This window comes from Rikenella microfusus DSM 15922 (assembly GCF_000427365.1).
In the GTDB taxonomy this organism is placed as follows: domain Bacteria; phylum Bacteroidota; class Bacteroidia; order Bacteroidales; family Rikenellaceae; genus Rikenella; species Rikenella microfusus.
Genome location: NZ_KE386488.1, coordinates 403,700 through 461,370, shown reverse-complemented (window position 1 = coordinate 461,370; position 57,671 = coordinate 403,700). Strand labels below are relative to the sequence as shown.

General features: G+C 58.7%; 50 protein-coding genes and 1 tRNA gene (1 of these 51 cut by a window edge). 31 read left to right on the top strand and 20 right to left on the bottom strand.

The window, feature by feature from the left end; all coding sequences use genetic code 11:
* Positions 1 to 242 precede the first annotated feature (242 nt).
* The 3 genes from RIKMI_RS0102885 to RIKMI_RS0102875 all read right to left on the bottom strand — a co-directional run bounded on the left by RIKMI_RS0102885 (position 243) and on the right by RIKMI_RS0102875 (position 4,535).
* Positions 243 to 1,265, bottom strand: coding sequence for a rod shape-determining protein (locus RIKMI_RS0102885; protein WP_027290348.1), 1,023 nt, complete (start codon positions 1,263 to 1,265; stop codon positions 243 to 245).
* A gap of 8 nt (positions 1,266 to 1,273) precedes the next feature.
* Positions 1,274 to 2,809 carry a bifunctional phosphoribosylaminoimidazolecarboxamide formyltransferase/IMP cyclohydrolase gene (gene purH, locus RIKMI_RS0102880; RefSeq protein ID WP_027290347.1) on the bottom strand — a complete coding sequence of 512 codons (1,536 nt, stop codon included), beginning with the start codon at positions 2,807 to 2,809 and terminating at the stop codon, positions 1,274 to 1,276.
* A gap of 151 nt (positions 2,810 to 2,960) precedes the next feature.
* A complete protein-coding gene (locus tag RIKMI_RS0102875) occupies positions 2,961 to 4,535 on the bottom strand; it encodes a S41 family peptidase (RefSeq protein WP_027290346.1) in 1,575 nt (524 codons plus the stop codon).
* A 370-nt stretch (positions 4,536 to 4,905) separates the two neighbouring features.
* Here RIKMI_RS0102875 and RIKMI_RS0102870 point away from each other — a divergent pair, with 370 nt between their 5' ends.
* The 4 genes from RIKMI_RS0102870 (at position 4,906) to RIKMI_RS12830 (ending at position 9,268) form a co-directional block, all read left to right on the top strand.
* Entirely contained in the window at positions 4,906 to 5,934 is a 1,029-nt protein-coding gene (locus tag RIKMI_RS0102870; RefSeq protein WP_051214550.1) for a homoserine O-acetyltransferase family protein, read from the top strand.
* A gap of 1,298 nt (positions 5,935 to 7,232) precedes the next feature.
* Positions 7,233 to 7,796 carry an efflux RND transporter periplasmic adaptor subunit gene (locus tag RIKMI_RS0102855; protein ID WP_027290344.1) on the top strand — a complete coding sequence of 188 codons (564 nt, stop codon included), beginning with the start codon at positions 7,233 to 7,235 and terminating at the stop codon, positions 7,794 to 7,796.
* An 868-nt stretch (positions 7,797 to 8,664) separates the two neighbouring features.
* Positions 8,665 to 8,859: a hypothetical protein gene (locus RIKMI_RS0102850; protein WP_027290343.1), complete on the top strand. Its 195-nt coding sequence runs from the start codon at positions 8,665 to 8,667 to the stop codon at positions 8,857 to 8,859.
* A gap of 214 nt (positions 8,860 to 9,073) precedes the next feature.
* Positions 9,074 to 9,268 carry a hypothetical protein gene (locus tag RIKMI_RS12830; protein ID WP_051214281.1) on the top strand — a complete coding sequence of 65 codons (195 nt, stop codon included), beginning with the start codon at positions 9,074 to 9,076 and terminating at the stop codon, positions 9,266 to 9,268.
* A gap of 321 nt (positions 9,269 to 9,589) precedes the next feature.
* On the opposite strand, the gene RIKMI_RS0102840 is transcribed toward RIKMI_RS12830, so the two are convergent.
* Complete coding sequence (locus RIKMI_RS0102840) at positions 9,590 to 10,036, bottom strand: LexA family protein (RefSeq protein WP_027290342.1); 447 nt, start codon at positions 10,034 to 10,036, stop codon at positions 9,590 to 9,592.
* Positions 10,037 to 10,439: 403 nt separating this feature from the next.
* On the opposite strand from RIKMI_RS0102840, the gene RIKMI_RS0102835 reads away from it, so the two are divergent.
* Positions 10,440 to 10,940 carry a GNAT family N-acetyltransferase gene (locus tag RIKMI_RS0102835; protein ID WP_027290341.1) on the top strand — a complete coding sequence of 167 codons (501 nt, stop codon included), beginning with the start codon at positions 10,440 to 10,442 and terminating at the stop codon, positions 10,938 to 10,940.
* Positions 10,941 to 11,532: 592 nt separating this feature from the next.
* Here the strand turns inward: RIKMI_RS0102835 and RIKMI_RS14215 are convergent.
* The 8 genes from RIKMI_RS14215 to ppdK all read right to left on the bottom strand — a co-directional run bounded on the left by RIKMI_RS14215 (position 11,533) and on the right by ppdK (position 20,010).
* On the bottom strand, positions 11,533 to 11,847 hold the full coding sequence (locus RIKMI_RS14215) for a hypothetical protein (RefSeq protein WP_051214280.1): 315 nt from the start codon (positions 11,845 to 11,847) through the stop codon (positions 11,533 to 11,535).
* A gap of 220 nt (positions 11,848 to 12,067) precedes the next feature.
* On the bottom strand, positions 12,068 to 14,083 hold the full coding sequence (gene mutL, locus RIKMI_RS0102820) for a DNA mismatch repair endonuclease MutL (protein WP_027290340.1): 2,016 nt from the start codon (positions 14,081 to 14,083) through the stop codon (positions 12,068 to 12,070).
* Positions 14,084 to 14,183: 100 nt separating this feature from the next.
* Positions 14,184 to 14,483, bottom strand: a complete 300-nt coding sequence (locus RIKMI_RS14210) for a hypothetical protein (RefSeq protein ID WP_147288445.1) — start codon at positions 14,481 to 14,483, stop codon at positions 14,184 to 14,186.
* Positions 14,484 to 14,762: 279 nt separating this feature from the next.
* Entirely contained in the window at positions 14,763 to 15,335 is a 573-nt protein-coding gene (locus RIKMI_RS15005) for a DUF4251 domain-containing protein (protein WP_027290339.1), read from the bottom strand.
* Between the two features lie 155 nt (positions 15,336 to 15,490).
* Positions 15,491 to 15,871: a putative signal transducing protein gene (locus tag RIKMI_RS14205; RefSeq protein ID WP_051214276.1), complete on the bottom strand. Its 381-nt coding sequence runs from the start codon at positions 15,869 to 15,871 to the stop codon at positions 15,491 to 15,493.
* 211 nt (positions 15,872 to 16,082) lie between these two features.
* Positions 16,083 to 16,724 carry a BTB/POZ domain-containing protein gene (locus RIKMI_RS0102800; protein WP_027290338.1) on the bottom strand — a complete coding sequence of 214 codons (642 nt, stop codon included), beginning with the start codon at positions 16,722 to 16,724 and terminating at the stop codon, positions 16,083 to 16,085.
* A 278-nt stretch (positions 16,725 to 17,002) separates the two neighbouring features.
* Positions 17,003 to 17,076 (bottom strand) — tRNA-Arg (locus RIKMI_RS0102795).
* Between the two features lie 204 nt (positions 17,077 to 17,280).
* The gene (gene ppdK, locus RIKMI_RS0102790) at positions 17,281 to 20,010 is read right to left on the bottom strand and encodes a pyruvate, phosphate dikinase (RefSeq protein WP_027290337.1); all 2,730 of its coding nucleotides are present in this window, start codon (positions 20,008 to 20,010) and stop codon (positions 17,281 to 17,283) included.
* 572 nt (positions 20,011 to 20,582) lie between these two features.
* On the opposite strand from ppdK, the gene RIKMI_RS0102775 reads away from it, so the two are divergent.
* The gene (locus RIKMI_RS0102775; RefSeq protein WP_027290335.1) at positions 20,583 to 22,004 is read left to right on the top strand and encodes a BACON domain-containing protein; all 1,422 of its coding nucleotides are present in this window, start codon (positions 20,583 to 20,585) and stop codon (positions 22,002 to 22,004) included.
* Between the two features lie 89 nt (positions 22,005 to 22,093).
* On the opposite strand, the gene RIKMI_RS0102770 is transcribed toward RIKMI_RS0102775, so the two are convergent.
* A complete protein-coding gene (locus RIKMI_RS0102770; protein WP_051214274.1) occupies positions 22,094 to 22,678 on the bottom strand; it encodes an HdeD family acid-resistance protein in 585 nt (194 codons plus the stop codon).
* A gap of 691 nt (positions 22,679 to 23,369) precedes the next feature.
* Here RIKMI_RS0102770 and RIKMI_RS0102760 point away from each other — a divergent pair.
* The 3 genes from RIKMI_RS0102760 (at position 23,370) to RIKMI_RS0102750 (ending at position 27,572) form a co-directional block, all read left to right on the top strand.
* Complete coding sequence (locus RIKMI_RS0102760; RefSeq protein WP_027290332.1) at positions 23,370 to 24,635, top strand: sigma-54 interaction domain-containing protein; 1,266 nt, start codon at positions 23,370 to 23,372, stop codon at positions 24,633 to 24,635.
* Between the two features lie 753 nt (positions 24,636 to 25,388).
* Entirely contained in the window at positions 25,389 to 26,603 is a 1,215-nt protein-coding gene (locus tag RIKMI_RS0102755) for an endonuclease/exonuclease/phosphatase family protein (RefSeq protein WP_027290331.1), read from the top strand.
* Between the two features lie 144 nt (positions 26,604 to 26,747).
* Positions 26,748 to 27,572: a 2,3,4,5-tetrahydropyridine-2,6-dicarboxylate N-succinyltransferase gene (locus tag RIKMI_RS0102750; protein WP_027290330.1), complete on the top strand. Its 825-nt coding sequence runs from the start codon at positions 26,748 to 26,750 to the stop codon at positions 27,570 to 27,572.
* 334 nt (positions 27,573 to 27,906) lie between these two features.
* On the opposite strand, the gene RIKMI_RS12810 is transcribed toward RIKMI_RS0102750, so the two are convergent.
* On the bottom strand, positions 27,907 to 30,009 hold the full coding sequence (locus RIKMI_RS12810) for a glycoside hydrolase family 2 protein (protein ID WP_051214272.1): 2,103 nt from the start codon (positions 30,007 to 30,009) through the stop codon (positions 27,907 to 27,909).
* A gap of 292 nt (positions 30,010 to 30,301) precedes the next feature.
* Between RIKMI_RS12810 and RIKMI_RS0102740 the strand changes: the two genes are divergently transcribed.
* The 14 genes from RIKMI_RS0102740 (at position 30,302) to RIKMI_RS0102665 (ending at position 45,966) form a co-directional block, all read left to right on the top strand.
* The gene (locus tag RIKMI_RS0102740) at positions 30,302 to 30,493 is read left to right on the top strand and encodes a hypothetical protein (RefSeq protein WP_027290329.1); all 192 of its coding nucleotides are present in this window, start codon (positions 30,302 to 30,304) and stop codon (positions 30,491 to 30,493) included.
* 46 nt (positions 30,494 to 30,539) lie between these two features.
* Positions 30,540 to 31,214, top strand: coding sequence for an endonuclease III (nth, locus tag RIKMI_RS0102735; RefSeq protein ID WP_027290328.1), 675 nt, complete (start codon positions 30,540 to 30,542; stop codon positions 31,212 to 31,214).
* A gap of 652 nt (positions 31,215 to 31,866) precedes the next feature.
* Positions 31,867 to 33,222: a glucose-6-phosphate isomerase gene (locus RIKMI_RS0102730; protein WP_027290327.1), complete on the top strand. Its 1,356-nt coding sequence runs from the start codon at positions 31,867 to 31,869 to the stop codon at positions 33,220 to 33,222.
* Between the two features lie 1,095 nt (positions 33,223 to 34,317).
* Positions 34,318 to 34,680, top strand: coding sequence for a ribosome silencing factor (gene rsfS / locus RIKMI_RS0102720; protein ID WP_027290326.1), 363 nt, complete (start codon positions 34,318 to 34,320; stop codon positions 34,678 to 34,680).
* Positions 34,681 to 34,733: 53 nt separating this feature from the next.
* Entirely contained in the window at positions 34,734 to 36,818 is a 2,085-nt protein-coding gene (gene ftsH / locus RIKMI_RS0102715; RefSeq protein WP_027290325.1) for an ATP-dependent zinc metalloprotease FtsH, read from the top strand.
* A gap of 11 nt (positions 36,819 to 36,829) precedes the next feature.
* The gene (locus RIKMI_RS12800) at positions 36,830 to 37,567 is read left to right on the top strand and encodes a phosphatidate cytidylyltransferase (RefSeq protein ID WP_051214271.1); all 738 of its coding nucleotides are present in this window, start codon (positions 36,830 to 36,832) and stop codon (positions 37,565 to 37,567) included.
* 196 nt (positions 37,568 to 37,763) lie between these two features.
* Positions 37,764 to 38,456 carry a phosphatidylserine decarboxylase family protein gene (locus tag RIKMI_RS0102705; protein ID WP_027290324.1) on the top strand — a complete coding sequence of 231 codons (693 nt, stop codon included), beginning with the start codon at positions 37,764 to 37,766 and terminating at the stop codon, positions 38,454 to 38,456.
* Between the two features lie 779 nt (positions 38,457 to 39,235).
* Positions 39,236 to 40,096: a rod shape-determining protein MreC gene (gene mreC, locus RIKMI_RS12795; RefSeq protein WP_051214269.1), complete on the top strand. Its 861-nt coding sequence runs from the start codon at positions 39,236 to 39,238 to the stop codon at positions 40,094 to 40,096.
* Positions 40,093 to 40,605, top strand: a complete 513-nt coding sequence (locus RIKMI_RS12790) for a hypothetical protein (protein ID WP_051214267.1) — start codon at positions 40,093 to 40,095, stop codon at positions 40,603 to 40,605. Before mreC ends, RIKMI_RS12790 begins: the two co-directional genes overlap by 4 nt.
* A gap of 350 nt (positions 40,606 to 40,955) precedes the next feature.
* Complete coding sequence (locus RIKMI_RS0102685) at positions 40,956 to 42,068, top strand: CofH family radical SAM protein (RefSeq protein ID WP_051214265.1); 1,113 nt, start codon at positions 40,956 to 40,958, stop codon at positions 42,066 to 42,068.
* Between the two features lie 197 nt (positions 42,069 to 42,265).
* On the top strand, positions 42,266 to 43,279 hold the full coding sequence (locus RIKMI_RS0102680; RefSeq protein ID WP_037291393.1) for an NAD(P)H-dependent glycerol-3-phosphate dehydrogenase: 1,014 nt from the start codon (positions 42,266 to 42,268) through the stop codon (positions 43,277 to 43,279).
* Positions 43,280 to 44,240: 961 nt separating this feature from the next.
* The gene (locus RIKMI_RS12785) at positions 44,241 to 44,936 is read left to right on the top strand and encodes an RNA polymerase sigma factor (protein ID WP_084135152.1); all 696 of its coding nucleotides are present in this window, start codon (positions 44,241 to 44,243) and stop codon (positions 44,934 to 44,936) included.
* A gap of 87 nt (positions 44,937 to 45,023) precedes the next feature.
* Positions 45,024 to 45,467, top strand: coding sequence for a hypothetical protein (locus RIKMI_RS0102670; protein ID WP_027290320.1), 444 nt, complete (start codon positions 45,024 to 45,026; stop codon positions 45,465 to 45,467).
* A 28-nt stretch (positions 45,468 to 45,495) separates the two neighbouring features.
* Positions 45,496 to 45,966 carry a periplasmic heavy metal sensor gene (locus tag RIKMI_RS0102665; RefSeq protein WP_027290319.1) on the top strand — a complete coding sequence of 157 codons (471 nt, stop codon included), beginning with the start codon at positions 45,496 to 45,498 and terminating at the stop codon, positions 45,964 to 45,966.
* Between the two features lie 72 nt (positions 45,967 to 46,038).
* Here RIKMI_RS0102665 and RIKMI_RS12780 read toward each other — a convergent pair whose 3' ends face one another.
* From RIKMI_RS12780 to RIKMI_RS0102645, 4 genes are all read right to left on the bottom strand, one after another.
* Entirely contained in the window at positions 46,039 to 46,299 is a 261-nt protein-coding gene (locus RIKMI_RS12780) for a hypothetical protein (protein ID WP_037291392.1), read from the bottom strand.
* Positions 46,300 to 46,308: 9 nt separating this feature from the next.
* On the bottom strand, positions 46,309 to 46,590 hold the full coding sequence (locus RIKMI_RS0102655) for a hypothetical protein (protein WP_147288446.1): 282 nt from the start codon (positions 46,588 to 46,590) through the stop codon (positions 46,309 to 46,311).
* A 710-nt stretch (positions 46,591 to 47,300) separates the two neighbouring features.
* Positions 47,301 to 48,365 carry a lanthionine synthetase LanC family protein gene (locus tag RIKMI_RS0102650; protein ID WP_027290317.1) on the bottom strand — a complete coding sequence of 355 codons (1,065 nt, stop codon included), beginning with the start codon at positions 48,363 to 48,365 and terminating at the stop codon, positions 47,301 to 47,303.
* A gap of 113 nt (positions 48,366 to 48,478) precedes the next feature.
* Positions 48,479 to 49,411 (bottom strand): ABC transporter permease, encoded by a 933-nt coding sequence (locus RIKMI_RS0102645; protein WP_027290316.1) that lies wholly within the window; start codon positions 49,409 to 49,411, stop codon positions 48,479 to 48,481.
* A gap of 448 nt (positions 49,412 to 49,859) precedes the next feature.
* Between RIKMI_RS0102645 and RIKMI_RS0102640 the strand changes: the two genes are divergently transcribed.
* Positions 49,860 to 51,095, top strand: coding sequence for a site-specific integrase (locus RIKMI_RS0102640; protein ID WP_004291422.1), 1,236 nt, complete (start codon positions 49,860 to 49,862; stop codon positions 51,093 to 51,095).
* A gap of 11 nt (positions 51,096 to 51,106) precedes the next feature.
* Positions 51,107 to 51,469, top strand: a complete 363-nt coding sequence (locus RIKMI_RS0102635) for a hypothetical protein (RefSeq protein ID WP_004291423.1) — start codon at positions 51,107 to 51,109, stop codon at positions 51,467 to 51,469.
* Between the two features lie 77 nt (positions 51,470 to 51,546).
* Here the strand turns inward: RIKMI_RS0102635 and RIKMI_RS0102630 are convergent, their stop codons facing one another.
* Both RIKMI_RS0102630 and RIKMI_RS0102625 read right to left on the bottom strand, forming a co-directional pair.
* Complete coding sequence (locus RIKMI_RS0102630) at positions 51,547 to 51,852, bottom strand: helix-turn-helix domain-containing protein (protein WP_004291424.1); 306 nt, start codon at positions 51,850 to 51,852, stop codon at positions 51,547 to 51,549.
* Positions 51,853 to 51,883: 31 nt separating this feature from the next.
* The gene (locus RIKMI_RS0102625) at positions 51,884 to 52,183 is read right to left on the bottom strand and encodes a helix-turn-helix domain-containing protein (protein WP_004291426.1); all 300 of its coding nucleotides are present in this window, start codon (positions 52,181 to 52,183) and stop codon (positions 51,884 to 51,886) included.
* 138 nt (positions 52,184 to 52,321) lie between these two features.
* Here RIKMI_RS0102625 and RIKMI_RS0102620 point away from each other — a divergent pair, with 138 nt between their 5' ends.
* The 6 genes from RIKMI_RS0102620 to RIKMI_RS0102595 form a co-directional block, all read left to right on the top strand.
* Entirely contained in the window at positions 52,322 to 52,747 is a 426-nt protein-coding gene (locus RIKMI_RS0102620) for a helix-turn-helix domain-containing protein (protein WP_004291432.1), read from the top strand.
* A gap of 3 nt (positions 52,748 to 52,750) precedes the next feature.
* Complete coding sequence (locus RIKMI_RS0102615) at positions 52,751 to 53,101, top strand: helix-turn-helix domain-containing protein (protein ID WP_004291454.1); 351 nt, start codon at positions 52,751 to 52,753, stop codon at positions 53,099 to 53,101.
* 20 nt (positions 53,102 to 53,121) lie between these two features.
* Positions 53,122 to 54,693 (top strand): DUF3945 domain-containing protein, encoded by a 1,572-nt coding sequence (locus RIKMI_RS0102610; RefSeq protein WP_004291455.1) that lies wholly within the window; start codon positions 53,122 to 53,124, stop codon positions 54,691 to 54,693.
* A gap of 60 nt (positions 54,694 to 54,753) precedes the next feature.
* Positions 54,754 to 56,841 (top strand): type IA DNA topoisomerase, encoded by a 2,088-nt coding sequence (locus RIKMI_RS0102605; protein WP_004291456.1) that lies wholly within the window; start codon positions 54,754 to 54,756, stop codon positions 56,839 to 56,841.
* A 162-nt stretch (positions 56,842 to 57,003) separates the two neighbouring features.
* Positions 57,004 to 57,456 carry a DUF1896 domain-containing protein gene (locus tag RIKMI_RS0102600; protein WP_004304266.1) on the top strand — a complete coding sequence of 151 codons (453 nt, stop codon included), beginning with the start codon at positions 57,004 to 57,006 and terminating at the stop codon, positions 57,454 to 57,456.
* On the top strand, positions 57,446 to 57,671 hold the start of the coding sequence (locus RIKMI_RS0102595; protein ID WP_004291462.1) for an N-6 DNA methylase. 5,591 nt of this gene lie beyond the right edge of the window; the window shows 226 of its 5,817 coding nt (coding positions 1-226); the start codon lies at positions 57,446 to 57,448; its stop codon lies beyond the right edge, outside the window. Before RIKMI_RS0102600 ends, RIKMI_RS0102595 begins: the two co-directional genes overlap by 11 nt.

Genomic DNA, 57,671 nt, shown 5'->3' with positions numbered 1-57,671 from the left:
GCAGCCTGCGGGGAACGGGAACGAGCTGTGCGAGTGAGCGGGCCTCCGCTGCGGGAGGCTGCGGCCCGCGCGACCTGAAGGTCGCAAAGCATGCCCCGGCCATTTAACAGTACGATTAAATCAGGTTCCCCCCGCGCCAGCGGGCGGGCATCCCCATCGGGAGGCCCGATGCCGCCGGGCACTCCGGCCGGGCTGTAACTACCCCAACCCCTCCCGGACTCCGGACTTATAAATCGTACAGTTTACCGCATCAGGAACGAGAACCGCCCGATGTTTTTCAGGGCGATGCCCGTCCCGCGGGCCACGGCCCGCAGCGGATCTTCCGACACGTGGAACGGGATGCGCGTCTTTTGGAACAGCCGTTTGTCCAATCCCCGCAGCAGGGCGCCGCCTCCCGCCAGGTAGATGCCGTTCTTGACGATGTCCGAGTAAAGCTCCGGCGGAATCTTTTCCAGCACCTTCATGATCGCCGCATCGACCTTCATCAGCGACTTGTCCAGCGCGTGGGCCACCTCCTTGTACGACACCGGGATCTCCAGCGGCAGCGAAGTGATGATGTTCGGCCCGCGGACGATATGGTCGTCCGGCGGCGTGTCGAGGTTGTCGATCGCTGCGCCGACCGCGATCTTGATCTCCTCGGCGGTACGTTCGCCGATCTTGATGTTGTGCTGCTGGCGCATGTAGGTCTGGATGTCCTCGGTAAAGACGTCGCCGGCCACGTTGATCGACTCGTTGCAGACGATCCCGCCCAGCGAAATCACGGCCACTTCGGCCGTCCCGCCGCCGATGTCCACCACCATGTGCCCCTCCGGCGCCTCGACGTCGAGGCCCATGCCGAGGGCGGCGGCCATCGGTTCATAGATCATGTAGACCTCGCGCCCCCCGGCGTGCTCGGCCGAGTCGCGCACGGCGCGGATCTCCACATTCGTGGAGCCGCTGGGAATGCAGATGACCATCCGCAGCGAAGGCGAGAACATCTTGCCCCGCGACTTGATCATCTTGATCATGCCGCGGATCATCAGTTCGGCCGCCGTGAAGTCGGCGATCACCCCGTCGCGCAGCGGACGGATGGTCTTGATGTCCTGGTGGGTCTTGCCGTGCATCTGGCGGGCCTGGTTTCCGATGGCCACCAGCCGGTTGGCGTGCTGATCCACGGCCACGATGGAGGGCTCGTCCACCACGATCTTGTCGTTATAGATGATGATGGTGTTGGCCGTGCCGAGGTCCATGGCCAGCTCCTGCGTGAGGAATGAAAAGAGTCCCATGGCGTCGTTTAGTGTTTGAAGTGGCGCAGGCCGGTGAAGACCATGGCCATGCCGTTGGCGTTGCAATAGTCGATGGTATCCTGGTCGCGCACCGATCCGCCGGGCTGGATGATGGTGTCGATACCCTCCTTGTGGGCGATTTCGGCGCAGTCGGCGAACGGGAAGAAAGCGTCCGAGGCCAGCACGGCGCCGCGCAGGTCGAAACCGAACGACTTGGCCTTCGCGATGGCCTGCCGCAGCGAGTCCACGCGCGAAGTCTGGCCGATGCCGCTGGCCAGCAGCATGCCGTTTTTGGCCAGCACGATGGCGTTCGACTTGGAGTGTTTCACGATCTTGTTGGCGAAGATCAGGTCTTTCAGTTCATCCGCGGTAACGGCCTTGTCGGTGGCCTGTTTGACTTCGGAATCCCGGCCGCCGACTTTGGCGTCGCGCTCCTGTACGGCTACCCCGCCCAGCAACGAGCGGAACTGTTTGCCGCAGCGGGCCGCCGACTTGGCTTTGAGGATGATGCGGTTTTTCTTGGTTTCGAGCACGGCCAGCGCGTCGTCGTCGTAACCGGGGGCCATGATGACCTCGAAGAATATTTCGTTGATTTTTTCGGCCGTGGCCTTGTCCACCGTGCGGTTGGTGATGAGCACACCGCCGAAAGCCGATACGGGATCGCCGGCCAGCGCGTCCTTCCACGCTTCGACGAGGGTCGGCCGCACGGCTACGCCGCAGGCGTTGTTGTGCTTCATGATGACGAAAGCCGGTTCGCTGTCGCCGAATTCGGCGATCAGGTTCACGGCGGCGTCCATGTCGAGCATGTTGTTATAGCTGATCTCCTTGCCGTGCAGTTGTTCGAACTGGGCGGAGAGGTCGCCGAAGAAGACGGCCGCCTGGTGCGGGTTTTCGCCGTAGCGCAGGTGGGTCGCGCTGGCTTCGGTGAAGCTCTGCTTGAAGGCGGGGATGCCCTCCGTGCGGTTGAAGTAGTTGAAAATGGCGGTGTCGTAGTGCGAGCTGACGTTGAACGCTTCGGCGGCCAGGCGGCGGCGTTGTTCGAGCGTGGTGCAGCCGTTCTGCGTCCGGAGCAGGTCGAGGATGTAGCCGTACTGGTTCACGGAGGGTACGATCGCCACGTCCTTGTAGTTTTTGGCGGCGGCGCGGATCAGCGAGATGCCGCCGATGTCGATTTTTTCGATGATCTGCTGTTCGGTGGCCCCCGGCGTGGCGACGGTCTGTTCGAACGGATAGAGATCGACGATCACCAGGTCGATCTGCGGGATTTCGTATTCGGCGGCCTGCCGGCGGTCGTCTTCGTTGTCGCGGCGGTGGAGGATGCCGCCGAACACTTTGGGGTGGAGGGTCTTCACGCGGCCGCCGAAGATGGAGGGGTAGCCGGTGAGGTTTTCGACGGCGTGCGCTTTCACGCCGAGGCCTTCGATGAAGGTCTGCGTGCCGCCGGTGGAATATATTTCGACTCCGTTTTTGTCCAGTTCCTTAACGATCTCTGCCAGGCCGTCTTTATAAAAGACGGAAATAAGGGCGCCTTTGATTTTTTCCACTGCTGTATGTCGTTGTTGGTTACATTTGTTTTTAAAGGACAAAGATACGATTTTTATTCGGTTGTTCCGACGGGTCGGGCGGTTTTTCGGAACGTGCCGTCCGTATGGAAGGAAACGGAGCCGACAAAGGAAACCGGTTCCGGGCACGTTCCTACCGGCGGGCCTGAGCCACGGCCGCGGCGAAGTCGGGGTCGCTCTCGGCGTTGATCACGCGGTAATAGGCCGTGGTATCCCACAGCCGCTGGGCGATCAGGGCCTTGACCTGCGCCTGTATCTGCCTGCGGGAACGCTCCATGCCTTTCCCGTCATACTCCACGCCGCGCGAACGCCCCAGGGCCGCGAGCCGTTCGGTCATTTCGGGAGTCAGGGAGAAGTCGCGGGCAAAGGCGTCGAAATCCTTGTATTTCGCTTTGTATTCGGCGCGGCGGCCGTCCAGCTCCGTTACGGCGAATTCGAGCAGCACCCCCTTGCGCACCAGCTGGCTCCAATAATCGGAATAACCGGTCGTGTCGATAGGCACGTAAACGTCGGGCGTGATGCCCCCGCCGCCGTAGACGGCACGCCCCTCGACGAGCGTTTTGTAAACGTGCGAAGAGTCCGCCGCAGGCATCTTGCCGCCGGTCAGCTCGCCGGAATCGTAACGCGCCGCCCAGTCGCTGTAATAGCCTTTCAGGTCGCCCTGCCTGTAAGGTCGCTGGATGGAGCGTCCGGAGGGGGTGTAATAGTGGGCCACGGTGAGCCGGACGGCCGAACCGTCGCCCAGCGGAATCTGTTGCTGCACGAGTCCCTTACCGAAGGTGCGGCGGCCTACGACGACGCCCCGGTCCCAGTCCTGCACGGCCCCGGCGACGATTTCGGAGGCCGAGGCGGAGCTTTCGTCCACCAGCACGACGAGCTTTCCGTCGCCGAAGAGCGGTTCGGCAGGCGAGGTGTGGGCCTCCTGCCGGGGCATGTTCAGTCCCTCGGTATAGACGACGAGGCTGCCGGGCCTCAGGAAATTGCCGGCCACGCGGATGGACTGGTCGAGCAGTCCGCCGCCGTTGCCGCGCAGGTCGAGGATGAGCGAAGAGACACCCTCCATCCCCTGCAGCGCCCGGCGCAGTTCGTCGTCGGTGGTGGCCATAAAGCGGTTGAGTTTCACATACCCGATATTTTTATCCACTTTGTAGGCCGCATCGAGGCTGTACATGGGGATTTTGTCGCGCACGATGCTGAATTCGAGGGTGTCGGCGACGCCGGGCCTCACCACGCGCAGGTCGGCCCGCGTCCCCTTCGGGCCGCGCAGGAACTTGGGCACGTCGTTGAGCTTCACGCCCGTTTTCAGCCGGCCGTCCACGTAGACGATACGGTCGCCGGACATCAGCCCGACCTGTTCGGACGGGCCGCCGGGCACGGTGTTCACCACGACGATGGTGTCGCGCAGGACATTGAATTCGATGCCGATCCCTTCGAAGTTGCCTTCGATGTCCTGTTCCTGCTCTTTCAGCTCTTCGGCGCCGATATAGACGGAGTGGGGATCGAGGCTGCCGAGCATTTCGGTAATGGCGCCTTCGACCAGCCGCGGCATATCGACGCTATCGACGTAACCGTTGGCGATCAGGTACATGACCTGGTTGATTTTCCGGAACTGGGCGGCCTGTTCGGGAGCGATCCGCTGGGCGCCGGCAGGATCCGACAGGAGGAGGGCCGCAGCGGCCAGGGCGGAGCCGAATATCTTTCTTTTCATCTTTTTTTCGTGTGTTTGTTCCGAAAGGGGGGCGGTCCGCGGGGGGCCGCGTTTCATGCGGGACCGATGCCGTTCCGCCCGGCTTTCGTGCGGTTTTATGAATACCAAAGTTACGACTTTCATACGAACGGCAAACGGCAGCGCCGCATTGTGCGCCGCCGTTTTTTCGGAGGGCGGCGCTGCCGGTTGCGGGGATTCGCCGGGGGGGCGCTGCATCGTCGGAAACGACATCCGGTTCGTTCGCGCCCGCGTGTGCCCCCGGGCCGGTTCCTGGCTTTTCGTCCGGATCGGCTCCCGCCCGGCGCCTCTCCCGCGGCATCCCGCCTGCGGAAATTTCCGTATCTTTGGGGTCCGTAACGAATCACAGCCCATGTATTACGCCGAATATGCCGGCCGTGCGCCGCAGTTTTTCCGGATCGACCGTCCTTTCCCGCTCGAAAGCGGCGGCGAACTTCCCTCCGTGACGCTCGCATACCACACTTACGGCACCCTGAACGAAACCGGAGACAATGCGATTTGGGTCTGCCACGCCCTGACCGCCAATTCCGACGTGGCCGACTGGTGGCCCGGCACTGTCGTCGAAGGCGGGCTGCTCGACCCCTCGAAATATTTCATCGTCTGCGCCAACAAGCTCGGCTCGCCTTACGGCTCCACCTCTCCCGTTACAGAGAATCCCGCCACCGGCCGTCCCTGGTTCCTCGATTTCCCACAAATCACCGTGCGCGACATGGTGAGGGCCTACCGGGAACTGCGCACCGCCCTCGGTATCGCCCGTATCCGGATGATTATCGGCGGATCGACCGGCGGATGTCAGGCGATGGAGTGGGCGATCGCTGAACCGGAGTTGTTCGGCACGGTGGCGCTGACCGTCACGCTGCCCAAAACCACTCCGTGGATCGTGGCCGACAGCGAGGCCCAGCGCATGGCCCTCGAAGCCGACCCCACGTTTTTCGAACCGCGGATCGACGGCGGGGGGCGGGGATTGGCCGCCGCGCGTGCCATGTCGATGCTGATCTACCGGAATTCCGTCGCTTTCAACCGGACGCAGCACGATCCGGAGGAGAAGCTGGAGGGTTTCCGGGCGTCGAGCTACCAGCGTTACCAGGGGGAAAAACTGCGCAAACGGTTCAACGCTCACTGTTATTACCGGTTATTGCAGGCGCTCGATTCGCACGACGTGGGCCGGGGACGGGGAGGAGTCGCCGCCGCCCTGAAACGGATCACGGCCCGGAGCATCGTGATGGCGGTCGATACCGATATCATGTTTACGGAGCCGGAGGTGCGCGAAATGGCCGTCCTGCTCGGCGCCGATTATCATACGATCCACTCCGGCTACGGACACGACGGTTTTCTGATCGAAACGCCGGAGATCACCCGAATACTCAAAAAATACCTGTAGCCCGGCGGAATGACGGAAGAGGCGCGATGGCGGCCGCCGGTTTCCCGAAAGCGTCGGGCATGATCCCGACCGGCCTGTTTCCCCGGGGAGGCGGATTTCGCGCCGATCCGGGCGGGGACAGCGAAGCGGCGGCATGCGCCGAAAATATCTGAATAACGGGTACGGAGGCCCTTTCCTGCAGAACTTCGGTTTTTACATGCCCGGCTGCGCCATATCAACTTCAGACATATTACATATTGTATTATTTTTAAACGGACTTATACGATTCCACCCGAAACGGGTAATGGTTCCCTAAACGGTCTTCCGGTGCCGCTCGGCACAGAGGGCCGGGCTGCAACTACCCGTGGTCTTTTGGGGCCCGACCCGAATGAAAAATAATCGCACGGTTTAAATAAGTACGATTTTTATTGATGCGATTCTTCAGAATCGCCGGCTTTCGCGCCCAAGCGGCTACGCCGCTTCGGGGGGTGGGCGCAAAGCCGATATGAGATAATTTAACCGTACAATTAAAAACAAGTTTCCGCGCCAGCGGACGGGCCGTAGCCTCCGGGCAGCGGAGGCCCGTAACTCGCATTCGCTCGTCGTTCCTCCGCAGTCTGCGGCCTTATGCAAAACTGTACGGTTAATTTTATGGCCGGAGCCAGCGGAGCCGAAACAAGCGTAGCGTAGTTGCAGGCCGCCGCCCGGGGTGGCTCCGGCCCGCCCGCTGACGCGGAAACCTGATTTAACCGTACGGTGATTTTTAAGGTAACTATATACGACTTTATCTTATTTTATACACAGGCTTGATTTTCAGTCGTTTTTACCCCATTCTCCCCGAAACGGCACCGCCCGTTTGGAAGCCGAGCCGTTTGGAGAGACTATGGCCTGATTTTGGGTAAGGTCGTATTAGTCACCATATATTTTAGTGCAATCCGAAGCCAATACGCCCGCCTCTGTTTCTACATCAGGGTATGAATGCTATCTCCGCGCGTAACGGCCGGAATAGGGCGATCGTTCCCCTTTTACGGCGACATCCGGTTTTACTTCCATTAAATATACTATGTATGAGCAATTTACACAAATCGTGTAATACTATTAGTCTTTTTATTTTTCGAATGTATTTTTTAGAATACAAAATGTATTATATTTGCGCTGTAAAACATAACGAAACCTATAATCCGTAAAATGATGAAAAAACTATGGAATTTGATCGCCGGCAGTTTTAGCCGCAGGTATGCCCTGCCACGTGCCGAACAGGAAAGCCGGAAACGCGTGCCGACCCGGCGGTTCACTTCCCGCTTCTCTGCGTTCGAATCATGAGCTGGCTGTTCGACGACGTCTTCGAGCATCGCGACGAAGCGCAAGCGGTGCTCGACCGGGTCAGGAAGGCCCGCAGCGAGTTGAAAATCCGGTATGAACGCATCGACGAATTCACCTGGGTCGAGCGAGGCCGGAAATCCGAAACTTCTAACACGACAATGATGACTGAAAACACCGTAACCCGCCAGGAGGCCGAACAGGCCATCGCCATTTACCGCACGGCCAAAACGGCCAAACAGGAATCGGAAGCCCAGATGGCCGCTGCCGAACGCATCATCGAGCGGTTCGGACGGATGCATATCGATGAATTCGCAGACGGGCGCCTCGTGCTGGACAGCGGCACGCTGGCTGTCAGAGCCGGAACGGCCAAACCGGTAAAGGACGGCCGGTCGCTGGGAGCCGCGGCCCGCAGCGAACTGGCAGCGCGGCTGCCGTCGGCTTATGTACGCCTTTCGTGCGATTTCGCCGGACTGTACGGCTGCCGGGATAAACTGGTCCGGCAACTGCTTGCGTCGCGGGGTATCGAAATCGTCCGCGAGGACAAGTTCGTGGTTTTGTAACGGGTATGCACTGTTTTTCCTGTTCGGGGATTCCGCCTTTCCCGCGCGTTCGACTGGAATGAAAAATACCCCTACAGTTCATATTATGGCCGGAGCCAGCGGAGCCGAAACAAGCGCAGGCAGTTGCAGGCCGCCGCCCGGGGGGGCTCCGGCCTGACAAAGGGAGAACATCGAAATAAACCGTACGTTTTTTAGTTTTTTGCGATTCGAAAGAATCGCAATGTTAAAACCGTATGGTTAAAAACAAGGTTCCGCGCCAGCGGGCGGGCCGGACGCCTCCCCTTCGGGAGGCCCGCAATTCGCCGCTTTACGCGCCGAAAGTTGCGACCGCTCCCGGGCGTCCGACCCGAATGAAAAATTAACCGTACGGTTAAATATTATGGCCGGAGCCAGCGAGGCCCAAACGAGCATCGTGAGTTGCAGCCGTTAACTTCGCTTCGCTCGTTTTGCCTGGCGGCTTCCTCGCGCTGCCTCGCCAAAGTCCGCAAGCGGCCTTTAGGTCTCGGTACGCCGCTCGGTTCCTCCTTGTGCCTCGGCCATTCGTGCGAGCCCGATGGCTCTCGGCTACTGCGTCGGTTCGCCCGGGGTGGCTCCGGCCTGGCTAAAGGGAAACATTGCAATTAACCGTACGGTTAGATTTTATGTTTGTAAGGGCTGCAGCCTGCGGGGAATGGGGTACTTACAGCCCGGCCGGAGTGCCCGGCGGCACCGGGCCTCCGCTGCGGGAGGCTGCGGCCGCCCGCTGACGCGGAAACTGATATCGAACCGTACTGTTTATCAGTACATTTTCTTTTTGCCAGTCCGCCCCGACAACCTGTCGGCAACGCCAGGCAATGAATGAGCAAATACGAACCGAATAACGACAACCATGAAAGCAACCGCCATTTACATGAAATTCGACGCCAATCCGTTCAACGTCCGTCCCGGAGACTATAAACAGATCACCGGTCTCCTTCCTGCCGGCCTGAGCGACGAGCTGATCGCCAGTTACGCTAAAGACGCCGTTCCCGAAGGCTATGTGTTCGTCGGCATCGAACGGGACGGGACCGGTACAGATGCATAATCCCTTTCCCCCGCCTCCGCTCCCTCTGCCCGGGACACCCGCCTCCGCTCCCTCTGCCCGGGCGCCCGCCCGCACCGGATCGGAGACCGCAACCGTCCCGGCAAAAAACATCCCGTCCCCGAACGAGGGAACGAGGCGGCCGAAAGAAGCTGAAACCCGCCCCATACGACTTCGGGCGAAATCTCATATAGCGACTATTCAAAAAACTATCGTCATGGCTTATAACAAAAAAGGATACTACAAACGGGCCAAAGCTTTGCAGGAGCTGACCGCCCGATATTACGAACCCGAGCGTCACGACCGATGCTACAAATGGGTATGGCGGAAGTACGTCTACCCGCAGTTCGGTATCTGCTATCACAGTTATCTGCGTTACCTGCACACGGCCGTCCCCGGCGAGGCCCTTTAACCTCCCCGGCCGGACCGGCAAAGGCACCTCCGTGCGGTCCCGTCTTCCGGCTGCCCCTCCTTTCGCGGGTACCTGCGGACGACCGGCCGGACACAAGCGCCTGAAGACGACACTCCGCATCCCCATTCGGGGATGCGGAGTGTTTCTGTTTAAACCGGTCGCGGCAAGCCGTCCGATACGCGGATCGGAACGGAATCATCCCGAACTTCGCAGACCGTAACCCGATCCCGATGATCGGCATTCCCTGTCGGATACCTTCCGGAACGACAGGGCAATCCGGCCGAACGACAGCCCTCTCCCCGCCTCACCGTGGGGGGGCGGTCAAAATTTTTTGATCACGTAACGGACTACTCCCCAGACACGGAAATCGTCCTCTTCGGTAACCCGCAGCGGTTCGTAATCCGGATGGGCCGGCATCAGCCAGAGACATCCCGCCGCTTTGTCCGTTTTGATCCGTTTGAGCGTGAATTCCCCGTCGATACAGCAGACCGCCAAGGCTCCGTCCCGTACCTCCGCCGCCCGATCGACCACTAGCAGATCTCCGTCGCCGATCCCTTCGCCCGTCATGCTGACTCCCCGCACCCGGGCGAAAAAGGTCGAAGCCGGATTGCGTACCAGTTCGCGGTTCAGGTCCAGCGACATCTCCGCGAAATCCTCGGCCGGCGAGGGAAACCCTGCCGGAACGGCACAACCTGCCACCGGCAGCTCCAGCGGGCCGCCGGTCAGGTCGGGCACGATGATTTCCCACGATTTGCGCCTGTGTTCCATAGATTTCCTCCGCAAAGATAACGGCCGGAGACTGCCGGATATGCGCCCGCTGTCCCCGAACGGTATAATCCGGACAGGCGATTATATCCTTCGATCCCGATTATATATAGTTCGATTCCGGTTCTATATACCGATATACCCAATCCCGATTACGTATTTCGATATAGCGGACAGAGTCGGCGACCATTTCCCTCCTGTTTACCCGGCGCCGCCGGCCCCCAAAGGGGCGTTGTCCGGACGCGCATCGAGATGCTGTGTTTTGCGCCTTCGCACTTTCGATATGCCCAGGTATATCGCCGGGTACGGATATGTCCGGCGAACAACCGCTCCGGCGCATGCGCCACGCGGTACCGGGCAAAATACGTATCTTTACGGCGGCCGGCCCCTGTCGGCCGCACAGGATATGATCGAAATACGAAAAGCGTCGGCCGGGGACATACCGGCCATACAGTCCGTGGCACAGGTCGCGTTTCCGGCCACCTATGCCGGAATCATCTCCCCGGCCCAGACGGATTACATGATGGAGTGGATGTATTCGACGGCATCGCTGCTCCGGCAGATGACAGACGAAGGGCATGTCTATTATGTCGCGCGGGAAGAGGACGGCACGCCGGTCGGTTATGTTTCGGTACAGCGGGAGGGCGAAGACCGGTTCCACCTGCAAAAAATCTATGTGCTTCCCGACCGGCAGGGCAGGCAGATCGGCCGGATGTTGTTCGGGGAAGCGTTACGCGCGGTCAAAGAGTCGCATCCGGGGCCTTGTACACTGGAACTGAATGTCAATCGCTCGAACCGGGCGCGGGGATTTTATGAGAAGATGGGGATGCGGGTGGTGCGAGAAGGGGATTTCCCGATCGGCGAGGGGTATTATATGAACGATTATATCATGGGGATGGAGCTGTAAGGCCCCGGCAGGTTGTCCGAAAGTTCCGCCGCGGCCTGCGGCGCTTATCCGTCGGCCAGGATTTATCCGAGTCATAGCATTCCATCGACAGGATGGGTTCTCCGCTGTTTCCGGCCTGTGTCCGGGTTCCGAAGCGATGCCGGCGCCCGCGTCCGGGCGCCGGCCGGGAGATACGGCTTTGCCCTGTTCGATATGTCCGCCTGATTTTCGGTATATTTCGGCACGCCCCTGTCCGGACTTTGCAAAATCCCGGTTCGAATGGTCCCTGGGGCTCTTGTCCGGGTTCGCCGTACTCGAATCATCCGGCACCGCAGGGCGAGGCGGGGAGATCGCGACCCGATTTCGGCCGAAACCGTATGTATCTGCCGAAGGAAAAACAAACGGGGAGCCGAGCTACAGGTACAGTCGGGACATTCGTATGGAATCGCCCGAATACTTATCCGGATAAGGCCGAGGGGGGGGTGCCGTTTTTCCGACAGGAAAAACGGCACCCCCTCTTGTCATACGCTGTGCGGCCGCCCCGCAAGGCTCCGGTTCCGGACGAACATCCGGGCGGCTCCGTGGCCGTCCGTTTTCAGACCGTTGGGACATCTTACGCGGACGGAGGTTCCGGGACGACTGCATAGTGGTTCATCTCCGCCTGCCGGATCAGCACAGGGCACTTTGCCGACGGCGTCCGGCACCGGAAAGCCTCCTGAATAATCACGCTTTTGCGTTCCAGCGCTTCGTCTTTCGTTTCGAGTTTCGTTTCGAGTTTTTCGACCTTGACCGTCAGACGGCCGATCTCGTCCTGCAACAATGTGACGATTTTCGAGGTTTCGTCGATCCGGCGGCTGTTCTTGCCCAGAATCCAGCTGACCAGCGCGACGGCGATGGGGGCGATGACGTAAGTGATCCAGGTATCCATGATTTCGGGAATTTCGGAAGGCGGGAGAGGAACGGCGAAGCAGGACAGGGCGTGCCGGCGCGGGACGGAGCTGTCCGGAGTCCGTCTCCGGATTGCAAAAATGGCAGTAAATACGGCCCCGGACAAAAAAAGCGCGAAGGATTCGCGCTTTTTTTAATGCTGTGATAAAACGTCTCCCTCTCCGCCCGCTTTACCGCCCCTCTCCGCCCGGCGGTCCGCTCTATTTCTTCAGCCTCTTTTCGGCTTCGACAGCCGACACCACCGTCATCACCGGCCGGCCGTCCGGCGTATAGTCCGGTTCGTCGCACGCGAACAGCCGCCGCACCAGCGCATCCGCCTCGACGGGCGTTATCGCCGCCGCACCGCCCGCGGACAGCGCGGCGCTGCAACTCCGGGCCAGGGCCGCGGCCAGCCGCTCGCGGTGGTTGTCCCGCAGCGAAGCGCCCTCCTCCCTGATCTGCGCCAGCAGCTCCTCCACCGCCTGTGCCGGAGTCGTCCGTTCGCCCATCTCGACCGGCAGGGCATATACCACCACCGTCGATCCGCCCATGTCCCGCAGGTCGAATCCCATGGCGGCCAGTTCCGGGGCGTGCTCCATCAACAGGAAATGGTCCGCCGGCGACAGCTCGACCGTCTGCGGGAACAGCTCGCGCTGTCCGGCCGCCGGGAGATCGTTCTCCAGACGCCGGAGAAACTCCTCGTAAGCCACGCGGTACGCGGCGCGCGCCCGGTCGATGATGACCGCGCCGTCCGCCGTCGTCGTCACGATGTACTTTCCGCCGCCGAAAGCGAGGCTGCGCGGCGTGCCGGCCGGCACGCCCGCCGTTCCCGGGCCGGCGAAAGGCAGTGCTGTCTGCGCCGGTTCCGGCACGGAACCGGAATCGGCGGCGGATTCGTAATCGCTGTACGTCTCTTCGCCGGGCAGCAGCGAAACCGGGCCGGAAGGCGCCGGGTTCGCGAAATCCGGAATCGTGAGCGACGGCGGGATCATTTCGGTGAAAGGGGCCTGTTCGGGATCGTCGAACGCTTTGGCCCGTCCGCCGAATCCGGCGGCGACCGACGGCGCGGGCGAATCCCATTCCTGCCGGTCGTAGCTGCGGAAGGGGTTGTAGTCGTCGCGTACCGAGACGGGCGGAGGCGCGGGCATCTCTTTGGCCCGAGCCGGGGAGCCGGCGCCGCCGTAAACGGGGATTTCCAGCCCCGGAACAGGATTCTCGAAATCGAGCATAGGCACCACGTTGTGCTTGCCCAGACTGCGGGCCACGGCCGACGAGAGCATCTGCCACAGGGCCTGTTCGTCTTCGAACTTGATTTCGGTCTTCTGGGGGTGTATGTTCACGTCTATCCGCGCGGGATCGACGTCGATGTAGATGAAGTAGGAGGGGGTGTAACCGAAAGGCAGCAGTTTGTTGTAACCGCCGACCACGGCTTTTTGCAGGTACGCGCTGCGGAAATAACGCCCGTTCACGAAGAAGAATTGTTCGGAACCGCTTTTACGGGCGGTGGCGGGCAGACCGATATAGCCGCCGATCTTTACGATGGGGGTATCGACTTCGATATCCAGGAGTTTGTCGCCTGTCTTGCGTCCCATGACGGCGGCGATGCGCTGCCTGAGGCCCCCGGGGGCGAGGTTGAACAGGGTCTTGTCGTCGGCCACCAGGGTGAACGCCAGGTCGGGGTGGCACAGCGCGACGCGTTGGAATTCGGCGATGACCTGTTTGGTTTCGGTGGTGTCGGCCTTGAGGAATTTCCGCCGCGCGGGGGTGTTGAAAAAGAGGTTCCGCACGGTGATCTGCGTCCCCTGCGGACAGCTGACGCTTTCGGTGCGGGCGTCGGCGTCGGTGCCTCCGGCGATGGCCACGAGGGTGCCCACTTCGTCTTCAGCGCGGCGCGTGCGCAGCTCCACTTCGGCCACGGAGGCGATGGAAGCGAGGGCTTCGCCCCGGAACCCGAAGGTCTGCAAAGCGAACAGGTCGCCGGAGCGCCGGATCTTGGAGGTGGCGTGGCGGGCGAAACAGACGACGGCATCCGCCGCGGCCATACCGCATCCGTCGTCGATCACCTGCACGAGGGTCTTCCCGCCGCCGCGCACCACCACGCTCACGGCCCGCGCTCCGGCGTCCACGGCGTTTTCCATCAGTTCCTTGACCATGGAGGCGGGACGCTGTACCACTTCGCCGGCGGCGATCTGGTTGGCGACGTTATCGGGCAGTATTTGGATCAGGTTACCGGACACGGTTTTCGCAGGTCTCTCTGTGTTTCGGGCAATGGAATAATCGGGTGTCGGGACGGGCGACGGTTCCGGCTCCCGCGCGGGAGCGGAACGGGTCGCGGCGCTAAAAGGCGCGGCCGAAATAGGTGAACATCAGGTAGAGCACGATGACGACGCCGCCGAGGAAGATCACCGTCCTCAGCGCGGTGCGTTTGCTGCGCTGGGCGCGTTCGCGCTCGCGTTCCTGCATCCGCAGGAGCCGCTTCTCGCGAATGTACATGCCGGGGCGGTATTCCCCTTCGGCGTAGTCGTCACCGAGGAGCATCCTCCGGCGGGCTTCCCGTTCTTCCGCTTCGGGGTCCCAGTAGCGGGGTTTGTATTCGAACTGGCGCGGTTTGCGCCCGAATCCTTTGAATCCTAACATGGTCTCTGCGTCGTCGATTTTACAAAGCCCGATTATATATTTTGATATACCCATCGGTTTTCATCGATACTTTTTCGGCTCGCGCCGCCCCCGACGGCTGAAAGCCGTCCGGCGCGAAGCCGATAGAGGAAAATAGTCCCCAAATAGGTTTGATAGACCAAAGTATATAATCGGTTTACAAAGATACATATTTCGAACGTTCCGGGACGGGTTTTCATTGTCCGGGAACGTTTTTTCGACAACCCGGGCAAATGCGGCGGCGGGGCGTCCCGAAGGTTTTTACCGGATCGGCGGGTTGATTGCCGCCGGTTCGCCGGCAGGAATGGGGAAGAGGTTGCCGAGGAATTGGAGACGCTGGGTGCCGGTGCCCTGTACGGTCAGCGATGCGCTGGCATTATCGAACACTTCGAACGTCAGTGCATAGTTGCGCCGGTTATACGGTTCACGGGCTTCGACCGTCACCCACGCTTTCTGTTTGCCGGAGGGAACGCCCTCTTGCCGGATGACGGGTTTCAGGGCGGTAAAATAGAACGGCGACCGGTCGGGGTCTAAAATTGTGTTGTACACGTAGCCGTAGTAGGGCAGACTGCATACGAGACTGTCGGGCGTCACGGCGACTTCGTAATAGGTACTCAGTGTGACGTAAGACATGCCGGGCATCTGCGTCACCACGCGCGTGGGAACGAACAGGAACCGCCGGGCCGTAAGGATCGAATCGACGGTGCGGGCCGTGGCGGCGGCCTCTGCGGCTCGCTGCGCCTGACGTGCGCTGCGGCGGCTGCCGCTGTCGGCATGGGCGGCGGTAAGCACGAGGCCGAGGACCAGCCCCCATAAAAGAATTTTCGTTTTCATAACAGACGGAATTTGATCGGGTTTGTCGGATTCGAATGTTGCACAAATTATGCCACCCTTAATTATAACGGTATCGGCAGGCCCGAACGGTATACCGGCGTTCTGCATCCAACCCGAAAACATCCGCACGACCGACAGAAAAGCGGACAGCGAGGTCAAAATTCCCGTTTGCAGTCTTCGCAAAAATAGTGGCAGCGGACGTTGCCCAAAGGGGACATCGTCAGGGCCGCCAATACCGCCGCGCCGATCTTTTTCCACCGGGACGGCCCCTTCAGGCCGTAAACGACATGTTCCGACCCGCAGAACGGACATACCTTCCCTTTCTCTTCCTCCGCCGGAAAACCGAGCACCGCTATCGCTGCCTCGTAATCTTCGTCCGCCACGCCGAGTTTCAATTCACGCTCCTGCGGGGGCGCGTAGGGAATCACGCTGCCGATATATTCGTTCAGCACGCACGCTTCGATACCGGCTTCCTCCAACCGTCCTTTGGCCAGCGAAGCCTCGAACATATCCTGATAAACACCGACTATTTTCATAATTCCGACGAATGGGTTTTCAAGCAAAATACGACATTCTCCCGACAAAAGCAACTCGATACACCCGTGTTCGGCAAGAAATCGGACACAACGCAGTCGTCCGGGAATCAGGGCTATGGATGCGCCCTGTTACGCAGCCGGAACAGGGATGGTATAGCGGTAAAAAATACCGAAACGGAAGGATCGGCTCTCCAAAACAGAACGAAAAGACTCAGGCCATCCAAATCGGGTTCCTGTATTCGGACAACTCCGGGTTGAAACGTTCATTAACTCCGTCGCGCACGGCACGTCTCAACCACCGGTCGCCGAAGCGATAATCGAAACCAGGCAGAAAAAACCCGGAGGGAATATCGTATTTGTCTATCGGAACAGTCAGTACATTGTTTTGATCCGAATATTCCACATAGTTTCCCTCCTCGCACGGACAATAAACCGTGATCGGCGTGCCGCATGTACGGACAGCATAGAGACCGAAATAATGGCTGAATAGAGACCGCTTGCCGGCGAAGATCCGCAAAACAGCGGATCGGTCGGTGTCGCTATCGATTCCGTCGATGTTCTTACCCCATATTTTGAACATACAGGCGGCGATGAGGTCCGTCCGACATCGCTCTTTCAGTTGTCGGGCCAGGGTGTATGCAAAATCGATCAATCGCTCTTTAACGGCGTTATCCTGCGGATGGGCATATCCTTTAATCCCTATACAGAAAGCGGCGGCAAAGTCTTTTACGTCAGGAACGTAATCGTTGGCCCGCAGAAAATACGGGAGAAGACCGTCCTTGAACGGAGCGGATTCCACTGCACGGAAAAGGGTCGCGCCGGAAGAATCCAGAACGATGTCTTCTTGGTCCATTCGTCGGATAAGAGGGAAGATATGATACCGAAACAGGTAAAGTACTGTGTAATAGCGCACTTTATCCCGCACGCAGCGTAGATTCAACAATAATCTCAGACCATGGCATATGAATTTCATCACAGTCGGCAGTATCGGTCGGAAACAGTCGCGGTATCCCGTTTTTACAGTCATCCGGTTTCGGAGAGGCTTTCATGCCGAGATACGGCGGGTCTTACAGAATACCTTCCGAAATAAGAAGCGGACAGGCATGTTTCCATGCCTGTCCGCTTCTCGTGTGACACCGACAGGACTCAAACCTGTAACCTTCTGATCCGTAGTCAGATGCTCTATTCAATTAAGCTACGGTGCCGTTCCGCATCCGGCGTCTCTTCCGGAATGCGGTGCAAAGATATGTATTATTCCGGTTTCTTCCAAACATACTCCGACTATTTTTTCACTCTTCCGGGCGGGAAGCGGCCTTGCGGTCGCGGCTTGTCCGGATCGGTTCTGTCCGAAAAGAGGCGGCGGGAGCAATGCCCCGCCGCCTCTTTGGAAACCGGAACTTGTCCGGAGGCTATTTTTCCTGTTTCAACGCTGCATGAGCGGCGGCCAGGCGTGCGATCGGCACGCGGAACGGCGAGCAGGACACGTAGTTCAGACCGGCATAGTGGCAGAATTCCACGGAGCTGGGTTCGCCGCCGTGTTCGCCGCAGATACCGCACTTCAGCCCTTCGCGGACGCCGCGGCCCTTGAAGACGGCTTCGCGGATCAGCTGGCCTACGCCCTTCACGTCGAGGATCTGGAACGGGTCTTGTTTCAGGATACCTTTCTTGAGGTATTCGGGCAGGAACTTGCCGATGTCGTCGCGCGAGAAGCCGAGGGTCATCTGCGTCAGGTCGTTCGTACCGAACGAGAAGAACTGGGCCACTTCGGCGATTTCGTTGGCCGTTACGGCGGCACGCGGAACTTCGATCATCGTACCGATCAGGTAGTCGATCTTGTCGTTGCGTTCGGCGAACACTTCGTTGGCCGTGGCGTCGATGACTTTCTTCTGGTATTTCAGCTCTTTGTGGTTACCTACGAGCGGAACCATGATCTCGACGTGTACCGGGATGCCTTTCTTTTTCACGTTCATGGCAGCCTCGATAATGGCGCGGGTCTGCATTTCGGTGATTTCGGGGTAGGTGTTACCCAGACGGCAGCCGCGGTGGCCGAGCATCGGGTTCACTTCGGCGAGGGCTTCCACTTTCTCTTTGATCTTTTCGTAGCTTACGCCCATTTCGGCGGCCAGCTCGCGCTGTTCTTTCTCGAAATGGGGCACGAATTCGTGCAGCGGCGGGTCGAGCAGGCGCACGGTCACGGGATTGCCTTCCATCACTTCGAAGAGGCCTTCGAAGTCGCCGCGCTGGATCGGGAGCAGCTTGGCGAGGGCTTTGCGGCGGCCCTGTTCGTCGTCGGCGAGGATCATTTCGCGCACGGCTTTGATGCGGTCGCCTTCGAAGAACATGTGTTCGGTACGGCACAGACCGATACCCTGGGCGCCGAAGGCGAATGCCTGTTTCGCGTCGCGCGGGGTGTCGGCGTTGGCGCGGACTTTCAGGTGGGCGTATTTGTTGGCCAGGTCCATCAGTTTGCCGAAGTCGCCGGAGAGGTCTGCGGCCTGGGTAGCCACTTTGCCTTCGTAAACTTCGCCGGTGGAGCCGTTCAGCGAGATCCAGTCGCCTTCTTTCAGCACGACGTCGCCGATGGTCATGGTGCGGGCCTTGTAGTCCACCTGGATGGCGCCGGCGCCCGATACGCAGCATTTACCCATACCGCGGGCAACGACGGCCGCATGGCTGGTCATACCGCCGCGGGCGGTCAGGATACCGTTGGCGGCGTTCATCCCCTTGAGGTCTTCCGGAGAGGTCTCGATACGCACGAGGATGGTTTCTTTGCCGTTTTCTTTCCAGGCTTCGGCGTCGTCGGCGAAGAAGACGATTTGGCCGGTGGCGGCGCCGGGCGAGGCCGGCAGACCCTTGGTCAGCACTTTGGCTTTCGCGACGGCTTCCTTATCGAATACCGGGTGGAGCAGTTCGTCGAGTTTGGCGGGTTCGACGCGCAGCACGGCGGTCTTTTCGTCGATCAGCCCTTCGGAGAGCATCTCCATGGCCATGCGGACCATCGCTTCGCCGGTACGTTTGCCGGAGCGGGTCTGGAGCATCCACAGTTTGCCGTCCTGGATGGTGAACTCGATATCCTGCATATCCTTGAAGTAGGTTTCGAGGTGGTTCTGGATCTCGTCGAGTTCCTTGTAAACCGCCGGCATCACCTCTTCGAGCGAGGGGTATTTGGCTTTGCGTTCCTCTTCGCCGATGCCCTGGAGTTTGGCCCAGCGGCGCGACCCTTCGATAGTGATCTGCTGCGGGGTGCGGATACCGGCCACTACGTCTTCGCCCTGAGCATTGACGAGGTATTCGCCGTTGAAGATGTTTTCGCCGGTGGCGGCGTCGCGGGTGAAGGCCACCCCGGTGGCGGAGTTGTCGCCCATGTTACCGAACACCATGGCCTGTACGTTCACGGCGGTACCCCATTCGGCCGGGTATTTGTGCATCTGGCGGTAGAGGATGGCGCGTTCGTTCATCCAGCTTTCGAACACGGCGCAGACGGCGCCCCAGAGCTGTTCCCACGGGTCGTTCGGGAAGTCCTTGCCGGTCTGTTTGGTGACGGCGGCTTTGAAGCGGGCCACCATCTCCTTGAGGTCGTCGGCGGTGAATTCGGTGTCGTTCACGATGCCTTTGGCGGCTTTCATCTCGTCGATGATCTCTTCGAACGGGTCATGGTCTTCCTTGGACTGCGGTTTCATACCGAGCACCACGTCGCCGTACATCTGCACGAAACGGCGGTAGGAGTCCCACGCGAAACGGGGGTTGCCGCTGCGTTTGGCCACGGCTTCGACGGCCTGGTCGTTCATACCGAGGTTCAGGATGGTATCCATCATGCCGGGCATCGAGACGCGGGCGCCGGAACGCACGGACATCAGCAGCGGGTTGGTGGTCGAACCGAATTCCATCCCCATCTGCGCTTCGACCTCTTTCATGGCTTTTTCGACGTCGGGTTTGATCATGGCGATCACGCCGTCCTTGCCGTGGGTATAGAATTCGGTACAAACTTCGGTGGTGATGGTGAAACCGGCCGGCACGGGAATGCCGATCAGGTTCATTTCGGCCAGGTTGGCCCCTTTGCCGCCGAGCAGTTCTTTCATCTTGCCGTTTCCTTCGGCTTTTTTGTTACCGAACGAATAGACGCGTTTTACGTTGGACATTTTGTGTTTGGTTTATGAATTAATTGACTGAATATCAAAGTTGTTCAGGCCCCTCCGGACAGAGCCGGCGCGGGGGACTGTCCGCAAATGTACGTTATTTTTCGGGATTTTCATAGCGGTCGCGGCGGTTTTTAAAGGTCTAACGGACGGATTGCGTGCCGGTTCCGGCGAGGCGGTCCCGGCGCGGGAAGTACCGGTTAATTCCGGGATGTTCCCGATAAACTTTACCTGGTTTTATCCATACATCCGGCTTCCGATTCATTTCGGAAACCCGGTTATATACGTTCGATACGCCGAACATGTTCGACGGTAATTCTCCTCTGCCCGTTCCGCGGCGCCGCCGGACCCTCCGGGTCTTTCGCCCGGGGTTGCACCGTCTCATGCCGTCCGGCGCGGAGCCGATAGAGGGAGATTACCCCCGAATCGGTTCGGTATACCCAAGTATCGATCGGGTTCGATTTATTTCGGCCAAGATTATAAGCATATCCGAAGAGATCATCGAAATTATATTATTTTTACGGCCGGAGACTACTGACGCCACACAACGCTAACCCTATCTTAATTTTTCCTGCATGAAAGCCAAACTGTTGTGTGGAACCGCCCTCTGGGCTGCGCTGACTCTGGTCGGCTGCAAAGACAAAACGGCTCCCGAAGAGCCTTACCTGACGACCGATCCCGCCGAAACGATGACTTTCGACGCCGAATCGGCAGTCGGAACATTGACCGTCTCGACCAATCAATCCGTCTGGGACTTCGCCGTCGAGGACGGCAAAGCGTGGTGCACCGCCTCGAAAGGCCAGGGGGGCACCCTGACGATCAAGGCCGACTACAACCGTTCCGATGCGGAACGCACCGCCGTCATCACCCTGACGGCAGGTACCTCGGAACAGAAAGACAAAGCGACCCGTACCGTAACCGTCCGTCAGGCCGGGACGGTCAATCGGGCGGCGCGGCTGCTCGACCGGAACGCTTATTACGAAAAATACCCCTCCGACCTGACGGCGGGCACCTCCGGCAAAACCACCGTGCAGAGTCCGGCCATTCCGCTCTATCATTACGGTTGGGGCGCCGACAACGACTATAAATTCAGCCTCGATTTTCCCGACGCAGGCAGCAAAACCTTCCGGCGGGCCATCCTTTCGTACCGGATGGGCGGGATGAACGGCGGGCCCAACGAGTGGGACTACACCACCATGATCTTCGTCAGGGACAAGACGACCGGCGAGTGGTACGAACTGACGCGGGCCATCACTCCTTACGGGGGCAGCTTCGGCGCTTCGTGGGAAAAATATTTCTACATGGATGTGACCGAGTACCTGCCGATGCTTTCCGGCGCTACGGAGTTCCGCATCTATTTCGACGGCGACTGGGGCGGTCCCGCCTCGACGGCCAGACGGCACACCGTAACCCTCGCTTTCGACCTCTACGAAGGCGAACCGGAACGGAACACGGTCTGGACGGCCAAAGTTTACGACAGCCACGAGAACGACAACACGGGCTACCGGAGGTGGGGCTACGGTTTTTCGGGCGAAAACGACATCGAAGGGGCCGCGCGGCTGGGCGAACGCACCTTTACGGTTCCGGCCGACGTGAAAAGCATCGAGATGAAAGTGACTTTCACCGGTTACGGGCACGACCAGGGTACCTTTCCGGACCGGACGGGCTACCGGACCAACAACTGCGCCGAATTCGACGAAAACACCTACAAGGTCAGGGTCAACGGCACGGAGGCCGCATACCCCGGTATTATTTTCGTGGAATGCGGGGGCAACTATTCGCAGGCGGGGACTTACCAGTACGACCGGGCCAACTTCTGTCCGGGCAATCCGGCGATCGTCCATTACTGGCGTATTCTGGACGTGCCGGAAGGCGGCGGGAACCTGACGCTGGACCTCGACCTCGAACGTTTCGTTTCCCAGTTCAACGGGCCTAAGGACGACAGCGGGGTTGCCTCGTATTTCGTGGAAGTCGATCTGTTCGGATTCGACCGGTAACCGGAAGGCGGTCGCCGGGCCGATATGCGGAGAGGGCGCGATGTCGAATACATCGCGCCCTCTCGCCCAATAACGGCGTCGTCCGGCGTTTATTCGCCGAAATGCTTGTGCAGGCTTTTCAGTTCGAACGAAAAGAGAGCCATCGAGATGCCTGCCACGAGGAACGAAACGCCGACCCAGATCACCACCGCTTCGATGCCGAACAACAGCGGCTGCGCCAGGATCATGACCGAGCAGATCAGCAACAGGATGCCGACGAACAGCGTCCAGCCTCCGCCGGGTACTTTCAGCGACATCAGGTCGCTGCCCGACCCGATCAGTCCGAAGCTGCGGAACATCAGCCAGAACCCGAGGAACAGGGGCAGCGTGGCGGCCGAAATCGAAGGATAGCAGATCAGCAACAGGCCGATCAGCAGTTCCACGATACCGCCGGCCCACAGCCATCCGCGGCCGATGACCGCATTGGTGTTGGAGGCCGCGAGCGCGATATTGACCGCTCCGGACACCAGGATCAGGATGGCGAACGTCACCGACATGGCCACATAACTGAGTCCGGGATAAGTGAAAATGAGCATCCCGACCACGAACACCGCGATCCCCAGCAACAGGAGCAGCCACCAGTTTTTCACCGCGCGGCGCGAGCTTTCTATCCGCGACATGAATACGTCTTGCATGATATTTTGATTTTTAGTGAATAATCGACCGAGAATAAGAAAACGCAAGAATTATGCCAAGCCGCCGGTGCATGAACATCCTGTCCGGGATCGGGGTGGGACATGCATTCCGGCCTCGAACCGGCCGGTCATCCGAAAAACGGGAACGAATCGAATGGGCATGTTACCGGTTCCCGATTATATACTTTGGTATACCGAACCTATTCGGTGATCATCTCCCTCTATCGGCTCCGCGCCGAACGGCATGAGGCGGTACAAACCCGGGCAAAAGACCCGGAGGGTCCGGCGCGAGCCGAAAAACGCCGGTGAAAATTAATGGTATATCAAAGTATATAATCGGGTAAGGTAATTATATATTATTGGGTAAGTATATATGATTTTACCCAAAATCGGATAACGATCTCCCTACACGGCCCTGCGGTGCCGCTCGGCACAGGGGACCGGGGCTTTCTCTGCTTAAGGGGGTGGGTGCGGGCTGAAATGTGCTGAGAATCAAGTACTCATATAAATTTTCGGGTAAAGCCGTATGCAGTAACCTTACCGTATGCGCGACGAAAGACAGGACCTGCGATGCCTGTCGTACCTCTGCCAGCCGTCGCCCGACCGGAATACGGCCGCCTGACAAAATTGCAGTCCGGCATCTCTTGGCGACAGCCGATCCGCAAAAAAACTTATCTTTGCGAAGATAACTATGGAACTGCAAAGCGTTAAACAGCGATTCGGCATCATCGGCAACACGCCGGCGCTGAATCGGGCACTGGAAGTGGCCCTGCGCGTGGCTCCCACCGACCTCAGCGTGCTGATCAGCGGCGAGAGCGGCGTGGGCAAGGAATTTTTTCCCCAGATCATCCACGCGTACAGCGCCCGCAAACACGGAAACTATATCGCCGTGAACTGCGGCGCCATTCCGGAAGGCACCATCGACAGCGAACTGTTCGGCCACGAAAAAGGTTCTTTCACGGGAGCCACCGACAGCCGGAAAGGATATTTCGAGGTGGCCGACGGGGGAACCATCTTCCTCGACGAGGTGGGCGAGCTGCCGCTCACCACTCAGGTACGTCTGCTGCGCGTGCTCCAGAGCGGCGAGTTTATCCGGGTCGGTTCGTCCAAGGCGCAGAAAACCAACGTACGCGTGGTGGCGGCCACCAATGTGAACCTGCGGCAGGCCGTCGAGGCCGGGCGGTTCCGCGAAGACCTTTACTACCGCCTCAATACCGTCCCGATCGCCGTGCCGCCGCTCCGCGACCGGCAGGGGGACATCCACCTGCTGTTCCGCAAGTTCGCCACCGACATCGCGGCGCAGTACCACATGCCGCCGATCGGCCTGACGCACCAGGCGCGGCTGATGCTCGAAAGTTACCGGTGGCCGGGCAATGTCCGACAGTTGAAGAATGTCGCCGAACAGATTTCGGCGGTCGAAGAAAAACGGGAAATCGACCCCGACATCCTGATGCGCTACCTGCCCGATTATACGGCTGCGGCCACCCAGCTGGTGCCGATGCCTGCCGCGCACGGAGGGGGAGGCGAATTTGCGAATGCCACCGAACGGGACATCCTTTATAAACTGCTGTTCGACCTGCGCGGCGAAGTGTCGGAACTGAAAGGGATGGTGGCGGAGCTGGCGGCGAACCAGCATTCGGGCGGAGGGCACGCCATCTCCTATCCCGCATCGCTTCCGGTCAAGATCGGCGAACAGATACTGCCGTCCGCCTTCGCTCAGCCGCGGAACGGTTCATATATAGAAACGGCAGCGGAAGAGGTTACCGCGGACGACGCGCCGGAGGCCGGACAGGCCCCGCAAACCAAAGAAGAGGCGCAGCGCGAAGCGATCGTACAGGCCCTGCGCAAATACCGCGGCAAACGCAAGGAGGCGGCACGGGAACTGTTCATCTCGGAGCGCACCCTTTACCGGAAAATCAAGGAACTCGGTATCCGGGATGAAGACATACGTTTTTAGAGCCTTGCGGTTTACAGAACCTTTTAAATGCCGTCGAAATGAGCCGAAATGATTCGGCCGCCTTATACGATTTACGAGGCTGGGGATGAGATTCGGCAAAAATCGTTTCGGTTCCGTCCCTAAGCTAAGTTACGATCGCTCCCGTTCCCCCGCAGGTTGCGTTCCTGGACAAACAACCGTACGGTTCGCGTTAGCGGGCGGGCCGAACGTCTCCCCCACGGGAGGCCCGGTGCCGCCGGGCACTCCAGCTGGGCTGCAACTACCCGTGGTCTTCCGGGCGCCCGACCGTAGGGATAACCGTAGGGTTATTCGACAAGGCGAATATCGCGACCTTCAGGTCGCGCGGGCCGCAGCCTCCCGCAGCGGAGGCCCGCTCACTCGCAATGCTCGTTCACGGTCTCCGCAGGCTGCGACCCTATGGAAGAAACCGTACGATTAAAAAATCCGCGTTAGCGGGCGGGCCGGACGCCTCCCCCACGGGAGGCCCGGTGCCGCCGGGCACTCCGACCGGGCTGCAACTACCCGTGGTCTTCCGGACGCCCGACCGTAGAAATAATTGTACATTTGTTTATCCAAAGTACAGCCAGCGGGGAACGGGGTGCTTACAGCCCGGCTCGGATGCCGGGCGATACCGAATCCTCGCCGTTATCCGCGCCGACGCAGAGCAACCGATACCGCCGGCCCGAACATATTGTCCATACAGTAATGTAACCGGCTATACCAGTCCGAACCGCATTATCCATACAGACCGCCATGAGCGCCAATCGTACCAGCGCAGGAAACGAATACTACTATATCGACCAGAGCCGCCCCGTCCATATATGGCGCGTGCTGCTCGACATCCTGCTCGTACTGCTGACCGTCGGTCTCGGCGCCGCGCTGGTCATGGCCTACCTCTCCACCGGCATCAGTCCCGAACGGAACTGGGTCTTCGCCTTTTTCGGCCTCGGCGCGCCCTTTCTGTTCCTCGGCAACCTCGTCCTGTTCCTGGTATGGGTCATCCGCTGGAGATGGTGGGCGCTCGTGCCCGGCCTGACCCTGCTCGCCGGCATCGGACACCTCGGTACGCTGGTACAGGCGGACATCCGGAAAGACTACCGAAAGGAAGAAGACGCCGGAGCCATCGCCGCCCGGCGTAAAGATCCCTCCCGGCTCGCCGTGCTGACCTATAACGTGCACGGGTTCACTTACGGCCAGACCCGGCACGAAGGCTACCTGCGCACCGTGGACAGCGTCGCCGCCTATATCCGGCGGTTGCAGCCCGACGTGATCTGTTTTCAGGAATACGAAACCATGCAGCCCTCCGACGTGAGGCGTATCGACAGCCTATACCGCGACTGGCCTTACCGCGCTTACAATTTTGTTTACGGCGGAGAGGGCGATGTCGGATACGGGACCGCCGTATTCAGCCGCCTGCCCATCCTGGAGGCCCGGCGGACGATTTTCGAACACTCCGCCAACTCGCTGCTCCGCGCCGACCTGCTGACGCCCGGCGGCGATACCCTGCGGCTGTTCAACAACCACCTGCAATCCACCCAGGTCGATGAACGGAGCCAGTCGCGCGTCGAACACCTCGAAGTCCGGGGCGAAGAGGGCACCCGGCAGTTCGTCCGCAGCCTCGGTTCGCGCCTGCGGGCCAACTATCGGCGTCGGGCCGTACAGGTCGATACCGTTTCGGCCCAAATCGCCGCGTCGCCCCACCCGGCGGTCGTGGTCGGCGACTTCAACGATACTCCCGTATCCTATACCTACAAAAAGATGCGCGGCGGGTTGGAAGACCCCTTCATCAACGCCGGCAACGGCTTTGCCTACACCTACAACCGCCTTTTTTCGATGCTCCGCATCGACTACGTTTTCCACTCCCCGCTGTTCGAAACCGAGGCTTACCGCTCCGACGACCTGCCGTGGTCGGACCACAATCCCGTTTTCGTGCGGATGCGGCGGGCGGAACCTGCGGCCGGACAATAAAACCCGCCGTTTTCGTGTTTTTCAGTTATTATCCGGTTCCGCATACAGGGGGGCCGGCGACCGCCTCCGGAAAGAGGACGAAAGCATACCGGCCGCCGTACCGCCGCCGGGACGGAAAACAAGCGGAAACCAATCCAACCAAATATGGAAACAACGAAACTCAGAACCGACATCGAAGCCGTTTGGGACGACCGCTCCCTGCTCGGAACCGAACGATCGCAGGCAGCCATCCGGCAGGTGATCGAACTGCTGGACAAAGGGCGGCTGCGTACCGCCGAACCTCTGGACGACGGCACATGGCGGGTCAATGAATGGGTCAAGAAAGCCGTCATTCTCTACTTCCCGATTCAGAAAATGCGGAAGATGGGCTGCGGCGACATCGAATTTTTCGACAAGATGGAGACGAAACAGGACTTTGAGGCGCTCGGCGTGCGCGTGGTACCTAACGGAGTGGCCCGCTACGGCTCGTATCTGGCGCCGGGAGTCATCATGATGCCCTCCTACGTGAATATCGGCGCGTATGTCGATTCGGGGACGATGGTCGATACGTGGGCTACGGTCGGGTCGTGCGCCCAGATCGGCAAAGGCGTCCACCTCTCCGGCGGAGTCGGTATCGGCGGGGTGCTGGAACCCGTCCAGGCCGCTCCGGTGATCGTCGAAGACCACTGCTTCGTCGGGTCGAGGTGCATCGTCGTCGAAGGGGCGCACATCGGCGCCGAAGCGGTGCTCGGAGCCAACGTGGTCATTACCGGTTCCACCAAAATCATCGACGTCACCGGTCCGGAGCCGGTACAGTACAAGGGATACGTGCCCCCTCGCTCGGTGGTGATCCCCGGCTCGTACACCAAACGCTATCCGGCCGGAGAGTACCAGGTTCCCTGCGCCCTGATTATCGGGCAGCGCAAGGAGTCCACCGACCGCAAAACCAGCCTGAACGACGCCCTGCGCGATTTCGGCGTATCGGCCTGACCCTGTGCGGCCCCGGCTATACGCAGCGAGCGACATACGCGGCATTGCCCTGTCCCGATTGTATTAAAGCGACTATACGCGGCTTCCGGGTCGGGTCGTACCCGGTTATCTTTATTTTCGAAACCCGGTTATATACTTTGATATACCAACTTATTCGGTGATCATCTCCCGCTATCAGCCCGGCGCCGGACGGTATAAGACGGTGCAAACCGGGGTCTTTTGCGAGGCGCCATACCCGATTCAGGCAACGCCTCAGAGCCGATAGCAACAGGTTTGGCATACCCAAATATACAATCGGCCAAGATTATTATCTTGATAAAACTCGGAGACCTGCTTACCGGTTCCCCGAACGAGAACGATTGCCCGCGGCGCCCCGTCCCGTTCCGCCCGGCAGCGAAGGTTCCGGCAGGGAAACCTGTTCCCGGACAAGGATCGTCGCCCTGTCCCGTGCGCCCGTCATCGGATCGACCGCCTCGACCGTATTTTCGCCCTGCCGCAGCGGCGCCTTTTCCCAGACGAAACGCCCCAGGCCGTCGTTGGTGCGCAGCCCCTGGGAAACGCCGTTTACGAACAGCTCCACGTCCTTTTGGTTGGAGAAGACGCGCAGTGTCCCGCGCGGCCCGTTCCATACCTCCCTGCGCTTGTCGGCGATGTGGACGAACGCTTCGGCCGTGTTCCAGTTAGCCTTGTAAAAATAGAAAGCGTCCTTGCGCACGCTGCGGTCGAACGTGACCAGCCCGTAATCCGCCACGCCGGGTCGCGCCCCGTCGGTGCGGTGCGCCGCGCCGTAATCGAACATCGTCCAAACGAACGTCCCCCAGAAACGAGGCTTCGCGGCGATCGCGGCCCAATAGACCTCGTGGAACCGGGTCTGCCATTGTTCCGGATGCCACGCCCCGGCGAAATCGGGACGCACGAGGCTGTCGGCCCACTGGTAAATGCTTCCTCCCGCGCCGTATTCGCTCACCCCGCTGCGGAGTTCCGGAAACCCGGCCCGCAGGTCGGCGGCCCATCCGGCGAAATCTTCGGGCTGTCCCGAAGTCCACCCCATAAACTGGTTGAAACCGATCAGGTCGGTAACGAAATTCAGGTCGCCGTCCTGATTGCTGGCCGCCGTCGTCAGCCGTCCGCCCCCCTCTTCCCGGGCGATCTTGTCCAGTTCGCGCACCAGCGCCAGCGGATCGTCGCCGCGCTGGGTAAGCTGGTCGAAAACGCCCCACCAGACGACGCTGGGATGGTTGTATTGCTGGCAGATCATTTCCCGCATCTGCCGCCGGGCGTTTTCCCAAAAAGTTTCGCTGTCGTTGAATCCCTTGCCGCGGTAGTGTCCGGCCCCGACCAGCGGGATTTCGCTCCAGACCAGTATCCCGGCCCGGTCGCAGAGGTCGAGGAAACAGGGGTCGTTCGGGAAATAGGCGCAGCGCACGGCATTGACCCCCATCTCTTTCATCAGTTCCACGTCGCGCCGGTGATTCCGGGGTCGCAGGGCGTTCCCGATGCCGTCCCAATCCTCGATCCGGCAAACGCCCTGTATCCGCAGCGGCTTCCCGTTCAGCAGAAAGCGGTTCGAATCGTCCACCGAGAACCAACGCACGCCGAAACTCTGCCGTACGGTATCGCAGCCGCCGGAGCCGCTCACTCGCGCCTCCATATCGTAAAGATACGGGTCGTCCGGACACCACAGGCGGGGCTGCGGGAGCGGGAACGAGGCGCCCACCTCGCTGCGGCCGCCCTCGTCGAGCTTGACGCGCCGGGTCAGCGAATCGAGCGTATTCCCTTCGCCGTCGCGCAGGATGAAAGCGACTACGGCGATCTCCCCGCCGCTGCCGCGCACGTCGGCCAGGACATTGATGTCGGCCGCTTCGGCGGAAACCTGCGTCGGGGTGACGTACAGGCCGCAGGAGCCGTGGTCGTCCAGCGCGATATGCGTGGCGGGGGTCGCGATCAGCTCGACGCCGCGGTAGAGGCCGCCGTATATGTTGAAGTCTCCGGCGATCGGCGGCAGGTCCAGATCGGGGGCATTATTGACCCGTACCCAGAAGATATTGCGTCCGCCGAAGTTCACGTACCGGGTGATCTCCCAGGCGAAGGCGGAGTAACCGCCGGCATGCCGGCCGACATGTTTGCCGTTCACGTAAAGGTCGCAGACGGAGTTCGCTCCGCCGAAGCGCAGGAAGAGACGGCGTCCCTGCCATTTTCCGGGTATCTCGACGGCTTTGAGGTAACCGCCCAGGCCGCGGTAGTAGTCGGGTTTGCCGCCGAGGGCGTCGGCGTTCCAGGTGTGGGGCAGGTTCACGGGCTGTCCGGGAGCGGAGAGGTCGGTTTCCCAGCCGGGGGTATAGCTCCAGCCGCGGTCGAGGGAGACGCTCAGCCGCTGGCCCCGTGCGGCGGCGATGGCCAGCAGGCAGACTGTCAGGGCGAGAATCGTTTTTTTCATGGCTTTGCGGGTCGTGTTTCGCAAAGATACGAAAAGCGTCGGCCAATATTTCGGCGGGAAAACGGATTTTCACAGAGGGGGACAGAACCGGCCGGCCCGATTTTTATTGGCGACTATCGATTACACAAGTTTTCCGACACGCCTGTTTCGGCTCGGCGCCGGACGGCTTCCAGCCGTCGGGGGGGGGCGGCGCGAGCCGAAAAATCATACAGTGTAAAAAATAGTATATAATTACCTGGGAAATATATCCGATCTTATCCAAAATCGGGAATGCTGACCATTCTTATAAAACATGAAACGACATCTGATATTCGGCATGGCGGGGTTATTCCTGCCGGGCGGCTGCCGCTCCCCGCAGCCGCGGCTGCTCAGCGACTGTTTCGAACGCAGCGAAACCGTCGGGATGCAGTCGCTGCGCCGACGCATTCCGCGCGAATACGACAACAGCCTGACGGCCGTTATCCTGAAAATCCATCAGCGTTAGCAGCTTTTTCGTTACCTTTGCGGAAATCAAGACTTTTCGTTGGGTTATGACTGTTAAGGAACGCTTCGCGGGGATCATCGGCTGGTTCTCGGAAAACATGCCGGAGGCGGAAACGGAGCTGCACTACCGCACGCCGTACGAACTGCTGGTGGCGGTGATGCTGTCGGCGCAGTGCACGGACAAACGGGTGAATCTGGTGACGCCGGCCCTGTTCGGGCGTTTCCCCACTTCGCGCGACCTGGCGGCGGCCGAGCCGGACGAAGTGTTCGAATACGTGAAGTCGGTCTCTTACCCGAATTCGAAGGCGGAACATCTGGTCATGATGGCCCGCAGACTGGAAGAGGTGTACGGAGGCCGCGTGCCGGACACGGTGGAGGAGCTGACGACGCTTCAGGGCGTGGGACGCAAAACGGCGAACGTAATGGTGTCGGTGGCGTTCAAAAAACCGGCGATGGCGGTGGATACGCACGTGTTCCGGGTGGCGGAGCGGATCGGCCTGACGACGAACTCGAAGAATCCGTTGCAGACGGAACGGGCGTTGGTGGCGCACATTCCGCGGGAGTTGCTGGGGACGGCTCACCACTGGCTGATCCTGCACGGGCGTTATGTCTGCACGGCCCGGACGCCGCACTGCGACGCGTGCGGCATAGCGCCGTGGTGCCGTCAGCGGCAACGGGAGCTGAAAGCTTCGATGAAAAAGGCGGCTACAAAAACGGCCTGACCGGGAACGGGTCGCACACCCGGGAAGACCGAGTAGTTACGGCCCGATGCTTCGCAGGCCACGGCCTTGGGCAAAAAACGTACGGTTTAATGGCAAAGACAGGCTTTGCGCCCTTTAGGTCGCGCGGGCCGCAGCCTCCCGCAGCCTCCCGCAGCCTCCCGCAGCCTCCCGCAGCGGAGGCCCGCAAAACCAATCGCTCGCGCGATTGCTGCGTTCCCCGCAGGCTGCGGCCCTTGGCAAACATAAAATCTAACCGTAGGATTAAAAAGTACTTTCTGCGTTTTACCTTATACCGAAGTACGGGTAAAAGTTGCGGACCCGGGAATGTGCGATTTCCCGATCCGACGGAAGTCGGGAACGGGGAATCGCATTCCCGGCGACTTTTTTGTCTCCTTTTTTGGTCGCGCAAAAAAGGAGATGCCCCGCCGGCATGAGGCGTATATAAAAACAAGTGCCCCCGCGGCATGAGCGGGCGACGAAAGAACAAACGCCCGCCCGCTGACACGCACAGTACGGCTATCCGAAATCCGGACACTTAGGGAGACTGTAACCGAGGATAATTACGATCCGGCCGATGCGCCCGGCAACGTCCTTTTGCGGACAGCGCTGCCCCGCGACACCGACCCCATGAAATAAACAATATATCAAAATCATGAAAAGCGTAAACGTACAGATCGATAAGATCTTCGCTCCGGCCTCCGCCGTGACCGCCGCCGACATCGAAGCCCTGAAACCCGAAATCGAAGCCGCCCACGCCCTGCTCCACAACGGCAAAGGCAAAGGGAACGACTTCCTCGGCTGGGTGAATCTCCCCTCGTCCGTCACCGCTGCCGAATTGGACAAAATCGAAGCCGCCGCCCGGACCCTGCGCGACGAAGCCGACATCGTGATCGCCATCGGCATCGGCGGGTCTTACTTAGGCGCCAAAGCCGTGCTCGAAGCGCTGAGCGGCTCGTTCGACCACCTCTCCGCGCCCCGTAAAGGGACGAACCCGAAAGTCCTGTTCGCCGGGCAGAACATCAGCGAAGACTATACGTGGGAACTGATGCAGGCCGTCAAAGACTACGACATCGCCGCCATCGTCATCTCCAAATCGGGAACCACCACCGAACCGGCCATCGCCTTCCGTATCGTCCGCGACGAGATCGAACGCCGTTACGGCAAAGCGGGAGCCGCACGGCGTATCGCGGCCGTAACCGACAGCGCGAAAGGGGCGCTGCGCACGCTGGCCGATACCGAAGGTTACCCGACTTTCGTCATCCCGGACGACGTGGGGGGACGCTACTCGGTGCTGACGCCCGTCGGGCTGCTGCCGCTGGCCGTAGCCGGGGTGGACATCCGCGCGCTGGTGGCCGGAGCCGCCGAAATGGAAAAATTCACCGCCGAGGCCCCGTTCTCCGAAAATCCCGCCATGCAGTATGCCGCTGCGCGGACGGCGCTCTACCGGTCTGGCAAGAAGATCGAAATCCTGGCTTCCTATGAGCCGAAGTTGCAGAATATCGGCGAATGGTGGAAACAGCTCTACGGCGAGAGCGAGGGCAAGGAGGGCAAAGGCATATTCCCGGCTTCCGTGACCCTTACGGCCGACCTGCACTCGATGGGACAATATATCCAGCAGGGCGAACGGACGATATTCGAGACGGTGATCCGCGTGGCGGAGCCGGCCCATACGTTCCGGATCGAGTCCGACAGGGAAAACCTCGACGGTCTGAATTTCCTGGCCGGGAAACGCATCGGCGAGGTCAATCAGATGGCTATCCTGGGAACGATGCTGGCCCATGTGGACGGCGGGGTGCCCAATATCGCCGTCGAGCTGCCCCGCATCGACGCCCATACGGTGGGGGCGTTGCTCTATATGTTCGAAAAAGCCTGCGGCATCAGCGGCTATGCGCTGGGTGTCAATCCGTTCGACCAGCCGGGCGTAGAGGCATACAAGAAAAACATGTTCGCGCTGCTCGGTAAACCGGGTTACGAGCAGGAGGGCGAGGAACTGCGCAAACGGTTATAACAGACTCTTATCCAAGAAGCGAGGCGGCTCCCCTTTTAGGGGAAGCCGCCTCATTTCATCTGTCGGCCGCGCCCTATTGCCGACGCTTATCGCATATGGGTCGGATATATGTACGGCTTCCATTGACCTATATGCCTGTTTTTAGCTTACCTTGGCCTGTCCCCTTTCGGGGAAGCTCCCGATCCGATATTCCGTCCGGCACCCGAACCGAGTTAAAAGTACCCTATTCTACGCAGACTGCAGCTTTCGGCAAACAAACGTACGGTTAATTATCCGCGTAGCGGTCAGCCCGGAGCCACCCCCGGCGAAGGGCTGCAACCTGCGGTTTTGCCCTCGCTGGCCCCGGGCTTTAGCCTGTATTAAAAGTAGGTTTAATGTACTGTCTGTCGCCGACGGGCGTTTGTTTTTTCACCCGCTCATGCCGCGGGGGTACCGGTTTCTCCGGACGCCTCATGCCGGCGGGGCATCTCCTTTTTTGTACGACCAAAAAAGGAGACAAAAAAATCGCCGGGAATGCGATTCCCCGTTCCCGACTCCCGTCGAATCGGGAAATCGCACATTCCCGGGTCTGCAGCCTTTACCCATACTTCGGTACCAAATATAAGAAGCCGGGCGTACTTCGTTAAACCTACGGTTAAAATATAAGTTCCGCGTCAGCGGGCGGGCCGGACGCCTCCCCACGGGAGGCCCGCAATCCTCGTAAACTCGGAGCGGTCTCCCGGGCGTCCGACTCGAATGAAAAATTAACCGTACGTTTTAGTTCAGTTTCCGTGTCGGCAGCCAGCCCGGGGCCATCCCCCGGCACCGCTTCTCCGGTCGGGAGATCCGCACGCCGGGTTGCGGCTATCCATGCCTTTGGGAGGCTGCGGCCCGTTGAAAACGACGGCAGACCTCTGTTTTATACGGTATATCTGATTTTCAAATCATTCCGCCTTATGTCCCCGTTCAGGCGACCGCGCCGCTTCGGAAACAGGGCCGGCAGAGGAGGGCATTACCCGGATCGGATATGCTTACCTATAAATAAAATTGCTTACCTTTGTCCCTTAAAATGCGGGGACAGCGAATCCCGCGACCGACAAGAACCATTGAATACGAATGAACGATAAAACCAGAACCCTGACCGACGCCATCGTGCGCGCCATGCAGGATAAGAAAGCCGCCCGTATCGTGAGCCTCGACCTCGGTTCCCTCGACGGGAGCATCTGCGACACCTTCGTCATCTGCAACGCCGATTCCACCACTCAGGTAGCCGCCATCGCCGCCGGCGTGGAAGAAGGCACCGTGAAAGAGCTGGGCGAGAAGCCGTGGCGCGTGCAGGGACTCGACAACGCCCTGTGGGTCGCTATGGACTACGGCGACGTGATGGTGCACGTTTTCCAGACCGAGATGCGCGACTTCTACCGCCTCGAAGAACTCTGGGCCGACGCTCCCGCCACCGAATATACCAGCGAATACTAAATATCCGTTATTCATAGCGAGCTGCCCGGACAAAACCGGGGCCGACAAGACATATGGCAAACGACAAACGCAATACCCTGCGCCCCAGATTCAATATCTATTGGATGTGGGGCATCATCATAGCCGTCATCCTGGGGTGGGCCTACCTCGGCGGAGGCGGCCAGCAGAGCAAAATCAACTGGGACGTGCTGCGCGACACCCTGCTGCCCGCCGGGCACGTGCAGCGGGTGCAGGTGCTGAACCGGGAAGTGGCCCAGGTCTATCTGGAACCTCAGTCCGTATCTTATTATAAGAATCAGGAACGTTACCGGTACATTCCAGACCAGGGTCCCCAATTCTTTTTCAACATCGGCTCGCTCGAAAAATTCGAGAACGACTACCAGGCCGCCCGCGACAGCATCGAACGCACCGCCGCCGGAGGGGGAGTCGCCGTGCCCGCGCTGACTTTCGAGAATGAAAGTTCCGGGTGGATGACCATGTTCTGGCAGATCTTTCCGTTCCTGCTGATCGTCGTCTTCTGGATCATCATCATGCGGCGCATGAACGGCGCCGGCGGGGGCGGAGCCGGAGGCGGGGGCGGCGTGTTCAGCGTCGGCAAAGCCAAAGCGCGGCTATTCGACAAGGATAACGACCAGAAAGTCACTTTCAAGGACGTCGCCGGGCTGGAAGAGGCCAAGGTCGAAGTGATGGAAGTGGTCGATTTCCTGCGCAACCCCGGCAAATACAGCGAATTGGGCGGCAAGATACCGAAAGGAGCTTTGCTCGTAGGGCCTCCGGGGACCGGTAAAACGTTATTGGCGAAAGCTGTCGCCGGCGAAGCCAACGTCCCGTTCTTCTCCATCAGCGGTTCCGACTTCGTGGAGATGTTCGTCGGCGTCGGTGCCTCGCGCGTGCGCGACCTCTTCAAACAGGCCAAAGACAAAGCCCCCTGCATCGTCTTCATCGACGAGATCGACGCCATCGGCCGCGCCCGTTCCAAGAACAGCGGCTGGTCGTCCAACGACGAACGGGAAAATACCCTGAACCAGCTCCTGACCGAGATGGACGGCTTCGGCACCAATGCCGGCGTCATCGTCCTGGCCGCCACCAACCGCGCCGACATCCTCGACAAAGCCCTGCTGCGTGCCGGCCGCTTCGACCGCCAGATCGAGGTCGGGCTGCCCGACATCAAGGAACGCGCCGAGATCTTCGCCGTGCACCTTAAAAAACTGAAACTCGACCCGAAGCTCGATACCGATTTCCTGGCCCGCCAGACCCCCGGCTTCTCCGGTGCCGACATCGCCAACGTCTGCAACGAAGCGGCCCTGATCGCAGCCCGTAAAAACAAGAATCAGGTCGAACGGCAGGACTTCATGGACGCCATCGACCGGATCATCGGCGGGCTGGAGCGCAAAAACAAGATCATCACCGACGCCGAGAAACGTACCATCGCTTTCCACGAAGCGGGCCATGCCACCGTCAGCTGGATGCTCAAGTGGGCCAACCCGCTGCTCAAGGTGACCATCATCCCCCGCGGCAAAGCGCTGGGCGCCGCCTGGTACCTGCCCGACGAAAGGCAGATCACCACCCGCGAGCAGATGATCCACGAGATGGCCGCCCTGCTCGGCGGCCGCGCGTCGGAAGAGCTGACTTTCGGCGAAATCTCCTCCGGCGCTCTGAACGACCTCGAACGCACCACCAAACAGGCTTACGCGATGGTGGCCTATTACGGGATGAGCGGCGCGATCGGCAACCGCAGTTTCTACGACAGCACCGGCCAGAGCGAAATGATGTTCGGCAAACCGTACAGCGACGAGACCGCCCGACTGATCGACCGGGAGGTGAATGCCCTGATCGAAGAGTGCTACGTGTTGGCCAAAAAGATATTGTCCGAGCATGCCGACGGGCTGCGCCGGCTCGCCGAACTGCTGCTCGAACGCGAAGTGATTTTCACCGAAGACCTCGAACAGATCTTCGGCAAACGGCAGGCCGGAGCACGCAACCCGCTGGAGACCGGCGATTCCGCCCGCGAGGGGAACGGAACGGGCGACGGCGCAGAGGGGCGTGGCGGACGCGTGGCGTCGCTGCCCGACGCCGTGGACGAAACGAGGCAGGAGGCGGAACCCGCTTCGGACATGAACCGCCCGGAAGGGGAATAGCTCGAACGGACATGAAAGCGAACTCACTTCTCATACGCGCACTGAGCGGCACCGTGCTCGTGTTGCTGGTGGTCGGCATGACCCTGGCGTGGTACGACCCCGCCACGGGCGTGCCGGGCCGGACATTCTACCTGTTGTGGAGCGTCGTGGGCCTGCTGACTCTGTGGGAATACGGCCGGTTGCTGGGCGCCCGTCTGAAAACGCGTTCCGCGGGCGGACGGGCGGCGTGGTATCTGCTGGGGGGCGCGTACATTGCGCAGGCTTTCGTGCTGATCCAGCTGATGGACGCCATGCTCGTGGTCACCCTGATGACCGTCGTGTGGATGTCCGATACCGGCGCTTACCTCGTCGGCAGTACCGTCGGGCGACATAAGATGGCCCCCGTCGTTTCGCCCAAGAAGACTTGGGAGGGCTTCGCCGGCGGGATGCTTTTCGCCGTGGGCGTTTCTCTGGTCTGGTACTCGCTTTATTGGGGCGGGCAGTACGACGGGGCGATCGCCACATGGGGGGCGGCGGCTTACGATAGCCATCTCGTCGGTGCGCTGAAATGGGTCGGGTTCGGCATTGTCGTCGGGCTGGCCGCGACCGTGGGCGACCTCGTCGAGTCGAAGTTCAAACGGACGATCGACGTCAAGGATTCCGGCGGCATCATACCCGGCCACGGCGGGATGCTCGACCGTTTCGACGCCTTGCTGCTGGCCGTGCCTGTAGCGTGGGGCTACCTGTTGCTGACCGCTCTGACGGAGTAACGGGGGCCGGAGGGGAGGATAACCGGAAACGGGGGCGGATAAGCGGCAGCAGGGGGGAACGGAGCCGGGGGCCGAGGGAATGGAGCCGGGGCGGGCGGAAAGGCCGGAAGGAACGGCACGGGGCGGGACCGGGGAACCGGAAGACTGGGGAGAGAACCAAAACCGAAACAACGAACAGAACGACATAACCGAACCGATGCGAAGATATTTACACCGTGAAGGCCGCCGGATCATCACGACCAGTGCACTCATCGCTCTGGTGGCCGCTGTGGCCGCCGTACGTTTTCTCCCCTTGTGGCTGAGTATCGCCATCGTCGCGGTCGTATTGCTGCATGTGCTTTTCGTGTGCCGGTTTTTCCGCGTTCCCGTGCGAAGCGCGCCGGCCGAAGTGGCAGACGATTCCCGCGCGGTGCTGGCCCCGGCCGACGGCACCGTCGTGGCTATCGAGGAGGTCTATGAAGACGAGATACTCTCCGAAAAAAGGATACAAGTATCCATCTTCATGTCTATCTGGAACATCCATATCAACTGGTACCCGGTATCGGGGCTGGTCGAGTATTTCCGGCACCACCAGGGCAAGTTTCTGGTGGCGTGGCATCCCAAATCCTCCACCGACAACGAACGTACCACTACCGTGGTACGAACGCCCGCCGGCCACCGGATCCTGTTCCGGCAGATCGCCGGTTTCGTCGCCCGCCGGATCGTCAGCTATTCGCATGACGGGTTGGAGGCCGAACGCGGCCGCGAATGCGGATTTATCAAGTTCGGCTCGCGGGTGGACGTATTCCTGCCGTTGGGGAGCGAGGTCTGCGTGGAGATGGGCGAAAAGACCACGGGAATGCGGACGCTGATCGCCCGGCTGCCGCACGTTCCGGCGGGAACGGAATAACCGGCCGGGAGAGAACCGGTCGCACGGACAAATAACTATACGTTTAAATCAAGGTTCCGCGTCAGCGGGCGGGCCGGACGCCTCCCCACGGGAGGCCCGCAATTCGCCGCTCTACGCGCCGAAAGTTGCGACCGCTCCCGGGCGTCCGACCCGAATGAAAAATAACCCTACGGTTAAATTATATGTTATAGCCCGGGGCCAGCGAGGGCAAAACCGCAGGTTGCAGCCGTTAACTTCGCTTCGTTCGTTTCCCTCCTCGCCGCTCGGCCATTCGTGCAACCGACGCTGCCGGTGAGAGCAGTGCAAGCTGGCTTAGCACTGCCGAACGGCGAGGAGGAAAGCGAAGCCAACCCCGATGGCTCTCGCTGGCAGCGTCGGTTCGCCGGGGATGGGTTGCCGTTCCGGCTTCCTCCTGGCGCCTCGGCCATACGAACAAGTTCGATGGCGCTCGGCTGCTGCGTCGGTTCGGGCTGACCCCTACGCGGACAATTAGCCCTACAGTTAAATGGGAGGGACTTACTTTGCGACCTTTGGGTCGCGCGGGCCGCAGCCTCTCGCAGCGGAGGCCCGCAACACCAATCGCGGGAGCGATTGGTGCGTCCCCCGCAGGCTGCGACCCATTACAAAGAATCGTACGATTAATCGGTTCCTGCTCCAGCGGGCGGGCGGACGTCCCGTAGCGGATGCAAGTTTTTCTCCGGTCAGATTCGCGAAGGAACCGGCGCTCGTCACGCCCCTGTATTGAGAAAAAACGCCGAGAACGAAAAAACGTCTGAGAGTTGCTGAAATTATTACTATTTCTCAAGCGGATCCACTACGTGCTCCTGTTCATCGCCCTGGAGACGATAGCCATCGGTGTATTCCTGCACGGCAACATCTATCAGAAAGCCAGAATCGCCGGCGCTTCCGACCGCCTCGTCAGCGGTATTTACGATAAAATCGCCGACGTACGCGGTTATTTCGGCCTGCGTGCCGAAAACGACCGTCTGGTCGCCGAAAACGCCCGGTTGAAAAGCCAGCTGAGCGCCCGGCTGTATGCTGACAGCCTTCCCGCCCGGGCCGACTCCTCCACCGGATTGCAATATTACCAGTACCAGCCCGCCCGCGTCGTGCGCAACAGCATCGGCAAACGACAGAACTACCTGACCGTGGACCGCGGTAAGCTCGACGGCATCGAACCCGAAATGGCCCTGGTCAGCGACGACGGCATCGTCGGTTACGTCATCCACTGTTCCGACCACTTCGCCGTCGCCGTTTCGATCCTCAATACCGAAGAGTTCCGCACCAGCGGTTGCATCAAAGGGAGCGACTTCGCCGGTTCGATCTACTGGGACGGACTCAGCCACCGCGAAGTAGTTCTCGACGAAATACCCAAATACGCCGAGATGAAAGTCGGCGACACCGTAGTGACGACCCATTATTCGTACATATTCCCGCCCGAACTGCCGATCGGCACCGTCGCGAGCTTCGAAATGGTGAACGGCACCTTTTATAAAGTCCGCGTCAGGTTGTTCGCCGACCTGGCCCGAATCCGGTACCTTTACGCTGTCCGTTACCTCGAACAGGAAGAACGCCGCGCCCTGGAAAGCACCGTGGGGAACGCCGAAGTCGGCGCATTGCAGGAAGGAGGCCGCCCGTGATACGTTTTCTCGAATACCTGGCGGTTTTTCTGCTGCTCGTCGTGTTGCAGGAGTTCGTTTTCGACAATATCAACCTCGGCGGCGTGGTGAATCCGTACATATACATCATGTTCATCATCATGCTGCCGCTCGACACGCCGGGTTGGCTGCTGCTCCTGCTCGGTTTCGGGACGGGGGCCGCTGTCGATTTCATGTCCGGCACCCCCGGTCTGCAAGCCGTTTCGTCCACATGGCTCGCTTTCGTGCGGCCGGCCGTCGTGGGGTTGCTGTTGGGCAAAGACCTCGTGTACGAAGGCGGCATACCCACCGCTGGCAGGGTAGGTACGGGAAAATTCCTGAGGTATGCGGCCGTGATGGTATTGCTGTTCAACATCCCGTTTTTTATTCTCGAAGATTTGTCCGGCGGGGGATGGATCATCGCTTTGCGCATCGTGCTCAGCTCGGTTTTCAGCGTCGGAATCATCTATTTCCTGCACCTGCCTTTCGTACACACGCAACTGAAAGTATAGGCCGACGGCGCATGGCAAAAGGCGGAGAATAGCGGTATCGGTACGGCAGAACGTTTCGGACGCTTTGCCCGTTCGGGAATTTCGCCTTTTTCGTGCCGGAAGTTGCGACCGCTTCCGGGCGTCCGACCCGAATGAAAAATAACCGCACCTTTAGTTTACAGGCTGTACCCCGAAGTCAAGATCAACCAGGTTTCGCGAGTTTCAACCTGTACCGGAGGCGCCACCGCTACGCGGATAAATAACTGTACGATTCGGACAGATTTTCCGTACCAGCGGGCGGTCCGTTCCGGTTCCCGTTCCGTTTTTCCCGCCGGAGGGTTATCTTTGCAGCCTGAGCAAACCATCTCCGCATGTCCGTTTTATCCGAATCTTACGCCAGGGCGCTGGCGGGCGAAGCGCTCTCCTTCCGCGAAGCGGCCGCACTCTGGCACGAGGCGCCGCTGGCCGAACTGATGGCCGCCGCGGACGATGTCCGCCGGCGGCTGCATCCCGGCGATACCGTCACCTGGCAGATCGACCGCAACGTGAACATCACCAACGTCTGTGTCAGCGGTTGCAAATTCTGCAACTTCCACTGCCGGCTGGCCGACCGGGAACGCGCTTACGTCACCTCGATGGAAGAATACCGGCGGAAAATCCGCGAGATGCTCGACCTGGGCGGCGAACAGCTGCTGTTGCAGGGCGGCCTGCATCCGCGACTCGACCTGAAGTGGTACGAAGAGCTGTTCCGGCAGCTCAAGAGCGAGTTCCCGAACGTGAAACTGCATGCGCTGGGGCCGCCCGAAATCGCGCATATCGCACGTATATCGGGTTTTACGGCGGATGCGGAAGGGTATCGGACCGTACTGGAACGGCTGCAAAAGGTGGGCCTGGATTCGTTGCCCGGCGCAGGCGCGGAAATTCTGGACAACGACATCCGGAAACGCATCTCGCCCGGCAAATGCTCGGCGGACACGTGGCTGGAGGTGATGCGGACAGCGCACCGGATGGGGCTTTGCACCTCGGCGACGATGATGTACGGCCATGTCGAACGACCTGAGCACCGCATCCTGCACCTGCTGAAAATACGCGACCTGCAATCGCTCCGGCCGGAAGGGACGCCCGGTTTTCTGGCTTTCATCGCCTGGCCCTACCAGGGACGCGGCACCGCGCTGGAACGCGAAGAGAGGCTTCCGGGCGGTGCCGACACGGCCGAGTTTCTACGGATGATCGCCCTGAGCCGACTGGTACTGAACAACGTTCCGAACATCCAGGCGTCGTGGCTGACGACGGGCATCGCGGCGGGCCAGATGGCCCTGCACGGGGGAGCGAACGACATGGGTTCGATCATGATCGAAGAAAACGTGGTGAGCTCGACCGGTTTCGAAGGCCGCACGACGATCGACGCGGAACGGATGCAGGAGGCGATCCGCGCGGCAGGCTTCACTCCGGCGCTGAGGAACCAGCGGTACGAACTGTTGTAACGCACGGTGCCCGACTGTCCGCGGAGACCGTTTCCTCCGGCTCCGGAGACAGCCGCGCCCGGCCGCTCGGAACCCGGTCCTCCGGAGGCGGTCGGGGCATATCCCGCCGGCGTACCGGTTCCTGACGGCCGATATTCCTCCGGAGCCGGGGCGGTTTCGGGGAAAAAGTGTTACCTTTACCTTTGAAAATGTCCCCAATGCCACATCCCCGGATACACAGGAATTCCGTCTGCGCCGTCGTCGGCTACGGGAGCTGGGCTACCGCCATCGTCAAGATCCTGCTCGAAAACGGCAGCATCGTGCGTTGGCACGTCCGCAATCCCGAAGTCAAAGCCCACCTCGCCGCCCACCGCACCAATCCCAAATATCTCAGCCAGGTGCATTTCCCGGCCGATCGGCTGACCGTTACGGACGACATCGGCTCGGCCGTGCGGGACAGCGACGTGATTATTTTCGCCGTGCCTTCGGCTTTCCTGGGACTTACCCTCGAACCGCTCGACCGCGGCGCTCTCGACGGCAAATTCATCGTCTCGGCCATCAAGGGCATCGTGCCCGACGGCTATGTGACCGTCGCCGAATGGTTCAACCGGCGGTACGGCGTGCCGTTCGACCGTATCGGGATCGTCACCGGCCCGTGCCATGCCGAAGAGGTGGCCCTCGAACGGCTCTCGTATCTCACCATGGTCTGCAAGGATCCCGCAACGGCAGAGTTGCTGGGCGACAAGTTCGCCAACGACTATATCCGCGTCTGCTTCTCGACCGACATTTACGGGGCGGAGTACGCCGCGGTGCTCAAGAATATCTATGCCATCGCGGTAGGGATCGCCCACGGGCTGGGATACGGCGACAATTTTCTCGCGGTGCTGATCTCGAACGCGGCGCTGGAGATGGAACATTTCCTGACCGAAACGTTCGCAGCCGAACGGAACGTCTGCCGTTCGGCCTATCTGGGCGACCTGTTGGTGACCTGCTATTCGCAGTTCAGCCGCAACCGCACGTTCGGGGTGATGATCGGCAAAGGGTATTCGGTGAAAAACGCCCAGATGGAGATGAATATGGTGGCGGAGGGCTATTACGCGGCCGACTGCATCCACCGGCTCCGCGCCCGGTTCGGGATCGAGATGCCCATCGCCGAAGCTGTGTACGGCGTGCTGTACGAACGGCGCAGCCCTGCGGCGCAGCTGAAAAACATTCTGGACCGACTGGCATAAAAGGACGCTGCGGGGACGTTCGGGAGACGCGGGGCGCAGGAGCAAAGACGACGGGACTGGGAGCAACGCGTGTATCGGGACGTTTTGCGATATATTCGTACAACCGAATATTTTGTCCCGGTTTCGCGTCGTCCCGCCGGGCATCGCCGCCGGCGGGACGACGCGAAACCGGCGAATAGCAGGAAAGAAAACGGTAGGGCTAAAAATAAATTTCCGCGCCAACAGTCGGGCCGCAGCTTTCCGCAGCGAAGGCCTGCAATTGTGCTACGCTCATTTCAGCTCCGCTGACTTCGGTCATAAATTTAACCGTATTTTTAATGGTAAGTATATACGACTTGATCCTATATTATATACATGCTTGATTTTCAGCATATTTTGACCTGCGCCACCCCCTTAAGCAGAGAAAGCCCCGGTCCCCTGTGCCGAGCGGCACCGCAGGGCCGGTTAGGGAGATCGTTATCCGATTTTGGGTAAAGTCGTATATACTTACCTTTTTAATTTGCAGTTTCAAGCCCGGAGCCAGCGAGGGCAATACCGAGCCTTTCAGTCGTTAATTTCGCTTCGCTCGTTTCCCTTCTCGCCGCTCGGCCATTCGTGCAACCGACGCTGCCGGTGAGAGCAGCGCAAGCCGGCTTAAGCACTGCCGAACGGCGAGGAGGAAGGCGAAGCCGACCCCGATGGCCCTCGCCGGCAGCGTCGGTTCGCCGGGGATGGCTCCGGGCTACCCGCTACGCGGATAAATAACCGTACGGTAAAAATTCAAGTGCCGCGTAACGGGCGGGCGGCATCGGAACCGATATGCCGCAGGGCATCCCCGATTTCCACGGGCGGGAACCATGCAGGCGTAAGCGGAAAACACGCAGGGCGGGTACCGCAGCGCCCTCCCTGCCGACATTGCGGGAAATGCCGGAGCAAAATGCCGATAGGGACACCGCAAGTCCCCGGCTTAAAACAGCAGATCATGAACCAGACCGACGACATACGACTGGCCGAACGGCTTCGCGCCTCCGATCCCGGAGAGCGCGAAGCCGCTTTCGTACAGCTCGTGGACCGGTACAGCCAACGTATCTACTGGACCGTCCGTAAGATCGTCGTCAGCCATCACGACGCCGATGACGTCGTGCAGAACGTGTTCCTGAAAGTATGGCATTCCGCTTCCGCCTTTCGTGGCGAATCCGGGCTTTTCACTTGGATTTACCGCATTGCCGTCAATGAGTCGTTGAGCCTCGTCCGCAGCCGTCGCGTCGGTCTTTTCAGTTCGTTAGACGACGGCGGCGCCTCGTTCGACCGGATCGTCAGCAGCGAAGGTCTGTTCGACGGCGACGCCGCCGAGCGTGCCCTGGCCCGCGCCGTCGGCCGGCTGCCCGCCCGGCAACGAGCCGTATTTACCCTCCGTTATTGGGACCAGATGCCCTACGAGCAAATGTCCGTCGTGCTCGACACCTCGGTCGGCTCCCTGAAAGCCTCGTACCACCATGCCGCCGCCAAAGTGGAGCAGTGGGTACGCCGCGACGTGTCCGGAGCCGACTTCACCGTCTGCGACGAATCCGACGACCCAGCCGTTCCTGTTCATTCCTGTCCGGATCCCGTATCGGCAGGCGGGACGGTCCGCTCCGGCAACGGCACGGGAAACTGTGAAGAAACTGCGAAAAAATAGTGCATCCCGGTTAAACCATTTTCCGTTCCGTGCATCCAACAGACAAAGGGAACCGGACCCGTATCATACAGAGAAAGGAGGCCAGTTATGGAAACACCCGAAAACCTCAGATACAGCAATCCCTACCGCGTGCCCGACGGCTACTTCGCCGCCCTGCGCGGCAGTTTGCGCGAAGCTGTCTCCGCTGCGCCGGTGCGGCCCGGTTTATGGCAGCGTGTCAAAGGGATCGCCGGCCTTTCGGCCGCATTCGGATGTCTGGTGCTGCTGGCGACGACGGGTTATTATTTCACCGGTTACAAGGCCCAGCAGCGCGAACGGTTCGCCGCACAGGAGGAAAGCGTCGAAATGTTTCTGGCTTATCACCTCTATGACGAAGATCTGGAGGAACTCGACGAATACGCTTACGAAGATTCCGCGACGCAGGCCGAAGACCTGACTCTTTTTACGGACGCGGTAACCGACTACCTCGACACGTACGGTTACGGCAGCGACCTGCTGGCCGCCCTGACCGGGATCGATACTTACTGGTAAAAATACCGATACTATCCACGACACGACCATGAAACGACACATCCGCCGGAGCCTCCGGATCATCCTCTTCGCAGCGGGCCTGCTGTCCATCTCCCTGACGGGCGCATTCGCCTCCGTCCCCGACGGGCCGGAAGGGCCTCACGGGCACGGGGACGAAATCCGTAATATGAAAATCGCTTTTTTCACCGATGCCCTGCAACTGACGCCCGAACAGTCGGAAAAATTCTGGCCCGTTTACAACGCTTATTGGAACGCGCGGCGCGAAGTGGGGAAGAAACGGCGCGAAGTATATAAAATCATCCGCGAGGGCAGGGCAGGGGAGCAACAGTTTAAAGACCTGCTGGGGATAATGGACGCCGAACGGAAAGTCACGTCCGATTATATCGCCAGGTTCCGCCAGATATTGCCTGCAGCCAAGGCTGCCAAAGTATTCGTGGCCGACGAAGATTTCAAAAACTTCCTGATTCGCAAGGCCGCTTCCGGCGGCCCCAGGAAATAAGAGGGGCGATTGTGCGCAGCCTCTCGCTGCGCAACGCCGTCCAATAGATCCCGTCGTCGGAACTCTCCAAACTCAAATATGGAAAGGGTTGTAACCGCGGAACAGATCCGAAAGCGGCGACCGCCCGTATCTGCTCCGCGGACAAAGAGCGTTTACGGGGGCCAGCGATGCCGGTATCCGGAACTGGGAGAAGGGCGAGCCTTTGATACGGATCAGGCCGAGTTTTTCGTCGTTGTATTCCCGTTTGGCTTCATTGAGAATGCCCCGCAGGTAATCCATGTACAGCGACACGCCGCGCCCTTTGACGGGTTTGCCGCTGTTGTCGCGTCGCAATCATTCGGCTCATTCGCCCAGCAGCCGCGCTGTGACGGCGGAGATGTCCAGCGGGCCGCCGGCGAATCGCTCCAGCGAATTCAGGGTGATGCGGTAGTCGGCTTGCGATTCGGTGCTTTTGCGTTCGGTCACCTGCCGCCCGTAGGCGATCACGTCGAGCGAGAAGCTACCGTCGCTCTCCAGATCGCGTTTCACGAACGCGGCCACTTTGTCCACGCTCATGCCGGAAGCCCGGCTGGCGATCTTTGCGAAAGAATCGCGGTATTCCTGTTCTATATTGGCATGTTTCACCCGCAACGCGGTATTACGAGATTCCAGCTTTTTGTTGAATCCGGATTTCGGCTCGAAATGGGCGTGGAGATATAACGTACTTTGTGGTTATGGATGATTCGATTTTGGTGTTGTAGGTGCCGTCGCGTTTCAGGTGGTGGGGCGGGATGTTGATACGGAAAGTGGTCATGGGTTGTGAAAGATTTGTGAAACATTCCGTTGCAAACTTGGCCGTTTTGAAGGATTTCGCACAAAAAAGAACTGCGCGGTCCTGCAAGACAATACGACCGCCGGTTTGCGGTACGCCGCATTTTATTCTACCCCTCAATGATTCTATCACTCTCTGTCCATCGGTAAGCGAGGTGTCAATTCCGGCAGCAAAGTGCACGGATATATTTCATTTTCCCACATTCGTACATGATAAATTCTACGGGCACGTATATTATACATCGAACGGGAATAACGCCAGCATAATACGGCCTGTTCATAACATGAAGCAGCCTCCCGACTTTGGTCCCGACGGGCATAGCATTCTCCTAAATAATAAGCTGCAAGAGGATCGTTCATGTCCAACAGCCGTGCTTTCCGCAAACAGGACATAGAGAATGAGTCGTCGCATCCGGTACGACTAATAAGCCCTAAAGTCATCCAGGCCCGATTCAATCCGGGATAATTGTCCACAACCTCATGAAGCATCGCCCGGGTTTCCGTCGTATCTCCAAGCCACAACGTCAAATCATTTGACGCTCCAAAATTTCATCCAAACGGAACCAATACTCCGGGCTGACTTGCAAAAGCGCTTTTTGCTGCAAATAAGTCGCCAACCAACCGAACCCGGCTAAACCAGAACAAAAAGAGGCAAGAATCCGGCCTGTTGCAATTCTGGTTTCAATCGCTTCCAAATACTGCTCGACTTTCTGCAGATAACGATCGTCTTTATTCCATAAATACATCTGCGCCAACAGCAACGCGGTTCCACAATCACCCGTATAGAGACCGATCTGTCCACTTTCACCAGGTTCGGAATGCAGAAAATATTCACATAAGAATATCAACGTACTGTGCACGGAATTTCTCAATTCCGCGTCTGGTATCCTTATATAATTGTCTATCTGTTGGTTGCAATTCCTGTATATCCCTTTTGTATCCCATACCTCCGTAAACAGATCAATCCCGTATCGGTCATAATCTTCTCTGGTTATTCGGCGTTCCAACAGCATGGAACTGGAATGAACCTGCATTGCGGGAATGCGTCCCGTATTTTCCCACTGCAGATCTTTCATCCGAAACATACGAATCTCCCGATAAGCTCCTAATGCGGAATTCGGGGGCAGATAGTACGTATCTTCCGAACCGGTCAGAATATAATCGTACGCCACCGCTCGTGTTCGATCATCCCGTAAATGTTCCTGGGCCGTCTCTATAAACTGGGGTACAAAACGTTCATTGCTTTGTATGAAAAAACTCCACTCTACATTTAGTAACGACGCTATATCGAACATGATCCGTTTCCCTGCGCATTCCTTTTCTCCATTCCGGATCTGAATATAGGCAATCAATTTACCGAAACGAAAATACTCTTCATCAACCGGATCCGAAGTCCGGTCCCACACGATAAGTTTGTCGCAAAACGAATCAACCGAAGCAAAAAACGAATCCAAATCAGCACCCCACCCATGCTCACAAAGCATAATTACTTGTCCGTGCTCTTCCAGCTGGCTCTCGTCGGCTAAATACCGGATGTCAATATCCGGATGGGCAGCCAAAACTGCATTTATACGCTCTGTGTACATCATAGAAAACACTGATGTTCCGTTTTGATTCTTCCCATGCCGTGACCCGCCCCTTCAACAGCAGCACGAACGGCAGGCATGAGGCCTTTCTCGATACCACTATCGGTCCAATTCCGTTACTCGGACTTCAGCGATTCTACGGGATTTGCTTTGGCAGCTTTCCAACTTTGCAACCCCACCGTCAGCACGACGATGAGCAGGACGATGACTCCGGCCAATCCGAAGAACCAAGCATGCAAACCGACCTTGTACGGATAATTGCCAAGCCACCGGGACATATAATAGTACGCTATCGGAACCGCGATAAGGAATGCTATACCGACATAGAAAAGGTAACCCCGGATCAACAGATAAACCACTTGGCGAATCGTGGCTCCCTGAACTTTCCGAATACCTATTTCTTTCTTTCTCCGGACGTTGGAAATAATAATCAGACCGAACAACCCAAAGCAGGCAATGACAATCGAAAAGACGGTAAAGACTGAAAAGATCAGTTGGAATTTCATTTCGGACTGGTACATCTGATTCAGCATGGTATTCAGGAACACGAAATCCAGCGACCCCTGCGAGTTGAATTCCTTGTATATACGTTTCAATTCATCGACTATCCGAACCGCGTCATCCATAGAGGCGATGTCGAGACGCAAATTGATCACCCCGGCCTGAAGTCCTCCGAAGGTCATGAAAGCCGGTTCGATACTTTTATTCAGCAAGTCGTAATGAAAATCCTTGCAAACACCCACGATTTTGGACTCGGGCAGCGAGCCGTCCGGCCCGGGTTGTACGCCGCCTTTGGGCGTGATAGTCATCTCCAGCGGATGTTCGATGTCCAATGCCCGGACAGCCGTTTCGTTCACGACCACGGACCCCTTCTCATAAGAGCGGGGGACGCGTCCCTCGATAAGCTCGATCCCGAAAGTCTTGAAAAAAGCCGTATCCGTATAAATGTACTGTCCCCACAGTTCTTTCTCCTGCCCGCGGTAATTCCCCTGCAATTTTTCGCCTCCGTTCGCGCTGCCGCTGCCCAGAATCCCCGCTGTAAGACACATGCTCTTCACACCTGGAAGTGCAGCTATTTCCGAAAAAAAGGCCTGTTTTTGCCGGGAAATAGCTGCATCCATCCCTATACAAATGATCTGCTCCCGGTCGAATCCCGTATCTTTACGCCGCAAAGTTACTACAAAAAAGTGAAATGCGGAAAGATATAGTGATAGAATTGAGTTACAAGGGTTTTGGTTGAAGTGGCGATAATCCGTGAAGCCATTACAATCCCTGCCGAAGCCAAATCCTGACGCCGCTACGTTACTTGTTCGTAACCATGCCCGAAAATGCGACAAACGGGTACGAATAGCGAAACAAGGCTCTAAGGAATAGTGAGTTATCCATAACTCATGCGAAAAATCAGGTTACGGAAAAAGATTGCGCCGTTCCTCCCCGTTTTGCGTACCAACACCGGACTCTTCACCAACTAATTTTGAAACCCAAAAATTAAGGACAATGAAGAGTACATTTTCAGTAATCTACTACCTCAAGCGTCAGGTAGTGAAAAAGGACGGGACAGTTCCCGTCATGGGACGCATCACGGTGGACGGCAGCCAGACACAGTTCAGCTGCAAACTGACTGTCGATCCGAAACTGTGGGACACCAAAGGTGGACGTGTCACGGGCAGAAGCACGGCGGCACTCGAAACGAACCGTATGCTTGACAAGATGCGGGTACGCATCAACAGGCATTATCAGGAAATCATGGAGCGTGACAACTTCGTCACGGCGGAGAAGGTGAAGAACGCCTTTCTCGGACTGGAACACCGCTACCACACGCTGATGCAGGTGTTCCGCCAGCACAACGAGGACTACGAGAAGCAGGTGGAGGCAGGCATGAAAGCCAAAGGCACGCTGCTGAAGTACCGCACCGTTTACAAGCACATGCAAGAGTTCCTCGACATCCGCTACCATGTGAAGGACATCGCCCTAAAAGAGCTTACCCCGGCTTTCATCTCCGACTTCGAGATGTTCCTGCGCACGGACAAGCACTGCTGCACCAATACCGTGTGGCTGTACGTCTGCCCGTTACGGACGATGGTATTCATCGCCATCAACAACGAGTGGCTGACGCGCGACCCGTTCCGCGAGTATGAAATCAAGAAGGAGGAAACAACACGCAGTTTCCTGACCAAAGATGAGATCCGCCTGCTGATGGAGGGGAAACTGAAAAACGCCAAACAGGAATTGTACCGCGACCTCTACCTGTTCTGCGCCTTCACGGGGCTGTCGTTCGCGGATATGCGCAACCTTACGGAAGAGAATATCCGCACCTACTTCGACGAACACGAGTGGATAAACATCAACCGCCAGAAAACGGGCGTGGTGTCCAACATCCGCCTGCTCGACATCGCCAACCGCATAATCGGCAAATACCGGGGACTGTGCGGGGACGGCAGGATATTTCCCGTTCCGCATTATAACACGTGCCTTGCCGGTATCCGTGCCGTCGCCAAGCGTTGCGGCATCACCAAGCATATCACGTGGCATCAGAGCCGCCACACGGCAGCCACGACGATATTCCTCTCCAACGGTGTTCCCATCGAAACGGTCAGCTCCATGCTCGGACACAAGAGCATAAAGACGACGCAGATTTACGCAAAGATAACCAAAGAGAAGCTCAATCAGGACATGGAGAACCTTGCCGCAAGATTGAACGGCGTCGAGGAATTTGCAGGTTGCACCATCTAAAAAGAAAAGCCATGAAACGTGACACAATCATCATCGAGGACAAGGCAGTCAGCGTAACCGGTAACGACGTGTGGATGACCGCCACCGAAATAGCCGGATTGTTCCATACGACCGTCCCGGCAGTGAACGCCGCCATCAGAGCCGTCCGCAAGTCGGACGTGCTGAACGACTACGAGGTGTGCCGCTACATGCAGCTTGAAAACGGGCTGCACGCGGACGTGTACGCCCTTGAAATCATCATCCCGGTCGCTTTCAGGGTGAATACCTACAACACCCACCTGTTCCGCACATGGCTGGTGGGAAAGGCACTCTCACAAGAGAAACGGCAGACATACGTGATGTTCATACAGAACGGAAAAGCCGGGTATTGCTGATTGCACATACCCCATAAGACAAGTAAACGGGTAGCACCACAAAAGGTGTCACCCGTTTACTTTTTCATGAAACCGCCTCACTCCAGCGGCTTGCGGTAGTTCGCTTCCAGTACCCCGCGCAGCCCCGTTTCCGGGTAAAGCACCTTCCCTCCCAAAAGTATGAAGGGCAACACGCGGTTGTTGCGGTATTCCTGCAAGGTGCGCCGGCTCACACGGAGCAGTTCCGACACCTCGCCGTCCGTCAGGTAACGTTCCCCGTCCAGCGGAGGACGGTAGCTTTCCAGAAATGCGGACAGCCATTTCGAGCCTTTGCGCATATCCTGCACCACAGAGGCTATCGGCTCGTCTTCCATCGTAAAAACATCGTTGTTCTCGTTCATCATAACTTCGGATTCAGTGGGTGAATAAATCAAATCATCTGCCGTGCGGATAGAGCGTGCCGACAAGCGGTATCAGCCGCTTCACCTCCTCTGGCTTGTAATAGAACCTGCGGTTTATCTGCGAGTAGCCGATAAGCCGCCTGTCACGCAGCGTCTGCAACGTGCGCGGGCTTATTCTCAACTGCCCGCAGACCTCCTCGCCCGTGAGCCATCTTTCCATGCGCCCCGTGTCGCTTTTGCGCCTCAGGGCGGCGACCTTCTCCGAGAGTGCGCCGAATGCCGCCACCATCATCTCGAAAGTCTTTTTCTCGATAGATACTATTTCCATATTCATGTCATTTAGAGTTTGCCGCAAAGGTAACGAAACGGCATACAAGACGTATCGTTTTCCGCTGAAAGGCTGCCTGTTGCGCCGTTTGACCGGGTTACGGAGCCATCTTCCGCAAAAATCTTACGTGAGTCACGTAGTGAGTTGTTAAAGCCCCTTTTGTTTATTGCCGAATTTTGTCGCAGAAACAAAAAGAAAGGACTGAACATGAAAGTGATAACAATGGAAAGTTCCGCCTACAAGGAGATGATGGCGCAGATTGCGAACATCGCAGGGTACATCCGCGAGGCAAGGGACGAGAAGAAACGGAAGCGGGAAACCGAAGACAAGCTGCTTGACACGGCACAGGCGGCGAAGATGCTCAACGTGAGCAAGCGCACCATGCAGCGTATGCGCACCGACCACCGTATCGAGTATGTGGTGGTACGCGGAAGCTGCCGCTACCGCCTTTCCGAGATACTGCGGCTATTGGAGGACAACACAGTAAGGAACGAGGAAGGGACAATAGACACCCTGTTCCACAACCACACGCTGCGCACGGGCGGCAAACCAAAAGGAAGGAGGACATAGGTCATGGAACTGCTCACACGAAACAACTTCGAGGGCTGGATGCAGAAGCTGATGGAACGGCTCGACCGTCAGGACGAACTGCTGCTGGCGATGAAGGCTGAGGGGAAACAGCCCACTATCACGGAAAGCATCCGCCTTTTCGACAATCAGGATTTGTGCATGTTGCTCCAGATAAGCAAACGCACCCTCCAACGCTACCGCAGCGTAGGCGCATTGCCCTACAAGACGCTGGGCAAGAAGACCTATTACAGCGAGGAGGACGTGCTGACATTCCTTTCCAACCATATCAAGGACTTCAAAAAGGAAGATATAGCCTTCTACAAGGCTCGTATCCATAATTTCTTTCATAAATAACCCATTAAAACATTTTTCAGATGGCAAAGAAAAAAGACGAAAAGGACGTGCTGGTAGTCCGTGACGAGAAGACAGGCGAGATCAGCGTGGTAGCCGGGCTGAACGCGGACGGCACACCCAAGCGCACCCCCGCAAAAGCGGAGAACGCGCAGAGTTTCCTGCAATTCGACCGACATGGCGACGTGCTGGACAACTTCTTCAAGAACTTCTTCCGGCAGTGCAAGGAACCCAGCCGCTTCGGTTTCTACCGCATTGCGGCAGACCAAGCTGAAAATCTCTTAGAGGTGATGAAGCAACTGCTGAAAGACCCCGAAGCGAACAAGGAGCTGCTCGCCCCTCACAAGGTGGACACCTCCGACTATGAGAAGAAGGTGCAGGAAGAGATGGCAGCACAACAGACAGAGAAACAAGAACCTCAAAAACAGGAGAACATGGAACAACGGAAAGAACAGCAACAGGACAAATCCGAACAGATGCAGGGCAAACGTGGCTACCAGCCCATCGACGAGAGTAAAATCAACTGGCAGGAGCTGGAGGACAGATGGGGCGTAAAGCGGGACAACCTTGAAAAGTCCGGCGACCTTACGAAGATGCTCAACTATGGCAAGTCCGACTTGGTAAAGGTCAAACCGACCTTCGGCGGCGAATCATTCGAGCTGGACGCCCGCCTCTCCTTCAAGAAGGACGGTGAGGGAAACATCAGCCTCGTGCCGCACTTCATCCGCAAGGAGCAGAAGCTGGATGAGTACAAGGAACACAAATTCTCCGACAATGACCGGAAGAACCTCCGCGAAACGGGCAATCTCGGTAGGGTCGTGGACATTGTGGACAGGGAAACGGGCGAGATCATCCCCTCCTACATCAGCATCGACCGCAAGACGAATGAAATCACGGACATTCCGGCAAGCAGGGTGCGCATCCCGGAGCGCATCGGCAAGACGGAAATCACCACGCAGGAGCGGGACATGCTCCGCGCCGGACTGCCCGTACGCGACAAGCTCATCGAGCGCAACGACGGCAGAAAGTTCGTCACCACCCTGCAAGTGAACGTGGAGCAGCGCGGCGTGGAGTTCGTGCCGGGAACCGGCAAGTCGCCCCGTACCGCACAGACACAGGAAACCAAAGGCGACACATCGAAAAGTCAGGCGCAGGGCGGGGAAAATGCCGCACAGACCAAGAAGGAGCAACGCCGCAACACGTGGACGAACGAGGACGGCAGCATCCGCCCCATCAGCAAATGGAGCGGCGTGAGCTTCACCGACCAGCAGAAAGCCGACTATGTGGCGGGTAAAGCCGTGAAGCTGGAGAACGTGACCGACAAGCAGGGCTTCCATGCCACGATGTATATCAAGTTCAACCCGGAGAAGGGACGCCCGTACCGCTACGACACGAACCCTGACAATGCACAGCAGGTTGCTCCGTCCAACGAGAGCCGCACGCAGGTGGCGGTGAACAACGATGGCAAGACCAACGAGGCTACAAAGAATCTGAGAGAGCCGTTGCAGAAAGGTCAGACCAACCCGAAGGACGCCCGCCAGCAACAGCAGCAGGAGAAGCCGCAGAAGAAAACGGGCAAGGGCATGAAAATGTAATCCCGTGTCCGCCACTGAATCCAAAATAAAATCCAAAGTATCAACAAAAAAGAAGAAGACATGAAGACAATCATTGCAGAAAAGCCCTCCGTGGCACGTGAAATCGCCCGCATCGTGGGCGCGACAAAGAGAGAGGAAGGATATTTCGAGGGAGGCGGTTATGCCGTGACATGGGCATTCGGACACCTCGTTCAGCTTGCCATGCCCGACGGCTACGGCGTGCGCGGATTTGTCCGTGACAACCTCCCGATTATTCCCGACACATTCACGCTCGTCCCCCGTCAGGTCAGGACGGAGAAAGGTTACAAGCCCGACAGCGGCGTGGTGTCGCAGATAAAAGTCATCAAAAGACTGTTCGACACAAGCGAACATATCATCGTGGCGACCGATGCCGGACGCGAGGGAGAGCTTATCTTCCGCTACCTCTACCACTATACGGGTTGCACCACTCCTTTCGTGCGCCTGTGGATCAGCTCTCTCACCGACAAAGCTATCCGCGAGGGACTGCGGAAACTCGAAGACGGCAGCAAATACGACAACCTCTACCTCGCCGCCAAAGCGCGGAGCGAATCCGACTGGCTCGTGGGCATCAACGGCACACAGGCGTTATCCATCGCCGCCGGACACGGCACGTATTCCGTGGGGCGGGTGCAGACACCAACGTTGGCTATGGTATGTGAACGCTACTGGGAGAACCGCCGCTTTACGTCCGAAGCATTCTGGCAGCTCCATATCGCAACGGACGGTTGCGACGGCGAAGTCGTGAAATTCTCATCCTCCGAGAAATGGAAAGAGAAAGAACCGGCGATGGAACTATATAATAAGGTAAAGGCGGCAGGTTGCGCCACTGTCACGAAAGCCGAGCGCAAGGAGAAGACGGAGGAAACTCCCTTGCTCTACGACCTGACCACGCTCCAGAAAGAAGCCAACGCCAAGCACGGCTTCACGGCGGAACAGACGCTTGAAATCGCGCAGAAACTCTACGAAAAGAAGTTGATAACCTATCCGAGAACGGGAAGCCGCTACATCCCCGAAGACGTGTTTGCCGAAATTCCCAAACTGCTCGCTTTCATCGGCACACAGCCCGAATGGAAAGACAAGGTGCGGGCAAAAGCCGCCCCGACACGCCGCAGCGTGGACGACGGCAAGGTGACAGACCACCATGCCCTGCTCGTCACGGGTGAGAAACCGCTCTTCCTCTCCAAAGAGGACAATACCATCTATCAGATGATTGCCGGGCGCATGGTCGAGGCATTCTCTGAGAAATGCGTCAAGGATGTGACCACTGTCACGGCGGAATGTGCCGGAGTGGAGTTTACCGTAAAAGGCAGCGTCGTGAAGCAAACCGGATGGCGTGCCGTCTATGGCGAGGAAAAAGAGGAAATTACCATCCCCGGCTGGCAGGAAGGCGACACGCTGACACCGAAAGGCTCGTCCATTACCGAAGGAAAGACCAAACCCAAGCCGCTGCATACCGAAGCCACCCTGCTCTCGGCAATGGAAACGGCGGGCAAGGAAATTGAGGACGACGCACTGCGGCAGGCGATGAAGGACTGTGGCATCGGTACTCCCGCCACACGCGCCTCCATCATCGAAACGCTTTTCAAGCGCGGTTACATGGAACGCTGCAAGAAGTCGCTTGTTCCCACCGAAAAAGGACTTGCCCTCAATTCCGTCGTCAAGACGATGCGCATCGCCGATGTTGCCATGACGGGCGAATGGGAAAAGGAGCTGGCGCGTATCGAGCGCGGGGAACTGTCCGACGACACCTTCCGCAAGGAGATAGAGGCGTACACACGTGAGATAACCTCCGAACTGATCTCGTGCGACAAGCTCTTCGGCAGCCGTGACTCCGGCTGCGCGTGTCCCAAGTGTGGCACGGGCAGGATGCGGTTCTACGGCAAGGTGGTACGCTGCGACAACACGGAGTGCGGACTGCCCGTGTTCCGGCTGAAAGCGGGACGCACCCTGTCCGACGATGAAATCAAAGACCTGCTCACCGAAGGGCATACCAAGCTGCTCAAAGGGTTCAAGAGCAAACAGGGCAAGAGTTTCGATGCTGTTGTCGCCTTTGACGGGGAATATAACACGACTTTTGTGTTCCCGGAGGCTAAAAAGGACAAGAAATTTTCAGGACGGAAGAAATAGTATTAACTTTGCCACTTGTTCAGAGTAATGAATTGTTCTTCGATACCGGATTACACTCATACTTTGGATTTAGTGGTGGCACTCGGAGGGATACCGAGTGCCTTTTTCTTCCTTTTTCCAACCGATTATCCCGTTAATTATCAATCCGCTAAATCCAAAGTAATGAACAACAAGAAGAAAAACGAGGGTCAGACCGACTTTTCCTATTACGGTCTGTACCTGCTGGACTATCTCCGCACGAACAAGTTTGAACAGGCTGACGACACCGCTTTCATACGGGAACGGGCCGACCGTGCCGCCGAAACGTATGAGAGGGCACGGCTTGAAGGCTATCCCGCCGATGGTGCGCAGGAACTGGCGATGGACACGCTGCTGCGCGGGCTGCATTATTCCCGTTACGCCATCCTCCGCGAAGTCGTGGAAAACGAGTTTGCCGATGAAGTGCCGGAAGAGAAGCGTGAAGCCTTTGTCCTGAAACTGCTGCCGCTTGTCGGCAACGTGTTCTCCGTCTATGACCTCTCGGATGACAATTTCGCCCTGTCTTCCGATTACGACCTGCTCTACACGGAGCTGACGGGAGCAACCGTCCTTTACTTAGACGAATATGGCGTTTAACCGCAAACAGAAACTGCGGGACAACATCGAGGCGATACGGACGGCATTCATCCTTGACAGGGAAAATAGGACAGCGACAACCGAAGAGCGTGCCATACTTCAAAGGTACTGCGGTTTCGGCGGTCTGAAATGTATCCTCAACCCTGCAAAGGAACTGACGGATGCCGTCCGGTGGGCGAAATCCGACCTCGAACTGTTCGCCCCGACGGTGGAGC

Excerpts from the sequence above, each read along its gene's own strand:
- RIKMI_RS0102885 (WP_027290348.1), bottom strand. The coding sequence starts at position 1,265 with ATGGGACTCTTTTCATTCCTCACGCAGGAGCTGGCCATGGACCTCGGC.
- RIKMI_RS0102875 (WP_027290346.1), bottom strand. The coding sequence starts at position 4,535 with ATGAAAAGAAAGATATTCGGCTCCGCCCTGGCCGCTGCGGCCCTCCTC.
- RIKMI_RS0102870 (WP_051214550.1), top strand. The coding sequence starts at position 4,906 with ATGTATTACGCCGAATATGCCGGCCGTGCGCCGCAGTTTTTCCGGATC.
- RIKMI_RS0102855 (WP_027290344.1), top strand. The coding sequence starts at position 7,233 with ATGAGCTGGCTGTTCGACGACGTCTTCGAGCATCGCGACGAAGCGCAA.
- RIKMI_RS0102850 (WP_027290343.1), top strand. The coding sequence starts at position 8,665 with ATGAAAGCAACCGCCATTTACATGAAATTCGACGCCAATCCGTTCAAC.
- RIKMI_RS12830 (WP_051214281.1), top strand. The coding sequence starts at position 9,074 with ATGGCTTATAACAAAAAAGGATACTACAAACGGGCCAAAGCTTTGCAG.
- RIKMI_RS0102840 (WP_027290342.1), bottom strand. The coding sequence starts at position 10,036 with ATGGAACACAGGCGCAAATCGTGGGAAATCATCGTGCCCGACCTGACC.
- RIKMI_RS0102835 (WP_027290341.1), top strand. The coding sequence starts at position 10,440 with ATGATCGAAATACGAAAAGCGTCGGCCGGGGACATACCGGCCATACAG.
- RIKMI_RS14215 (WP_051214280.1), bottom strand. The coding sequence starts at position 11,847 with ATGGATACCTGGATCACTTACGTCATCGCCCCCATCGCCGTCGCGCTG.
- RIKMI_RS14210 (WP_147288445.1), bottom strand. The coding sequence starts at position 14,483 with ATGTTAGGATTCAAAGGATTCGGGCGCAAACCGCGCCAGTTCGAATAC.
- RIKMI_RS15005 (WP_027290339.1), bottom strand. The coding sequence starts at position 15,335 with ATGAAAACGAAAATTCTTTTATGGGGGCTGGTCCTCGGCCTCGTGCTT.
- RIKMI_RS14205 (WP_051214276.1), bottom strand. The coding sequence starts at position 15,871 with ATGAAAATAGTCGGTGTTTATCAGGATATGTTCGAGGCTTCGCTGGCC.
- RIKMI_RS0102800 (WP_027290338.1), bottom strand. The coding sequence starts at position 16,724 with ATGGACCAAGAAGACATCGTTCTGGATTCTTCCGGCGCGACCCTTTTC.
- ppdK (WP_027290337.1), bottom strand. The coding sequence starts at position 20,010 with ATGTCCAACGTAAAACGCGTCTATTCGTTCGGTAACAAAAAAGCCGAA.
- RIKMI_RS0102775 (WP_027290335.1), top strand. The coding sequence starts at position 20,583 with ATGAAAGCCAAACTGTTGTGTGGAACCGCCCTCTGGGCTGCGCTGACT.
- RIKMI_RS0102770 (WP_051214274.1), bottom strand. The coding sequence starts at position 22,678 with ATGCAAGACGTATTCATGTCGCGGATAGAAAGCTCGCGCCGCGCGGTG.
- RIKMI_RS0102760 (WP_027290332.1), top strand. The coding sequence starts at position 23,370 with ATGGAACTGCAAAGCGTTAAACAGCGATTCGGCATCATCGGCAACACG.
- RIKMI_RS0102755 (WP_027290331.1), top strand. The coding sequence starts at position 25,389 with ATGAGCGCCAATCGTACCAGCGCAGGAAACGAATACTACTATATCGAC.
- RIKMI_RS0102750 (WP_027290330.1), top strand. The coding sequence starts at position 26,748 with ATGGAAACAACGAAACTCAGAACCGACATCGAAGCCGTTTGGGACGAC.
- RIKMI_RS12810 (WP_051214272.1), bottom strand. The coding sequence starts at position 30,009 with ATGAAAAAAACGATTCTCGCCCTGACAGTCTGCCTGCTGGCCATCGCC.
- RIKMI_RS0102740 (WP_027290329.1), top strand. The coding sequence starts at position 30,302 with ATGAAACGACATCTGATATTCGGCATGGCGGGGTTATTCCTGCCGGGC.
- nth (WP_027290328.1), top strand. The coding sequence starts at position 30,540 with ATGACTGTTAAGGAACGCTTCGCGGGGATCATCGGCTGGTTCTCGGAA.
- RIKMI_RS0102730 (WP_027290327.1), top strand. The coding sequence starts at position 31,867 with ATGAAAAGCGTAAACGTACAGATCGATAAGATCTTCGCTCCGGCCTCC.
- rsfS (WP_027290326.1), top strand. The coding sequence starts at position 34,318 with ATGAACGATAAAACCAGAACCCTGACCGACGCCATCGTGCGCGCCATG.
- ftsH (WP_027290325.1), top strand. The coding sequence starts at position 34,734 with ATGGCAAACGACAAACGCAATACCCTGCGCCCCAGATTCAATATCTAT.
- RIKMI_RS12800 (WP_051214271.1), top strand. The coding sequence starts at position 36,830 with ATGAAAGCGAACTCACTTCTCATACGCGCACTGAGCGGCACCGTGCTC.
- RIKMI_RS0102705 (WP_027290324.1), top strand. The coding sequence starts at position 37,764 with ATGCGAAGATATTTACACCGTGAAGGCCGCCGGATCATCACGACCAGT.
- RIKMI_RS0102685 (WP_051214265.1), top strand. The coding sequence starts at position 40,956 with ATGTCCGTTTTATCCGAATCTTACGCCAGGGCGCTGGCGGGCGAAGCG.
- RIKMI_RS0102680 (WP_037291393.1), top strand. The coding sequence starts at position 42,266 with ATGCCACATCCCCGGATACACAGGAATTCCGTCTGCGCCGTCGTCGGC.
- RIKMI_RS12785 (WP_084135152.1), top strand. The coding sequence starts at position 44,241 with ATGAACCAGACCGACGACATACGACTGGCCGAACGGCTTCGCGCCTCC.
- RIKMI_RS0102670 (WP_027290320.1), top strand. The coding sequence starts at position 45,024 with ATGGAAACACCCGAAAACCTCAGATACAGCAATCCCTACCGCGTGCCC.
- RIKMI_RS0102665 (WP_027290319.1), top strand. The coding sequence starts at position 45,496 with ATGAAACGACACATCCGCCGGAGCCTCCGGATCATCCTCTTCGCAGCG.
- RIKMI_RS0102650 (WP_027290317.1), bottom strand. The coding sequence starts at position 48,365 with ATGATGTACACAGAGCGTATAAATGCAGTTTTGGCTGCCCATCCGGAT.
- RIKMI_RS0102645 (WP_027290316.1), bottom strand. The coding sequence starts at position 49,411 with ATGTGTCTTACAGCGGGGATTCTGGGCAGCGGCAGCGCGAACGGAGGC.
- RIKMI_RS0102640 (WP_004291422.1), top strand. The coding sequence starts at position 49,860 with ATGAAGAGTACATTTTCAGTAATCTACTACCTCAAGCGTCAGGTAGTG.
- RIKMI_RS0102635 (WP_004291423.1), top strand. The coding sequence starts at position 51,107 with ATGAAACGTGACACAATCATCATCGAGGACAAGGCAGTCAGCGTAACC.
- RIKMI_RS0102630 (WP_004291424.1), bottom strand. The coding sequence starts at position 51,852 with ATGATGAACGAGAACAACGATGTTTTTACGATGGAAGACGAGCCGATA.
- RIKMI_RS0102625 (WP_004291426.1), bottom strand. The coding sequence starts at position 52,183 with ATGAATATGGAAATAGTATCTATCGAGAAAAAGACTTTCGAGATGATG.
- RIKMI_RS0102615 (WP_004291454.1), top strand. The coding sequence starts at position 52,751 with ATGGAACTGCTCACACGAAACAACTTCGAGGGCTGGATGCAGAAGCTG.
- RIKMI_RS0102610 (WP_004291455.1), top strand. The coding sequence starts at position 53,122 with ATGGCAAAGAAAAAAGACGAAAAGGACGTGCTGGTAGTCCGTGACGAG.
- RIKMI_RS0102605 (WP_004291456.1), top strand. The coding sequence starts at position 54,754 with ATGAAGACAATCATTGCAGAAAAGCCCTCCGTGGCACGTGAAATCGCC.
- RIKMI_RS0102600 (WP_004304266.1), top strand. The coding sequence starts at position 57,004 with ATGAACAACAAGAAGAAAAACGAGGGTCAGACCGACTTTTCCTATTAC.